General features: G+C 69.8%; 47 protein-coding genes and 3 pseudogenes (2 of these 50 cut by a window edge). 38 read left to right on the top strand and 12 right to left on the bottom strand.

Annotation, left to right across the window (positions count from 1 at the left end):
* From RIU97_RS06475 to RIU97_RS06410, 14 genes are all read left to right on the top strand, one after another.
* Nucleotides 1-395: the 3' portion of an alpha-ketoacid dehydrogenase subunit beta gene (locus RIU97_RS06475; RefSeq protein WP_404954047.1), read on the top strand. It extends 625 nt beyond the left edge of the window; the window shows 395 of its 1,020 coding nt (coding positions 626-1,020); the start codon falls outside the window, past its left edge; the stop codon is at nucleotides 393-395.
* Complete coding sequence (locus RIU97_RS06470) at nucleotides 392-1,801, top strand: dihydrolipoamide acetyltransferase family protein (protein WP_404954045.1); 1,410 nt, start codon at nucleotides 392-394, stop codon at nucleotides 1,799-1,801. Before RIU97_RS06475 ends, RIU97_RS06470 begins: the two co-directional genes overlap by 4 nt.
* 76 nt (nucleotides 1,802-1,877) lie before the next feature.
* On the top strand, nucleotides 1,878-3,584 hold the full coding sequence (gene paaN, locus RIU97_RS06465; RefSeq protein WP_404954043.1) for a phenylacetic acid degradation protein PaaN: 1,707 nt from the start codon (nucleotides 1,878-1,880) through the stop codon (nucleotides 3,582-3,584).
* Nucleotides 3,577-4,758 (top strand): thiolase family protein, encoded by a 1,182-nt coding sequence (locus RIU97_RS06460; protein WP_404954041.1) that lies wholly within the window; start codon nucleotides 3,577-3,579, stop codon nucleotides 4,756-4,758. The genes paaN and RIU97_RS06460 overlap by 8 nt, the downstream gene beginning before the upstream one ends.
* Nucleotides 4,755-5,525, top strand: coding sequence for an enoyl-CoA hydratase/isomerase family protein (locus RIU97_RS06455; protein ID WP_404954039.1), 771 nt, complete (start codon nucleotides 4,755-4,757; stop codon nucleotides 5,523-5,525). The genes RIU97_RS06460 and RIU97_RS06455 overlap by 4 nt, the downstream gene beginning before the upstream one ends.
* Nucleotides 5,522-6,388: a 3-hydroxyacyl-CoA dehydrogenase family protein gene (locus RIU97_RS06450; RefSeq protein ID WP_404954037.1), complete on the top strand. Its 867-nt coding sequence runs from the start codon at nucleotides 5,522-5,524 to the stop codon at nucleotides 6,386-6,388. Before RIU97_RS06455 ends, RIU97_RS06450 begins: the two co-directional genes overlap by 4 nt.
* A complete protein-coding gene (locus tag RIU97_RS06445; RefSeq protein ID WP_404954035.1) occupies nucleotides 6,379-7,224 on the top strand; it encodes an enoyl-CoA hydratase/isomerase family protein in 846 nt (281 codons plus the stop codon). The genes RIU97_RS06450 and RIU97_RS06445 overlap by 10 nt, the downstream gene beginning before the upstream one ends.
* A gap of 35 nt (nucleotides 7,225-7,259) precedes the next feature.
* A complete protein-coding gene (gene paaA, locus RIU97_RS06440; RefSeq protein WP_404954033.1) occupies nucleotides 7,260-8,234 on the top strand; it encodes a 1,2-phenylacetyl-CoA epoxidase subunit PaaA in 975 nt (324 codons plus the stop codon).
* Nucleotides 8,231-8,557, top strand: coding sequence for a 1,2-phenylacetyl-CoA epoxidase subunit PaaB (paaB, locus tag RIU97_RS06435; protein WP_030830736.1), 327 nt, complete (start codon nucleotides 8,231-8,233; stop codon nucleotides 8,555-8,557). The genes paaA and paaB overlap by 4 nt, the downstream gene beginning before the upstream one ends.
* Before the next feature lie 12 nt (nucleotides 8,558-8,569).
* Nucleotides 8,570-9,436, top strand: a complete 867-nt coding sequence (gene paaC / locus RIU97_RS06430) for a 1,2-phenylacetyl-CoA epoxidase subunit PaaC (protein ID WP_030302962.1) — start codon at nucleotides 8,570-8,572, stop codon at nucleotides 9,434-9,436.
* Complete coding sequence (paaD, locus tag RIU97_RS06425; protein WP_404954029.1) at nucleotides 9,430-9,966, top strand: 1,2-phenylacetyl-CoA epoxidase subunit PaaD; 537 nt, start codon at nucleotides 9,430-9,432, stop codon at nucleotides 9,964-9,966. Before paaC ends, paaD begins: the two co-directional genes overlap by 7 nt.
* Entirely contained in the window at nucleotides 9,966-11,102 is a 1,137-nt protein-coding gene (gene paaE, locus RIU97_RS06420; RefSeq protein WP_404954027.1) for a 1,2-phenylacetyl-CoA epoxidase subunit PaaE, read from the top strand. The genes paaD and paaE overlap by 1 nt, the downstream gene beginning before the upstream one ends.
* Nucleotides 11,103-11,400: 298 nt before the next feature.
* Nucleotides 11,401-12,864 (top strand): amino acid permease, encoded by a 1,464-nt coding sequence (locus RIU97_RS06415; RefSeq protein ID WP_404954025.1) that lies wholly within the window; start codon nucleotides 11,401-11,403, stop codon nucleotides 12,862-12,864.
* A gap of 338 nt (nucleotides 12,865-13,202) precedes the next feature.
* Nucleotides 13,203-14,108 (top strand): LysR substrate-binding domain-containing protein, encoded by a 906-nt coding sequence (locus RIU97_RS06410; protein WP_404954023.1) that lies wholly within the window; start codon nucleotides 13,203-13,205, stop codon nucleotides 14,106-14,108.
* A gap of 29 nt (nucleotides 14,109-14,137) precedes the next feature.
* On the opposite strand, the gene RIU97_RS06405 is transcribed toward RIU97_RS06410, so the two are convergent.
* The gene (locus tag RIU97_RS06405) at nucleotides 14,138-14,431 is read right to left on the bottom strand and encodes a LysR substrate-binding domain-containing protein (RefSeq protein ID WP_404954021.1); all 294 of its coding nucleotides are present in this window, start codon (nucleotides 14,429-14,431) and stop codon (nucleotides 14,138-14,140) included.
* 100 nt (nucleotides 14,432-14,531) lie between these two features.
* The gene (locus RIU97_RS06400) at nucleotides 14,532-14,738 is read right to left on the bottom strand and encodes a LysR family transcriptional regulator (protein ID WP_404954019.1); all 207 of its coding nucleotides are present in this window, start codon (nucleotides 14,736-14,738) and stop codon (nucleotides 14,532-14,534) included.
* A 72-nt stretch (nucleotides 14,739-14,810) separates the two neighbouring features.
* On the opposite strand from RIU97_RS06400, the gene RIU97_RS06395 reads away from it, so the two are divergent.
* From RIU97_RS06395 to RIU97_RS06375, 5 genes are all read left to right on the top strand, one after another.
* Nucleotides 14,811-15,674 carry a PhzF family phenazine biosynthesis protein gene (locus tag RIU97_RS06395; protein ID WP_404954017.1) on the top strand — a complete coding sequence of 288 codons (864 nt, stop codon included), beginning with the start codon at nucleotides 14,811-14,813 and terminating at the stop codon, nucleotides 15,672-15,674.
* A gap of 616 nt (nucleotides 15,675-16,290) precedes the next feature.
* A complete protein-coding gene (locus tag RIU97_RS06390) occupies nucleotides 16,291-16,722 on the top strand; it encodes a GNAT family N-acetyltransferase (RefSeq protein ID WP_404954015.1) in 432 nt (143 codons plus the stop codon).
* 228 nt (nucleotides 16,723-16,950) lie between these two features.
* Nucleotides 16,951-17,508, top strand: a complete 558-nt coding sequence (locus RIU97_RS06385) for a 2'-5' RNA ligase family protein (RefSeq protein WP_404954013.1) — start codon at nucleotides 16,951-16,953, stop codon at nucleotides 17,506-17,508.
* 623 nt (nucleotides 17,509-18,131) lie between these two features.
* A complete protein-coding gene (locus tag RIU97_RS06380; protein ID WP_404954011.1) occupies nucleotides 18,132-18,635 on the top strand; it encodes a hypothetical protein in 504 nt (167 codons plus the stop codon).
* A 912-nt stretch (nucleotides 18,636-19,547) separates the two neighbouring features.
* Nucleotides 19,548-20,492 (top strand): endonuclease/exonuclease/phosphatase family protein, encoded by a 945-nt coding sequence (locus RIU97_RS06375; protein ID WP_404954009.1) that lies wholly within the window; start codon nucleotides 19,548-19,550, stop codon nucleotides 20,490-20,492.
* 821 nt (nucleotides 20,493-21,313) lie between these two features.
* Here RIU97_RS06375 and RIU97_RS06370 read toward each other — a convergent pair.
* A complete protein-coding gene (locus RIU97_RS06370; RefSeq protein ID WP_404954007.1) occupies nucleotides 21,314-21,925 on the bottom strand; it encodes a TetR/AcrR family transcriptional regulator in 612 nt (203 codons plus the stop codon).
* An 84-nt stretch (nucleotides 21,926-22,009) separates the two neighbouring features.
* On the opposite strand from RIU97_RS06370, the gene RIU97_RS06365 reads away from it, so the two are divergent.
* The 3 genes from RIU97_RS06365 to RIU97_RS06355 all read left to right on the top strand — a co-directional run bounded on the left by RIU97_RS06365 (nucleotide 22,010) and on the right by RIU97_RS06355 (nucleotide 26,630).
* The gene (locus RIU97_RS06365) at nucleotides 22,010-22,876 is read left to right on the top strand and encodes an alpha/beta fold hydrolase (protein ID WP_404954005.1); all 867 of its coding nucleotides are present in this window, start codon (nucleotides 22,010-22,012) and stop codon (nucleotides 22,874-22,876) included.
* Nucleotides 22,877-23,335: 459 nt separating this feature from the next.
* The gene (locus RIU97_RS06360; protein WP_404954003.1) at nucleotides 23,336-23,893 is read left to right on the top strand and encodes a hypothetical protein; all 558 of its coding nucleotides are present in this window, start codon (nucleotides 23,336-23,338) and stop codon (nucleotides 23,891-23,893) included.
* Nucleotides 23,894-24,101: 208 nt separating this feature from the next.
* Entirely contained in the window at nucleotides 24,102-26,630 is a 2,529-nt protein-coding gene (locus RIU97_RS06355) for a SpoIIE family protein phosphatase (RefSeq protein WP_404954001.1), read from the top strand.
* Nucleotides 26,631-26,826: 196 nt separating this feature from the next.
* Here the strand turns inward: RIU97_RS06355 and RIU97_RS06350 are convergent, their stop codons facing one another.
* Nucleotides 26,827-27,450, bottom strand: coding sequence for a DJ-1/PfpI family protein (locus tag RIU97_RS06350; protein ID WP_404953999.1), 624 nt, complete (start codon nucleotides 27,448-27,450; stop codon nucleotides 26,827-26,829).
* 93 nt (nucleotides 27,451-27,543) lie between these two features.
* On the opposite strand from RIU97_RS06350, the gene RIU97_RS06345 reads away from it, so the two are divergent.
* Nucleotides 27,544-28,881, top strand: a complete 1,338-nt coding sequence (locus tag RIU97_RS06345) for a PLP-dependent aminotransferase family protein (protein ID WP_404953997.1) — start codon at nucleotides 27,544-27,546, stop codon at nucleotides 28,879-28,881.
* A 1,116-nt stretch (nucleotides 28,882-29,997) separates the two neighbouring features.
* Here the strand turns inward: RIU97_RS06345 and RIU97_RS06340 are convergent.
* On the bottom strand, nucleotides 29,998-30,915 hold the full coding sequence (locus RIU97_RS06340) for a LysR family transcriptional regulator (RefSeq protein ID WP_404953995.1): 918 nt from the start codon (nucleotides 30,913-30,915) through the stop codon (nucleotides 29,998-30,000).
* Nucleotides 30,916-30,985: 70 nt separating this feature from the next.
* On the opposite strand from RIU97_RS06340, the gene RIU97_RS06335 reads away from it, so the two are divergent.
* Both RIU97_RS06335 and RIU97_RS06330 read left to right on the top strand, forming a co-directional pair.
* Nucleotides 30,986-31,942 (top strand): DMT family transporter, encoded by a 957-nt coding sequence (locus RIU97_RS06335; RefSeq protein ID WP_404953993.1) that lies wholly within the window; start codon nucleotides 30,986-30,988, stop codon nucleotides 31,940-31,942.
* 233 nt (nucleotides 31,943-32,175) lie between these two features.
* On the top strand, nucleotides 32,176-32,298 hold the full coding sequence (locus RIU97_RS06330) for a hypothetical protein (protein WP_404953991.1): 123 nt from the start codon (nucleotides 32,176-32,178) through the stop codon (nucleotides 32,296-32,298).
* A 132-nt stretch (nucleotides 32,299-32,430) separates the two neighbouring features.
* Here RIU97_RS06330 and RIU97_RS06325 read toward each other — a convergent pair whose 3' ends face one another.
* Nucleotides 32,431-32,565 carry a hypothetical protein gene (locus tag RIU97_RS06325; RefSeq protein WP_404953989.1) on the bottom strand — a complete coding sequence of 45 codons (135 nt, stop codon included), beginning with the start codon at nucleotides 32,563-32,565 and terminating at the stop codon, nucleotides 32,431-32,433.
* Nucleotides 32,566-32,836: 271 nt separating this feature from the next.
* Nucleotides 32,837-34,453: an SDR family NAD(P)-dependent oxidoreductase gene (locus RIU97_RS06320; protein ID WP_404953987.1), complete on the bottom strand. Its 1,617-nt coding sequence runs from the start codon at nucleotides 34,451-34,453 to the stop codon at nucleotides 32,837-32,839.
* A 1,023-nt stretch (nucleotides 34,454-35,476) separates the two neighbouring features.
* Here RIU97_RS06320 and RIU97_RS06315 point away from each other — a divergent pair.
* The 3 genes and pseudogenes from RIU97_RS06315 to RIU97_RS06305 all read left to right on the top strand — a co-directional run.
* Nucleotides 35,477-35,857: a hypothetical protein gene (locus RIU97_RS06315; RefSeq protein ID WP_404953985.1), complete on the top strand. Its 381-nt coding sequence runs from the start codon at nucleotides 35,477-35,479 to the stop codon at nucleotides 35,855-35,857.
* Entirely contained in the window at nucleotides 35,854-36,999 is a 1,146-nt protein-coding gene (locus tag RIU97_RS06310) for a DNA/RNA non-specific endonuclease (protein WP_404953983.1), read from the top strand. The genes RIU97_RS06315 and RIU97_RS06310 overlap by 4 nt, the downstream gene beginning before the upstream one ends.
* A gap of 950 nt (nucleotides 37,000-37,949) precedes the next feature.
* Nucleotides 37,950-38,143 (top strand): annotated as a pseudogene (locus RIU97_RS06305) (ISL3 family transposase); the annotation flags it as partial.
* 626 nt (nucleotides 38,144-38,769) lie between these two features.
* Here RIU97_RS06305 and RIU97_RS06300 read toward each other — a convergent pair.
* Both RIU97_RS06300 and RIU97_RS06295 read right to left on the bottom strand, forming a co-directional pair.
* The gene (locus RIU97_RS06300) at nucleotides 38,770-40,797 is read right to left on the bottom strand and encodes a M36 family metallopeptidase (protein ID WP_404953982.1); all 2,028 of its coding nucleotides are present in this window, start codon (nucleotides 40,795-40,797) and stop codon (nucleotides 38,770-38,772) included.
* 78 nt (nucleotides 40,798-40,875) lie between these two features.
* Nucleotides 40,876-42,873, bottom strand: a complete 1,998-nt coding sequence (locus RIU97_RS06295; RefSeq protein WP_404953980.1) for a M20/M25/M40 family metallo-hydrolase — start codon at nucleotides 42,871-42,873, stop codon at nucleotides 40,876-40,878.
* Nucleotides 42,874-42,997: 124 nt separating this feature from the next.
* Here RIU97_RS06295 and RIU97_RS06290 point away from each other — a divergent pair, with 124 nt between their 5' ends.
* A complete protein-coding gene (locus tag RIU97_RS06290) occupies nucleotides 42,998-43,180 on the top strand; it encodes a hypothetical protein (RefSeq protein ID WP_361756387.1) in 183 nt (60 codons plus the stop codon).
* A gap of 18 nt (nucleotides 43,181-43,198) precedes the next feature.
* Here RIU97_RS06290 and RIU97_RS06285 read toward each other — a convergent pair whose 3' ends face one another.
* Nucleotides 43,199-43,645 carry a pentapeptide repeat-containing protein gene (locus RIU97_RS06285; protein WP_404953977.1) on the bottom strand — a complete coding sequence of 149 codons (447 nt, stop codon included), beginning with the start codon at nucleotides 43,643-43,645 and terminating at the stop codon, nucleotides 43,199-43,201.
* 242 nt (nucleotides 43,646-43,887) lie between these two features.
* Between RIU97_RS06285 and RIU97_RS06280 the strand changes: the two genes are divergently transcribed.
* The 6 genes from RIU97_RS06280 to RIU97_RS06255 are packed head-to-tail and all read left to right on the top strand — an operon-like array spanning nucleotide 43,888 to nucleotide 52,336.
* Nucleotides 43,888-45,150 (top strand): hypothetical protein, encoded by a 1,263-nt coding sequence (locus RIU97_RS06280; protein ID WP_404953975.1) that lies wholly within the window; start codon nucleotides 43,888-43,890, stop codon nucleotides 45,148-45,150.
* Nucleotides 45,147-46,376, top strand: coding sequence for a Dyp-type peroxidase (locus RIU97_RS06275; RefSeq protein WP_404953973.1), 1,230 nt, complete (start codon nucleotides 45,147-45,149; stop codon nucleotides 46,374-46,376). Before RIU97_RS06280 ends, RIU97_RS06275 begins: the two co-directional genes overlap by 4 nt.
* A 37-nt stretch (nucleotides 46,377-46,413) precedes the next feature.
* The gene (locus RIU97_RS06270; RefSeq protein ID WP_404953971.1) at nucleotides 46,414-47,832 is read left to right on the top strand and encodes a hypothetical protein; all 1,419 of its coding nucleotides are present in this window, start codon (nucleotides 46,414-46,416) and stop codon (nucleotides 47,830-47,832) included.
* A complete protein-coding gene (locus RIU97_RS06265; protein ID WP_404953969.1) occupies nucleotides 47,829-49,289 on the top strand; it encodes a radical SAM protein in 1,461 nt (486 codons plus the stop codon). The genes RIU97_RS06270 and RIU97_RS06265 overlap by 4 nt, the downstream gene beginning before the upstream one ends.
* A gap of 37 nt (nucleotides 49,290-49,326) precedes the next feature.
* Nucleotides 49,327-51,234, top strand: coding sequence for a ferritin-like domain-containing protein (locus RIU97_RS06260; RefSeq protein ID WP_404953967.1), 1,908 nt, complete (start codon nucleotides 49,327-49,329; stop codon nucleotides 51,232-51,234).
* A gap of 7 nt (nucleotides 51,235-51,241) precedes the next feature.
* Complete coding sequence (locus tag RIU97_RS06255) at nucleotides 51,242-52,336, top strand: NAD(P)-binding protein (RefSeq protein WP_404953965.1); 1,095 nt, start codon at nucleotides 51,242-51,244, stop codon at nucleotides 52,334-52,336.
* Nucleotides 52,337-52,535: 199 nt separating this feature from the next.
* Here the strand turns inward: RIU97_RS06255 and RIU97_RS06250 are convergent.
* Nucleotides 52,536-52,880: pseudogene (locus RIU97_RS06250) on the bottom strand (integrase core domain-containing protein); the annotation flags it as partial.
* On the opposite strand from RIU97_RS06250, the pseudogene RIU97_RS06245 reads away from it, so the two are divergent.
* The 3 genes and pseudogenes from RIU97_RS06245 to RIU97_RS06235 all read left to right on the top strand — a co-directional run.
* Nucleotides 52,833-53,030 (top strand): annotated as a pseudogene (locus RIU97_RS06245) (ABC transporter ATP-binding protein); the annotation flags it as partial. The pseudogenes RIU97_RS06250 and RIU97_RS06245 sit on opposite strands and share 48 nt — an antisense overlap.
* 153 nt (nucleotides 53,031-53,183) lie before the next feature.
* Nucleotides 53,184-53,912, top strand: a complete 729-nt coding sequence (locus RIU97_RS06240; protein WP_404953963.1) for a carbonic anhydrase — start codon at nucleotides 53,184-53,186, stop codon at nucleotides 53,910-53,912.
* A gap of 137 nt (nucleotides 53,913-54,049) precedes the next feature.
* A complete protein-coding gene (locus RIU97_RS06235) occupies nucleotides 54,050-56,020 on the top strand; it encodes a flavin monoamine oxidase family protein (protein ID WP_404953961.1) in 1,971 nt (656 codons plus the stop codon).
* Nucleotides 56,021-56,050: 30 nt separating this feature from the next.
* Here RIU97_RS06235 and RIU97_RS06230 read toward each other — a convergent pair whose 3' ends face one another.
* Nucleotides 56,051-57,671 carry the 3' portion of a CASTOR/POLLUX-related putative ion channel gene (locus RIU97_RS06230; protein ID WP_404953959.1) on the bottom strand. The gene runs 317 nt beyond the window's last position, so only the last 1,621 of its 1,938 coding nucleotides appear in the window; the start codon falls outside the window, past its right edge; it ends in the stop codon at nucleotides 56,051-56,053.

The following is a 57,671-nucleotide window of genomic DNA, read 5'->3' as shown; positions in this document are numbered from 1 at the left end:
CGTACGGGCCGTCGGTGCCGGTGGCCCTGGCCGCGGCCGAAGCGGCGGCGGCCGATGGCATCGAGCTGGAGGTCGTGGACCTGCGCACGCTGGTGCCCTTCGACGACGAGACGGTCACGGCATCGGTACACCGGACCGGGCGCTGCCTGGTCGTCCAGGAGGCCCAGGGCTTCGCCGGCGTGGGGGCGGAGATCGCCGCACGGGTGCAGGAGCGCTGTTTCCACTCGCTGGCCGCGCCGGTCCTGAGGGTGGCCGGCTTCGACATCCCGTATCCGCCGCCGAAGCTGGAGCACGCGCATCTGCCCAGCGTCGACCGGATCCTCGACGCCGTCGACCGTCTCCAGTTCAGCGACGCGCCGGACACCCGGCATCTGCTGAAGGGAACGGCCGCATGAGCACCGCAGCGCTTCAGGAGCAGCTGTTCCGGCTGCCCGATCTCGGCGAAGGGCTGACCGAGGCCGAGATCATCGAGTGGAAGGTCGCGGTCGGTGACACGGTGACGATCGACCAGATCGTCATCGAGGTCGAGACCGCCAAGGCCGCAGTCGAGGTGCCGGTCCCCTACGCGGGCACCGTGCTGCAACTGCACGCGGAGGCGGGTACGGCGCTGGAGGTGGGGAAGCCGCTGATCACGGTGGGTAGGCCGACTTCCGGCCGGCCCGACGGCGAGGGGGAGGGCCCGGGCGCCCAGCCTCCCGTCGATTCGACGTCGGCCGACCCTGCGGCTGAGCGATACCGGGAAGAGGAGCAGGCCGGGTCCGGCAACGTCCTGATCGGCTACGGCACCGGCCACGGCCCGGCACCGCGTCGCCGCCGCCGACGCGGGGGCGCCGCGACGGGAGGCGGCGCTGCTGCCGAGGCGGCGCCGTCCGGAGAGCTGCACGCTCCCCGGGTCATATCCCCCCTCGTACGCAGGATGGCGCGGGAACACGGGATCGACCTCGCCGCGTTGGCGCCATCGGGTCCCGCAGGGGTCGTGCTCAGACGAGATGTCGAGCAGGCCGTTGGGCGGGCCGGCCAGCTGGCGACGGACCCCGATACCGCACCGGTCACCCCGGATCGGCAGCAGTCGGCGGACCGCGCACCGCACGCTCGGCCGGCGCCGGCCGGACCTGAGCGCATCCCGCTGCGCGGAGTCCGCCGCGCGGTCGCGGACAAGCTCTCCCGCAGCCGCACCGAGATCCCCGACGCCACCACCTGGGTCGACGTGGACGCGACGAGCCTGCTCCAAGCCCGGAAGGCCATGCAGGCTGCAGACCCCGGCCGCCCCATCGGGCTGCTGGCCCTGCTCGCCCGATTCTGCATCGCCGGACTGCACCGCTTCCCGGAGCTGAACTCCACCGTCGACACCGAGCGGCGGGAGATCGTCCGCTTCAGCGAGGTGCACCTCGGCTTCGCCGCCCAGACCGAACGCGGCCTGATGGTCCCCGTCGTCCGCGACGCACAGCGCATGACGACCGCACAACTGGCCGCCGAGCTGGCCCGGTTGACCGGGCTGGCCCGCGACGGGGCCCTGCCGCCCGACCGTCTGACCGGCGGGACCTTCACCCTCAACAACTACGGCGTGTTCGGCGTCGACGGATCCACGCCCATCATCAACCACCCTGAAGCCGCTCTGCTCGGCGCGGGCCGCATCGTGGACAAACCCTGGGTGGTGGACGGCGAGCTGGCCGTCCGCAAGGTCATGCAGCTCTCCCTCAGCTTCGACCACCGGGTCTGCGACGGCGGTGTGGCCGGCGGGTTCCTGCGCTTCGTGGCCGACTGCGTGGAACGCCCGGCGATCCTGCTCGCCGACATCTGATCCACCCCGCTTCCCCCGCGTCCGCCCAGGCGCCTTGCACCCATCAACCTACCGAACGTTCGGCCAGGAGCTCTCAGTGACCACCGACCAGCATCCCGACTTCTTCGTCCGCCATGCGGCGCTGCTCGACCAGGCGGTGGAGTGTGCCGCCGACCGCACCTACTGGACGCCGTACCCGGAAACCCCCAGTACCTCTGCGTACGGGGCCGAGGCATCCGGGCTGGGCGAGGCCGCCTTCCACGGCCTCCTCGGCCAGCCCTTCCGCATCGAAGGGCATCCGGCCACCGGCACCGTGCCCGCCACCGAGGTTTCGCCCTACGGCTTCCCGCTCGGCGTCAGTTACCCGTACCTGGCGCCCGATGTGGCCGTCGCGACGGCCAAGTCAGCCGCGGTGACGTGGCGCGCCGCGAGCCCGGACACCCGGGCCGGCGTCGCCGCCGAGATCCTCGCCCGGCTGAACGAGGCGAGCTTCGAGATCGCGCACGCCGTCCAGCACACCACCGGCCAGCCCTTCATGATGGCGTTCCAGGCCGGCGGTCCGCACGCCCAGGACCGAGGCCTCGAAGCGGTCGCTCACGCATGGAACGAGCAGACCCGCCATCCGGTCGCGGCCCACTGGAGCAAGCCGCAGCGCAAGGGCGGCCCACTCGTTATGGACAAGACCTTCACCACCGTGGGACGCGGTGTGGCAGTACTGATCGCCTGCAACACCTTCCCCACCTGGAACGGCTATCCGGGACTGTTCGCGAGTCTGGTCACCGGCAACCCGGTGGTCGTCAAGCCTCATCGACGTGCCGTGCTGCCGCTGGCGATCACCGTGCGGATCGCCCGTGAGGTGCTGGCGGAGGCCGGCTTCGATCCGGATGTGGTACTGCTCGCCGCGGCGAAGCCCGAGGAGCGCACCGCTCCCGCCCTGGCCACCCACCCCGATGTGCGCATCGTGGACTACACCGGCTCCAGCGAGTTCGGCGACTGGCTGGAGACCAACGCCCGCCAGGCCGCGGTCCACACCGAGAAGTCCGGACTCAACACCGTCGTCGTGGACTCCACGGACGACTACGCCGGTTTGCTGCGCAACCTTGCCTTCTCCCTGTCGCTCTACAGCGGCCAGATGTGCACCACCCCGCAGAACATCCTCGTTCCCCGCAACGGCTTCCCCACCGACCAGGGGCGCCGTACGGCCGACGAGTTCGCCGCCGACCTGGGCGCCGCCCTGGACAGGCTGCTCGGCGACCCGGCCCGTGCGGCCGCCACCCTCGGCGCGATCGTGAACGACGGTGTCCTGAAGCGCGTGGCCCAGGCGGCGGAACTCGACCGTGTCGCCCATCCGTCGAGGCAAATCACCCACCCGGACTTCCCGGACGCGGCCGTCCGTTCCCCGCTGTTGGTCCGGCTCCAGGCCGAGGCCGACGAAGAGACCTACACCAGCGAGTGGTTCGGTCCGGTCTCCTTCGTCATCGGTACCGACTCCACCGCGCACGGCCTGCGTCTCCTGCACGACACCGTACGGCGCCACGGCGCGCTGACCGCATCCGTGTACGCCACCGACGAGGGTGTGCTGCAGGCGGCACGGGCAACCGCGCTGGAGGCGGGCGTACACCTGTCGGAGAACCTGACCGGCGCGGTCTTCGTCAACCAGTCCGCCGCCTTCAGCGACTTCCACGGCACGGCGGCCAACCCCGCGGCCAATGCCGCCCTCACCGACCCCGCGTTCGTCACCGGACGCTTCTCGGTCGTCCAGTCCCGGCGCCACGCACCCGCAGAGGAGCACGTCGATGCGTGACGAGGTCTATCTGATCGACGGGGCCCGTACTCCGCTCGGCCGCCACCGAGGCGCCCTGGCCTCCGTACGCCCCGACGACCTGGCCGCCCTCGTGGTCGGCGAGGCGGTACGTCGCTCGGGCATCCCGGCCGACACCGTGGACGAGGTGATCCTCGGCGCCGCGAACCAGGCCGGCGAGGACAACCGGGACGTGGCCCGGATGGCCGTCCTGCTGGCCGGACTGCCGGACACCGTGCCTGGATACACCGTCAACCGGCTGTGCGCGTCCGGGCTGACGGCCGTCGCCTCGGCCGCCCAGGCGATTCGCGCGGGGGAGGCAGACCTGGTCGTCGCGGGCGGAGTGGAGTCAATGACCCGTGCCCCCTGGGTGATGGCCAAGCCCGGCACGCCCTGGGCCCGGCCCGGTGAGGTCCACGACACCTCCCTCGGCTGGCGCTTCACCAATCCGCGCTTCCCGGCCGCGAGCACCCTGTCCATGGGCGAGACCGCCGAGGAGGTCGCCGCCCTGGACGGCATCACCCGCCTCGAGGCGGACACCTTCGCGCTGCGGAGCCACCGCAGGGCGGAGGCCGCCCAGAGGGCGGGCCGCTTCAAGGAGGAGATCGTCCCGGTGCCGGTGGCGGACGGCGAGGTGACCCAGGACGAGGGGCCTCGGCCGTCCACCTCGCTGGAGAAGCTCGGCGGACTGCACACGTCCTTCCGCAGCGGCGGGATCATCACCGCGGGCAACTCCTCGCCGCTGTCCGACGGGGCCGCTGCCATCGTGGTGGCGAGTTTGGCGGCGGTCGAACGATACCGGCTCACCCCCCGGGCCCGGGTCGTCACCGCCGCCTCGGCCGGGGTCGAGCCCCGCCTGATGGGGCTCGGGCCCGTGCCGGCCACCTTGAGGGCGCTCGGCCGGGCGGGCTGGCGGGCCGACGACCTGGACGCCGTCGAGGTGAACGAGGCCTTCGCCGCCCAAGCGCTGGCAGTCGTCCGCCGCCTGCAGCTCGACGAGGACCGCGTCAATGCCGACGGCGGCGCCATCGCCCTCGGACACCCGCTCGGCTGCTCCGGCGCCCGCATCCTGCTCACCCTGCTCGGACGCATGGAACGCGAGGACGCTCGACGGGGACTGGCGACCATGTGTGTGGGGGTCGGCCAGGGCGTGGCGATGCTCGTGGAGCGCGTATGAGCACGCGGGAGGGCACGGCGTACGAGAACCTGCGGGTCGAGGCCGGCGCGGACCGGGTCGTCGTGACCCTGCACCGGCCCGAGGCGCGCAACGCCATCAGCAGCGGCATGATCGCCGAGCTGCATCGCGTGTGCGAGGACCTGGAGCGCGAGCCGAGGCTGCTGCTGCTCACCGGTCACGGCGGGGTCTTCGCCGGCGGCGCCGACATCGCCGAACTGCGGCGGCGTGGCCGGGAGGAAGCGCTGCAGGGAATCAACAGCCGTCTGTTCGAGCGGGTACGCAGGCTGCCCCTGCCCACCGTGGCCGCGGTGGACGGCTGGGCGCTGGGCGGCGGCGCCGAGCTGGCGTACGCCTGCGACATCCGGATCGCCGGGCCAAACGCCGTCTTCGGCAACCCCGAACCGGGCCTGGGCATCCTCGCCGCCGCCGGGGCCTGCTGGCGGCTGCGGGAGCTGCTCGGCGAGTCGGTGGCCAAACAGGTCCTGCTCGCCGGGCGGAACCTCGACGCACCTGCCGCGCTCGCCTGTGGGCTGGTCATGGACGTCGTACCGGCCGAGCGGCTGATCGCCGAGGCACACACCCTGCTCGACCGTATGGCCCGCTCCTCGGCGCTCGCCCTGCGGCTGACCAAGCTCGTCACCGACGCCCCGGGTGCCCATCCGGTGGCTGACGACCTCGCCCAGGCCGTGCTGTTCGAGGGCCGCGACAAGGAGGAACGCATGACGCGATTCCTGGAGAAGAACGAGAAGAACGGAGGCCGGGCATGACCTCGGCATCAGCACCGCCCGCCGTCGTGGGGGTGATCGGCGGCGGCCGGATGGGGACCGGTATCGCCCAGTCCTTCGCGGCCGCAGGGTCGTCCGTGGTCGTCGTGGAACACGACGAAGCGGCCGCGACCGTCGCGCTGAACCGCATCGCCGCCGGCCTGAGGCAGGCCGCCGAGCGCGAGGGGCCCCGCGGATCCGCCACCGGTGAGGTACCGGACCGGGTCACCGCCGTGACCTCGATCGCCGAACTTCCCGCCGACGCCGATCTCGTCGTCGAGGCGGTACCCGAAGACGCCGCGCTCAAGGCCCGGCTGCTCGCCGCCGCCGAGCAGGCCGTGGGGGAGCGGTGCGTACTCGCCACCAACACCAGTTCCCTCCCGGTCACCGAACTCGCGGCGGCCCTGAAGAGGCCGGGAAGCTTTCTGGGCATGCACTTCTTCAACCCGGTGCCCGTCTCCGCGCTCGTCGAACTGGTCCTCACTCCCGACACCACCGGGGAGACTCTTACAGCAGCGGTCGGCTGGACACGCGCCCTGGGCAAGCAGAAGGTCGTCGTCCAGGACTCGCCGGGATTCGCCAGCAGCCGTCTCGGCCTGGCCCTCGGTCTGGAGGCCGTCCGCATGGTCGAGGAGGGGGTCGCCGAGCCGGAGGCCATCGACACGGCCATGCGCCTGGGATACCGGCACCCGATGGGGCCGCTGCGCCTCACCGACGTAGTAGGTCTCGACGTACGGCTGGCCATTGCCGACCACCTGCACCGGACGCTCGGGGAGCGGTTCGCCCCGCCGGCATTGCTGCGGGAGAAGGTCGCCCGCGGCGAGCTGGGCCGCAAGACGGGGAAGGGGTTCTACTCGTGGCCGTGACCGATGGTGCGCCCACCGAGGCTCAGGAGCCGGGCCGTCCCGACCGTCACGGGGTCGCCTACGACGTCACCGACGCCGTGGCCGTCATCGAGCTGCGCGGTCCCGGGAGCGGCAACGCGCTCGACACCCATATGCGCAGCGCCCTCCTCATGGCGGCACGCCGCCTGACCACGGACACCGCACGCGGTGTACGGGCTGCCCTGATCACTGCCCGCGGAAGGCATTTCTGCGTCGGCCAGGACCTCAGGGAGCACGCCCGGCAGCTGAACACCGCGCCCGAGGCGGCCTTCGCGAACCTTCCCAACGACTACAACCCGCTGCTGAAGGAGCTGCATGGGCTGCCGGTCCCGCTCGTCGTGGCCGTCGAGGGCGCGTGTGTCGGGGCTGGGCTCGGCATCGCGCTCTGCGCGGATCTGCGCGTCGCCGCCGAAGGAGCCCACTTCGCGACTGCCTTCACCGGCATCGGCCTGGCCTCCGACTCGGGGGTCGCCCGCGGCCTCGCCCGCCAGCTCGGTCCTTCGCGGACCGCAGGACTCATGCTCCTCGGAGACCGCTTCTCCGCACAGGACGCCGAACGCTGGGGCCTGGTCCACCGCGTCGTGGCGGACGGCTCGGCCACGGCTGAGGGGCTGGCCGTCGCCCGCTCCCTCGCAGGCGGACCCACCGCCGCCCACCGAGAGATCAAGGCACTGCTGCGGTCCGCGGCCACCGCCACGCTGCCGGCCGCGCTGGAGCGCGAAGCCGTGATCCAACGCCGGCTCGGCGCCACCGAGGACCACCGCGAAGCCGTCACGGCGTTCCTCGAACGCCGCAGCCCGGCGTTCCGCGGCCATTGACCCACTCATCGAGTACGACGGGACACGCATACCCCATGAACACCCCCACCGTCACACCATCCGGGCCCCAGGGCCCCGAGGCCACCTTCGAGGACACCATCGCCCGCGACCAGCGCATCGAGCCCCGGGACTGGATGCCCGACGGCTACCGCACCACGCTGATCAGGCAGATCGCCCAGCACGCCCACTCCGAGATCATCGGTATGCAGCCGGAGGGCGAGTGGATCACCCGGGCACCCTCGCTGCGCCGCAAGGCCATCCTCTTCGCCAAGGTGCAGGACGAGGCCGGGCACGGGCTGTACCTCTACTCCGCGGCTGAGACCCTCGGGGCGGACCGCACGGACATGACGGCGCGTCTGATCGACGGCCGCCAGAAGTACTCGTCCATCTTCAACTACCCGACCCAGACCTTCGCCGACGTCGGCGTGATCGGCTGGTTCGTGGACGGCGCGGCGATTTGCAACCAGGTGCCCCTGTGCCGTACGTCGTACGGCCCCTACGGGCGCGCCATGGTCCGCGTGTGCAAGGAGGAGTCCTTCCACCAGCGGCAGGGGTACGAACTCCTGCTGACGATGATGCGCGGCACCGACGAGCAGCGGGAGATGGTGCAGGACGCGGTGAACCGCTGGTGGTGGCCGTCGCTGATGATGTTCGGCCCGCCGGACGCCGACTCGCCCAACTCCGCGCGATCCATGGCCTGGAAGATCAAACGGCACTCCAACGACGAACTGCGACAGCGGTTCGTCGACATGACCGTGCCGCAGGCCCAGAAGCTCGGCGTCACCCTGCCCGACCCCGTCCTGCGGTGGAACGAGGAGCGCGGTCACCACGACTTCGGCGCCCCCGACTGGGACGAGCTGAAGCGCGTGGTCTCCGGCGACGGGCCGTGCAACGCCGAGCGGATTGCCCGGCGCCGGGCCGCCCACGAGGAGGGCGCCTGGGTGCGGGAGGCGGCCTCGGCCCATGCCTCCAAGCAGGCGACCCGGGTGCGTGAAGGAGCGACGGCATGAGCGGCACCGACCGGACTTCCGCCGGCGGACCCGTCCGCATACGGGACGAGTGGCCGCTGTACGAGGTGTTCGTCCGGGGCAAGCGTGGACTGAACCATGTCCACGTGGGCTCCCTGCGCGCGCCCGACGACGCGATGGCCCTTGTCCACGCCCGCGACCTGTACACCCGGCGCAACGAGGGCGTGAGTGTCTGGGCCGTGCGATCCGACTCCATCGCCGCCTCCACCCTCGCCGAGAAGGATCCCTTCTTCGCGCCCAGCGGCGACAAGGTCTACCGGCACCCGACCTTCTACGACATCCCCGACGACGTACCCCACATCTAGGAGCGGCCGCCAATGAGTCACGAGGATCTGTACGTCGACCACGACAACGCGCAGTGGGCGTTCGGCACCGGTTTCACCGACCCCCTGCACGGCGTCGACCAGAGGGTGCCGGACGGCATCGACGCCGGAGACCTGGCCGCCTGCTGTCTGGCCCTGGGCGACGACGCCCTGGTGTCCGCCCAGCGGCTCGCCGAGTGGTGCACACGCGCCCCGGAACTGGAGGAGGAACTCGCCCTGGCCAACATCGGCCTCGACCTGCTCGGCCAGGCCCGGCTGCTGTATGCCAGGACGGGACGGGCCGACGGTACGGGCCGCGGCGAGGACGCGTACGCCTACTTCCGTGATCCAGACGGCTTCCGCAACCTACGGCTGGCCGAACTGCCTGGCGGCGACTTCGCCTTCACGATCACACGGCTGCTCGTGTTGTCCGTCTGGCGGCTGGCCGTCTTCGAGGAGCTCACCAGCGCTCCTGATCCGGTGCTCGCCGCCATCGCCGCCAAGAGCGTGAAGGAGCTCTCCTACCATTGCCACTACGCCGCGGTGTGGACCGTGCGCTTGGGCGACGGGACTCCCGAGTCCCGTGACCGTCTCAGAACGGCGCTGTTCGACGTCGCGCCCTGGCTGGGAGAACCACTGACCGACCGGACCGCAGCCGGTCTGGGCGCCGAGTCCGCAGTGGTCGCCGACCGGACGCTGCGGCATCTCGCCGACGTCCTGGTGCGAGCGGGATTCGACCCCTCCGAGGTCCTGCCTCTCGGCCCGGCGTCCGCCCCTGCCATACCCGGCTCCGGCCGCGACGGTGACCGTACCGAACACCTGGCGCCGCTCCTCACCGAACTCCAGAGCATCGCCCGCGCACACCCGCAGGCGCAATGGTGACGCTCGCAGATGCCGGCGAGCACCGCCGAAAGACGGCGCACCGCGCCTGGCGTACCGCCTGCGAGATCCCCGATCCTGAACTGCCCATGCTGACCCTCGCCGACCTTGGAGTGCTCCGCGGTGTCGAGGTGGAGCAGGACGGTACGGTCGTCGTGCGGCTCACCCCGACCTACTCAGGCTGTCCCGCCGTGGCCGAGATGCGGGCTGAAGCCGCCACACGGCTGCAGGCGGCCGGCTTTACCGACGTCCGGGTCGTCACCGTGCTCGACCCGCCCTGGACTACCGACTGGATCACATCCCAGGGCCGCCACAAGCTCGCCGAACACGGCATCGCACCACCGGGGCCTCGGCGCCGCAGCGAATCCGGGCCGGTGTGGCTGTCCCTCGGGCCGGCCCCGTCAGATGTGCCCTGCCCGCGCTGCGCCTCGGTCGACACCGAGGAGATCTCACGGTTCGCCGCAACCGCCTGCCTGGCGCTCCACCGCTGCGGCACCTGCCTGGAGCCCTTCGAGCACCTCAAGGACCTTTGATGACGACCCCCTCCCGTCCCCCCGGCACAGCGCGGACCCGTCTGCGTCCCATCTTCCACGCCCTGCGCGTCGCAGCGGTCGAGGGGCTGTGCTCCGACGCCGCCGCGCTCACCCTCGCGATACCGGACCGCCTGGCCGAGGAATTCGCGTTTCTCCCCGGCCAGTGCCTTACCGTGCGCCGGGAGATCGACGGCCGCGACGAGCGCCGCTCCTACTCCATCTGCTCCCCCGTCGGGGAACCTCTGCGCATCGGCATCCGCGTCGTACCCGGCGGCCTGTTCTCTTCCTGGCTCGTCCACGGTGTGCGCCCGGGAGACACCCTTGAGGTGATGGGGCCGGCCGGTGCGTTCACCCCCGACCTCACCGCAGCCGGACAACCCGGTGATTCCGGTCAACCCGGTGGCCTCGGCCACTACGTGCTCATCGCCGCCGGATCCGGCATCACACCGATGCTGTCGATCGCCGCCTCGGTACTCGGCGCCGACGGCTCATCCCGCATCACCCTCCTCTACGGCAACCGGCGCACCGATACGGTGATGTTCGCGGACGAACTGGCAGACCTGAAAGACCAGTACCCGGCCCGCTTCCAGCTCGTTCACGTGTTGTCCCGCGAGCCGCGCGAGGCCGAAATGCTCACCGGTCGCCTCGATGCGGCGCGGCTCACCGCCCTGCTCGATGCCCTGGTCGACACCGACGGCGTCGACCAATGGTGGCTCTGCGGTCCGCACGGCATGGTCCGTGACTCCAGCGCCATCCTGGCCGGGCTCGGCGTCCCGGCCGACCGAATCCACCAGGAACTGTTCCACGCCGATGAAGAGCCGCCCGCCGCCCGCCACGAGGTCTCGGCGATCGGTCTCACCACGAGCGAAGTCACCGTCGTCCTGGATGGCAGGTCCACCACGTTCCCGGCCCCCCGGGACCGGACCGTCCTCGACGCTGCCCAACAGCTCCGCCCCGACCTGCCGTTCGCCTGCAGAGGCGGCGTCTGCGGGACGTGCCGCGCCCTGGTGACCCAGGGCCGGGGGGACATGCGCCGCAACTACGCCCTGGAGCCCGCGGAGGTGGCCGCGGGATACGTCTTGACCTGCCAGACCCGCCCCGCATCGGACGAGCTCACCGTGGACTTCGACATGTGAGCGCGAACGTGTCGACACCGTTCGGTTTTTTCGACGATGAACGATCGGAAACCTGCGCTGGAAAAGGCGCATGCCGTTCGGCACAGTAAGCCCGGGTCGATCAATCGCTCTTTTCGAACATACGTTCGGTAGGGCAGGGTGAAAGCCTACTTGCCGCCTTGGTCCCCGACGCGGGAGACCGCGCGAACTCGGGCCGTCCGCAACGTTCGTTGACCGACGGCGTGCGCCCATCGAAATCTTGAGCGGACCGGCAGTGACGGACCGCACTGAATCATTTTATGGAAAGTGAGAGCAAGGCGTGAGTGAGCAGCCGCTCGTAAAGCCCGCAGCGCCATCCGGACCGGCCCGGCCCAATGTCGACGCTGGAGACGCCGGTTACAGCAAGTCGTTGAAGTCCCGGCACGTCAGCATGATCGCCATCGGCGGTGCCATCGGCACCGGCCTCTTCCTCGGTGCCGGCGGCCGCCTCGCCGAGGCCGGCCCGTCGTTGTTCGTCGCGTACGCGGTCTGCGGCGTCTTCGCCTTCCTCGTCGTCCGCGCGCTCGGCGAACTCGTCCTGTACCGGCCCTCGTCCGGCGCCTTCGTGTCGTACGCCCGGGAGTTCCTCGGCGAGAAGGGTGCCTACACCGCAGGCTGGATGTACTTCCTGAACTGGGCCACGACCGGTATCGCCGACATCACCGCGGTGGCCACCTACACTCACTACTGGGGCATGTTCTCCGACATACCCCAATGGGTGATCGCGCTGATCGCCCTGGCGGTCGTCCTCGCGGTCAACCTGATCTCGGTGCGGATCTTCGGCGAGCTGGAGTTCTGGTTCGCAATCGTCAAGGTCGGCGCCCTCGTCGTCTTCATGTGTATCGGCATCTTCCTGCTGGTGACCCAACACCCCGTCGACGGTCACAACCCCGGTCTGTCCGTGATCAGCGACAACGGAGGCGTCTTCCCCAACGGTCTGCTGCCCATGCTCCTGATCACCCAGGGCGTCATCTTCGCCTACGCCGCAGTCGAGCTGGTCGGCGTTACCGCAGGTGAGACCGAGAACCCCGAGAAGATCATGCCCAAGGCGATCAACTCGATCATGTGGCGAGTGGCGCTGTTCTACGTCGGCTCGGTCATCCTGCTCTCGATGCTGCTTCCGTGGAACAAGTACGTCGCCGGCGAGAGCCCCTTTGTGACGGTGCTGTCCAACATCGGTGTCCCCGCCGCGGGCGGCGTGATGAACCTCGTCGTCCTCACCGCGGCCATGTCCTCGCTCAACTCCGGCCTCTACTCGACCGGCCGCATCCTGCGCTCCATGGCGATGTCCGGCTCGGCGCCGAGGTTCACGAGTGCGATGAGCCGCAGCCAGGTTCCCTACGGTGGCATCCTGCTCACGACCGGTATCTGTGTGCTCGGCGTCGGCCTCAACTTCGTCGTACCGGCGGAGGCGTTCGAGATCGTCCTGAACTTCGCGGCAATCGGCATCCTGGCCACCTGGGGCATGATCATGATCTGCCACCTGCTCTTCTGGCGGAAGACGCAGCAGGGCGAGCTGACGCGTCCTGGCTACCGGCTGCCCGGCTCGCCGTGGACCGAGATCGTGACCCTCGGCTTCCTGGCCTCCGTCCTGGTGCTGATGTATGCCGACGGCGGCGCCGCACGCACCACCGTGCTGTGTCTTCCGCTGATCGTCGGGGCTCTCATCGGCGGGTGGTTCGGCGTGCGCGGCCGGGTGGCCAGCATGCGCAGGGCAGCCGAGGACGCCCCAGCCAGGCCATGACCTCGACGGCGACACATCGGGGCGGCTCGCCCAGGCATCAGTGGCGTGACATTACCTGCCTGATCCAGGCCGTGCCGCCAACCGGCCCAGAACGCGTTCAAGCGTGACCTCGCAGCGCTTTTCAATGGCCCGGTGTCGCCTTACCATCCGACCGCGCACCAGGGATTCCTGGCCACCGCGCACCCCTCGATACGGCACCCAGCCCTAGAACCGGCGGCGCTGACCCTTGTAATCCGCCGCCGTCAGCCCGAGTCAACCGCGAGGCGTAGCGTGACATCACACTCTGCGCGTCCGGAACAAGCTCTCCCACGAGAAAGCCAGCTGTTTCAGGCGCTGTCATGTTCGATCTTCACCGGCTAAGACTTCTCAGGGAGCTCAAGCACCGCGGCACGCTGGCCGCCGTTGCCGCTGCCTTGTCCTACAGTCCATCGACCATTTCTCAGCAGTTGTCGCTGCTGGAATCCGAGGTCGGCGTCCGGCTACTGGAACACGTCGGTCGGCGGGTACGCCTCACCCAACAGGCGGAGATCCTCGTTGCCCACACCGAGGCTGTCCTGGAGCGGCTGGAACGCGCAGAGACCGACATCGCGACATCCTTGACCGATTTGACCGGAACACTCCGCATCGCTTCCTTTCAGAGTGCGGCGCTTGCCCTGGTGCCCACCGCGCTGAACTTGCTGCATGCCGCTCATCCGCTGCTGCGTGTCCATCTCACTCAGATGGAGCGGGAAAGTGCCATTTCTGCTCTCCTGGCGCGTGACTTCGACCTGATCATCGACGTGGAGTACCCCGGTATTCCCGGTCCTCGGCCCGCGGAGGTGGAGCAGGAGGAGTTGTGTGAGGACACCCTGCATCTGGCTCATCCGGCCATTGGAGGCGTGGCCGACCCCATGGAGGCGCTCCTCAGCCTGGCAAAACAGCCGTGGATCATGGAGCCCGAGGGAACCGTCGCTCGCCGCTGGTCGATGGCACTGTGCCGCCAAGCAGGCTTCGAACCCGACATCCGTTACGAGTCCACCGATCACTTCCTGCATCTGCGGCTCGCCGAACAGGGTCATGCGGCCGCGCTGCTTCCGGGTTTGGCATGGCACGGCCGTCCCCCGAAGGTCCCCCTACAGCCATTGCCACGGGCTCATCACAGGCGCAGACTGCTCACTGCCGTGCGTCGCGGAGGCGGCCAGCACCCCACCATCAAAGCTGCCCGGCAGGCACTGCTCGGGGCTGCTGAGCAGTTGGTGCTGTGACCGCATGAGCCGTGGGGGCCCTGCTCTTGTCAGGCCAGACGTCTGAGCACGTCTTCGACCGCGTCGATGAGCGGATCGCCCTCCGTGCCTGTCCGCCTTATGAGACCCAGTTCGACGTCAGGGAGTTCTGGCAGGCCGCCGTACGCGGCCGTGCCGGGTTCCACGCAGGCAGGCAGTAGAGCCGCAGCGCCGAGGCCGGCCCGGACGGCGGCTTGCACGGCGGCCAGGCTGGTGCTTTCGAAAACAACACGCCATGTACGTCCGTTGGCTTCCAACGCATCCAGCACCGGCGTGCGCCAGCGACACGGCAGGGAGAACAGCACGAGAGGGAGGGGGTCAGCGTCTGGATCCAGTCCGGGCCCGACGGCCCATCTCAGCGGCAACCGGATCGTCCAGCGCGGAAGGCCGGGCAGGTAGGACGGATCACTCGCCGGCCTTGGTCGGGCCCACTCCGGTGGCCGTGCGGTGCAGCAGTGGCTGTCCGACGGAGCGTTCGAGCTTCCGCAGCTGCTGGCTGAGGGCCGGCTGGCTGTACCCGAGCGCGGCTGCGGCGCGACTGATACTGCCGAGGCGGGCGCAGCTGACGAACATCCGCAGCAACGACGTCTCTAGATCGCGGTCGAAGGCCATAACCGCACGTTATACGGCCCCCTGTTCATTGGGTAGTTCCATCTGAAGGAGCGAATCATTAGCGTCAGTCCCATGCACTACTTCCACGTCGATGTGTTCAGCCCTCGGCCCTTCAGCGGCAACAGCCTCACTGTCTTCCCCGATGCCGCCCAGCTCAGCAGCGGCCAGATGGCGGCCATCACGCGGGAAATGCGCCACTTCGAATCGATCTTCCTGACTGGTGAGGACGCGGAAAACGGAGCTTGGCGGGCCCGCGTCTTCGACCTCGCCGAGGAACTCGACTTCGCCGGCCACCCTGTCATCGGAGCCGCCTGTGTCCTGCACGCGCTGCACGGCAGTGGCGACAGTGAGACATGGAAGATGAAATTGAAATGCCGCACGGTGGAGATCACCACACATCGGCGTGGTCCCGGGCGGTACGCGAGCGTGCTGGATCAGCGCGCTCCCTCCTTCCTCGGCCAGCCGGACCGCAAGGACCTGGCGTCTTGGTTTTCGCTGGATGAAGAAGACCTGGATGCGGATCTCCCGCCCGAGGTGGTCTCCACCGGTCTGCGCTACCTGGTGCTGCCGGTACGCAGCGGCGCACTCGAACGGGCCCGGATCGCTTTCGATCTCGACACGCCGCTTTCCAGTCTCGGCGCACAGTTCGCCTATCTCCTCGATGCCGACACCTTGGAGTCACGGCACTGGAACAACGACGGCATCGTCGAGGACGTGGCGACCGGAAGCGGAGCAGGATGTGCCGCCGCCTATCTGCGCCGCCACGGCCGCATCCGCGACGGGGAAAAGGTGGTCCTCAGACAGGGCCGGTTCACTGGCCGTCCCAGCCAGATGACGATCAGCGCGCAGGGCCCAAGTGGGGACGTCCGCTCGGTACAGGTCGGCGGCGAAGTCTCGTTCGTCGCGAACGGACGTTTGGAGGAGCTGCCAGCATGAGCGGATTGCTGGATACTTCCGGTCCGACAGCCGCCGTCTGGTCGCTGTCGGGTGAACCCATCCGGGGGAGCGGGCCAGATTCGACGCTATCTTTTTGCGGAGTCGGTCACGACTTCTCTCTGACGGCTCGGCCGGTAGAGCGTCGGCGGCCGCGTCCGGCAGAGCAGTTTCTCGACCTGAGGATCCAAACTGGCGGCACATGCAGACCGCCTGGCGCCGTCTGACAGGTTCGGCCGCTTTGGTATATCGCTGCACTGCATCTCCTGATGTCGCCCAGGTGGGCGAGGCGGACGCGGCTGCAAGAACCCGCGGCTGAGACAGAGTCGGGTTGCCCGCCCCAGCGCTACGGCTTCCCTCGGCGTCTCGGCCGACACCCTCGGGCAGCCAAGCGCTCAAGCCGGCCTGCCACCATAGGAGGCGGTCGCGCCGAGAGTTCCCCCAGCCAGTGGCACTGGCACAGCAAACGTAAGCCGCATCTCGTCAGGGGAAGACCCATGCTCAGATTCCTAGCCGCCGAAGCCGATTCGACGTCCACAAGAGCAGGACAACACGGGCCGGACTCGGATGCCGAATTCCGCGCCGGTTGGTCAGTTGCACAGACTGGATCAATACACTCATGAACGCTGAACTTCCCACCGGATATGAGATATCCGCAGACCCCGCCCGCCTCGATCCTGCGCTGATCCACCAGTGGCTGTCACAGGACTCCTACTGGGCCATTGGCCGATCCAGGGAAAAACAGGACATGGCGATCGCCTGTTCCCTCAACTTCGGCGTCTACGACAGCGCCTCAGGCGCCCAGGTCGGTTATGCCCGTGTTGTCACTGACTCGGCCACCTTCGCCTGGTTGTGTGACGTCTACATCGCACGCGACGCACGTGGAAAGGGCCTGGGAACCGCTCTGGCCACTGCGATCCGGGACCATCTTTCTCCCTGCGGCCTGCGTCGAATCCTGCTGGCCACGGCGGACGCGCACGCGGTCTACGCCAAGGTGGGCTTCGCATCACTGGAGAAACCGGAGAAGTGGATGACACTAGGGGAGCAGTGAGCCCCCAAGCACCTCGGCGAAATGGGCCTCCAGCCGCGATACGGGGAACGCGAGACCGGACCAAGGCAGGCGGTACGAGCTGCCGCAATGCGGTGCGCGGGGAAGCCAAGCGCCTCGCCGTAGTTGCGGTTCGACGGATTCGGAACACCGCTCCGCCGACTCGTCCCAACACGCTGCGACGCTCTTCGGCGTGTGGTCCTATGAGACCGGACGGGATCAGGGAGAGGCATGCCGGAAGACCAGTCGGGCCTGTATCAGGCAGGCGAAACGGTGCTGTTGGTCAAGGTGCCCGAAGCCGAGCCGCTCGTGGGCGGATGGCGCCGGCGGTTCGACTCCTCGGCCGGAGCCAGGCTTCCGGCGCACGTGACGGTGCTCTATCCATTTCTGGACCATGGCCGCATCGATGCCGACGTGCTCGGCGCGCTCGAATTACTCGTTGGTGCCCACGGAGCCTTCGACATCCGGTTCGAAGGCTTCGGGCGGTTCCCCGACGTGCTCTTCCTGGTGCCTACACCGGGGGGTCCGCTGCGGGCTCTTACTCAAGCCGTCTGCGAACGATGGCCGGAGGTCCCGCCCTATGGGGGCCGGTTCGTCGAGGTCGTCCCGCACCTGACGGTGGCCCATGGTCAGGAGCGGAGCGTATTCGACGAGGCCGAGGCCGCCCTCACCGGCCGTCTGCCGGTCACCGCCCGCGTTTCGGCGGTTCAGCTTTTGGTTTGCGACGGCGAGTCCTGGCATGAACAGGCGGCCTTTCCCCTGCGCGGCCGAGGTGAATCATGTCGATGAGGTCGTCGCGGCTGGTGAGGTTGCCGTACCGAAGGTCGCAATCCGCCAGAAGGGGTACTTGGAGTTGGATTGTTCCGGACGGGCTGTGGGAGATCGCGGAGCCGCTGATCCCACCGTCAAAGGTGCGGCCGCAGGGCGGGCGCCGGCGCGAGCGCATCATCGGCCCGGCGCGCGGCGGGCCACCGCCTCGTACAGACGCCACTCGGCCCCCGTGCGGGCCTCCGACACCTGCCTGGCCAGCACCGAGACGCCGGGTAGCAGCACCCTGCGTCTGTCGTCGGATCCATTTCACGACGCGCATACCCCCGAGCCTCCATCCGGGAGGCCATAGCGCTGATGGCGGCAGTCGTCAGCACGGGGCCGACGACCTGACCCGTGCTCATGAGTCCCTGATGCCCCCAGCGTTCCAAGCAAATTAGGTGTATCTGGTTGATACTGATCCGGCTTGCCACAGCGCTGCCTATCAAGTCGATCGCCTTGCTGAGGTCGGTCAGTTCCCCCGTCAGCAGGCGAGGGAGGTCGACCCCCCTCCCTACGCGCGAGTCTTCAAGCAAGTTGATATGTAAAGAGTTTGACTATTTGATGCGGGTCGGCTCTATTCTTCCATCCAGGAGGCGTACCCCTTGCATGCCCGTATAGGCCCCGCTGCGGGCGCGGCGGTTCTGTGCCACGCGTGGTTCTTCTTCGGTTTCCTCTATGAGGAGATCGTCGATGTCCCGAACATGATGATGGGCGCACGTGCTGTGGAAGCCCAGTCTTTGTGGGACCCGTACCATTCGGTCACCAACCCGGTCTTCTACTATGCGATCGTGGCTGTCCCGGTACTGGGCTCGCTGGCCTTTCTCTGGCTGAAGCGGGGCGGGCTGTCGCCCGCGAACCAGACTCGCCTGCGACTCGCCACCTGCGGCCATCTCGCCATGGCCGCGCTCACCTTCGTCGCCGTCACGCAAATCAACGGCACGCTGTATTTCGGGCCTCCGATCAACGACCCGGCGCGCGTCGACACACTTGCCTGGGCCTGGTTCGGGGTCAACGCTCTGCGCATCGGGGCCACAGCCTTCGCCACGGTCAAACTCATCGACTTGTACCTGAACATCCGCGGTACGTCGACACGTTATCCCGCATGACCTGCCTCTCGACCGCCCACCACCGAGGTATCACGGCCGCATCAACGGGATACACCAGCCCGCAGGCCAGGGCCGAAGCTGGCTCTCACCGTGGCAGCGTGCATTGACGATCCGGCGCGGGCTCGGGCATCGGCTGCTTCCCCGCGGGGTGCCCCGTCGTGATTGTCAAGGGGCTGGAGGTGGTCACGGCTGAAGCGCCAGGAACGCCGGGCCGGCCGCGTTCGCGCTGCAGATCAAGCCTCGCCACGATCGGGAGCTTCCTTTTCACAGGTTGGGGGCCACCACGTAAGGGCTGTCCTTCCCACGGCGGGCGGGTGGGCACGGCGGGCTGCCGCATGGTGCTGGAGGCCGGGCGCGGCCGAGCTGGTTGAAGGGCGACAAGGTGGCGGACCCACTCCTCACGATCGGTGGCGTCACCGGGTGACAACCCGCGTCGCGCCCACCTCCGTGGCATCCGTGGAACTCTTCGAAGCCGTGGATCAACGTGAGTAACGTGACGGTCGCGACGGGCCGCTCACGGGAACCGTCAGCGCCTGAACCTGACTTGAGGCTAACGTTCGATTCTCTCGACGATGAATGATCGGAAACTTGCGCTAGAAAAAGTGCTGGCCGATCGGCACAGTAGCTCCGAGTCGATCAACTTGTCGGCTCGCTGGAAGTCGGCGCCAGAGCGTCCCCCGCTGGCGTTGTCGCACGACCAGCAGGTCGTACAGGAACCGCAGGGCCGACCTGGGCAGAACGACATCTGATGGGTAGGCAAGCACACAAAGCCCGGGCGGGGCTCTGGTGCCTGGCCTTGGGCGGCGAGCGGCTTGTGGAACACTGTTGTTGACGGTACCCAAATCGTCCAATTCGGGGATGAGGCTACGGGCGACGCGAAGACGACTCTCTTCTCTCTTCAAAGGTGAACGCATGAGCCAGCATGTGACAGTCCTGTGCTGGAACCTCAAACGCAACGGTGCTGGTGACACCACCAAGCGGCGGCGTGCCCACGAGCTGCTGGCATCCCTCGACCCTCACCTCGTCCTCCGCCAAGAGATGGATGGTGCTGCGGCGGACGGCAACCGGATCATGTACGAGGTTGAGGCTGTCCTTGGCTTGCGCGGCTGGCTCGGCCCCCGAGCCTGCACGGCCGTCTTCGCGAACCCGACGCTGTTCCAGCCGCTGAGGGAGTGTGAGGACGTCGGCCCTGTTTGGGTTCATCCACCCACGGTTGCGGTCTTCCGCTTCACACCAGGCGGCAGCCAGTCCCTGCCCTTTGTTGTGGCTTCTTATCACCTGAACCACGCCTCGGCCACAACCCGCCAGGCCGAGGTGGAGCGGCTGACGAAGTGGGCCGACCGCAAGTGGACGATGCCGGACGGCGAGCGGATGCTGATGCCCGCCCTCATGGGCGGTGACAACAACTCCTACCCGGTGCCCGGTCTGGAAGGGGACCTCCCCCTGCCGGATTTGGAACAGATCGCCGACCGGCCGCACCGGCTCCACCGCTCCCACATCGGCCCCGATGGGCAGCGGCTGTTGGACACCTGCCCTGACGAGGCTCTGCGCACCGCCGGCCTGGAGGACGTGGCCCGCTATTGGGCGAACACCCGCGATGGCGACAAGACAGCCGCGTCCCGCACGATGAACGCCAGTCCGACGCACGGCCCGGACACGCGGATCGACAGGATCTACGCCACGCCCGCCCTACTCGGAGCGGTGAGCGATGTCGACGTGATCGAGGTCGAACCGGGTATGTCAGACCACCACATCGTCCGTCTGACCCTTGACGCCGACCGCCTGACCGACGCCCTCACCTACCGGCCCCGGAGGCAAGCCGCGCCAGCTGTAGCATCCGAAACGATCGACGACTGAAGCGCCCACCTTACGACCAAACCGGGACCGGCGCCTGCCGTGGGCCGGCCGCGCTCGGCACCATGCCCGCAAGATCACGTCCACGGGTATCGCCGGCGTAAGCCCCAAAGCCGGCACATGGAGGCCGCGGTGACCGACGACGCGCTGGATCTGTTCGTGCTGCTGATGCAGGTGAGGCTGATCAGCGCCGCACGCCGGACCGGGACTGGGTGGCGGCCCGGGGCCGAGTGGCGAAGGGGTCACGGATGCTCGATGGGGTGTTCCGGCTGTGGAGCGAGCAGCAGGACCTGGTTGCCGAGAGCGGCGCGGATCTGGATGCGGGCGCGATGTGGCGGGCGCTGGAGACGGAGATCGGCCAAGGGGACGATCAGAACAGCCATAACGCTGAGTACTTGATCTTGCGAGAGCAGGACCCCGGCGGGAAGGCGTTCGCCGGGGTCGCCGGTCGCCAGGTCATCCAAGGGGAGTGGCTCCGGCGTTTGGGTGGGGCTGGGCCTGGAGCCGGTCGCGGAGGTCGATCTCTTCGGGGGTAAGCGGCTCCCCGGGGCGGCGGATGCGGACGGGCTTGGGCCGAAGCGACAGGCCGTGGTCTGCGGGGGCCTGTTCGGCTTCTGCGAGTGCTCGGTAGAGGGAGGTGACGGATGGGGACTTGCCTGCGTTCTTCCCAGTCTTGATGGTGAGCTTCTTCGCGATGTCCGGGACGGGGACGCCCTTGTCCTTCAGTGCGACGGCGAAGGTGTACGGCCCGCCGGAGAAACGCGAGGTCGCCTGGTACCTGGTGGATCGGGCAACCGCGCACAGGATCGGCGGACGGCACCCGCTCAGTTCCCGTTCCGCACCAGCAGCCCGTCCACCAGGTGCTCCAGTGCCTCCGCCATCTCCGTGCGGGTGGCCCCGGGATCGTCCGCGTGCGCGACCATCAGCGCCGCCTCGTTCAGCGCGCCGAGAAGGATGTGGGCCAGCGGCGGTACGGGCCGGGGGGCCAGCGCCCCGGCCGCCATCGCCGCCTCCAGGGCCGCCGTGATCACTCCGAGGCCGTGCTCCTGGCCGATCTCCCGCCACCGCCGCCAGCCCAGCACCCCTGGGGCGTCCAGCAGCAGAACGCGTTCCACGTCCGGCTCGGCGAAGGCGTCGAGAAACGCGCGCGCCCCCGCCTTCAGCGCCTGCACCGGATCCGTGGCGGTTGTCATGACCTGCACGGCGATCCGCTCGGTCAGCTCCGCCTCGACCGTCTGCACCGTGGCGTCGAACAGATCGTTCTTGTCCCGGAACTGGTGGTAGAGCGCCCCCCGGGTCACGCCGGCGGCCCGGACGATCTCCTCGGTCCCCACCCCCGCGTAGCCGCGCTCGGCGAACAGCGACCGGGCGGCGGCGATGAGAGCCGCCCGGGTCGCCCGGGAACGCTGGGTGTGCTTGGTGCCGGTCGATTCCATCCTGCCCCCTTGAGTTCCGTACAGCCTGTATGCCACTCTACATGCATACAGTCTGTATGTAATTTGCCGCGAAGGGTACCCGCCATGCCACAGCTCACGCTCGACCAGGGAACCGTCCACTACCGGGACACCGGAGAAGGCGAGCCTGTGCTGCTTCTGCACGGGTACCTCATGGACAGCAGGCTCTGGGAACCGGTCGTCGCCCGGCTCGCCCCGGACTTCCGGTGCATCACCCCCGACCTGCCCCTCGGTGCCCACCGCACCCCGATGAACCCCGGCACGGACCTCAGCCTCCCGGGGATCGCCCGGCTGGTCGCGGATCTGATCGTCGCCCTTGATCTGCCCCGGGTGACCCTGGTCGCCAACGATCTCGGCACCGCCGTCGCCCAGCTCGTCGCCGTCCGTCATCCCGAGCGGATCGGGCGTCTCGTCCTCACCAACGGCGAGTGCTTCGACAACTGCCCGTCACCCTGGTTCAGATCACTTGACCCCGCCTCCCGGGTGCCCGGTCTGCTCACCCTGGTTTTCCAGGCCCTGCGGCTGCGTGCCGTTCGTCGCATGCCCTTCGGGTTCGGCCTGCTGACCAGGGGCGCACTGCCCCACGATCTGATCGACGACTGGCTGGGGGCCTTCTTCGCCGACCCCGGCGTCCGGCGCGACTGCGTCAAGGTCACCCGTGGGATCGTCCCCACGGCCCTGCTCGAACCGGCAAGGCGGCTCGCCTCCTTCGACCGGCCCACCCTGCTCGCCTTCGCCCGCGAGGACCGGCTCTTTCCCTACGCGCACGGCGAGCGACTGGCCGCGATCGTGCCCGGCGCCCAGCTGAAGGCCATTCCCGACAGCCGCACCTGGGTGATGCGCGACCAACCCGACCTGACAGCCCTGCTCATCAGCGAGTTCATCCGCAACACCCCCACCGGCGCCACGCCGGCGGACGCCACTCCCGCCTGATCCCGGTCCAGGACCCACTGCCCGTGACGCGCCCTAGTGACCGGGTTTTGAGGTGTGGGCTCGCCCCATGAGTTGGGTTCTGTTTCAGATCATGTGGGTCCGGTGTCCTCATGGCATGGGCGATAACAGGCTGCCACCACTGGTGCTGTCGGAAGCTGAGCAGCTGACACAGCAGAGCTGGGCCAGACGGCGCCCCTCTCGGCGAGACGGACTGCGCGACGGCCCGTGAACACCCGCCTACGTCTGGCGATCACAGAACGGCGACATGCCCGTCCCGACGCCCCCGCCACCCCGGCTGGCGGGCGAGACTGCTTCCCGCCCGCCCGTCTAGGCGCCCGGCCGCGCCCACTCCGATCGAGGGAAACAATGTCCAGAACGCCCATCGCACTCGCCTCGCTGACGTCGCTGGCCGCGGCTGCCGCACTGCTGGCGACCAGCTGTGCGGGAAGGGCCGACGGCGTGGAAGCCAGCGGCTGCCGGGACGACGGAGGCTGGTCAGCGCAGCAACAGGCGCAGTGGCTGCGCTCCGCCGTGTCATTCGATGAGGACGCGTCCGGCGAGGAGGCAGTCGTCGAGGTCCGCCCGCGCGGCACGGCCGACGGCCGGCCGCTGTGCGCACCAGTCACCGTACAGGTCCAGTTCTGGCGGCTCACCGCCACGGCGTCGGGCAACGAACTGAGTCCGGCTCTTCGCGTGCAACTGGGCACGGACGGAAGCGAGAAGCGGCTCTTCGGGTTCCCGCCGGGCCTCTCCGCTGCGGAACGCGACGCCTGCACTGGCGTCCTCATGGCCGTCTACGCCGGCACCCCCCTGACCGCCGATGAACTGCTGGAAGGAATCGGCCGGCCAGGCGGCGACGGGGCACCGGAGGTGACGTTCCGGACCGACCGGCTCGCTGCTTACCGGCTGATTCCGCCGCCGGACCGGGAGCGGTGTGAGACGGACACCGGGGCGGCGGAAAGTGCCACGACCGCCCCCTCCGCCACCTCAAACCCATGGGGCCCCGACCATCGATGAGCGGCCCCGGCGAGGCCCGCGGAGTCACAGCAGGGCAGGAGCCGTCTCCCTGCCCTCACGACACACGATCGCGCGCCGGAGCGGGCCCTGTCTGCGGCCGGCAACGCCTGCCGTAGAGCGGAGTACCTGCTGTCGTGGGCCCGCGCGCCCCCGACGTCCGTCCAGGTCACGGGAGTGACAGGGCGTACTCGGGCGGGTCCGGCGCACAATGAGTACTAACACTGGTGCCGTGGAGAAGGATGAACCCGTGGACGAGCGCAGGGCCGCATCGGTGAACCGGGGCGCCGCCGCAGCCGCGGCGGACGCCGGAGGGCTGGTCACCGCGTGGAGCGACGCGGCCCGCCGCCTGCTCGGCTTCGAGCCCGGGGACGTGATCGGCTGCTCCGTGGCGGATCTGCTGGCCGAACCACTGCCGGTCGATGCCCTGCGCAGCCTGGCCGAGCCGGACGAGTGGAGCGGTACGGTCGTGGTGCAGCACCGGGACGGCCACCTCGTCGAGGTGCGGCTGGACGCGCACCCGCTGCTCGATGGGGCCGGTGCCGTCCACTGGTTTCTCACGGCCACCGTGCCAGAGCCGGCGGCGCAGCTGCAGAAGTGGGCGCTGGAGCAGTTCCCCGTCCCGGTGGCCCTCTTCGACCAGGACGGGCTCGCGGTGTCCACCAACTCCGCGATGGAGGGGGTGATGGGTAGGCCCTCCAGGGATCTGCTCGGCCGTCGGGTGGGCGAATCGGTCGACGGCCGGCGGCGCCTCCCCGGCTTCGAGGGCCTCGGTGACGCGGTGCAGCGGGTCCTGCGCACGGGCGAGACCATGCCGTACGAGGCCTGGCTACACGCCCCCGGCGAGCCCCGCGAACACGCCTGGCTGGTGTCCCTCAGCCCGCTGAAGGACAATGCGGGCCGGATACGAGGCTTGTGTCTGGCGGCCATGGACAGTACAGAGCAGTTCCTCGCCCGGCGCAGACTGAGCGTCCTCAACGAGTCCGGCGTCAGGATCGGCTCCACCCTCGACGTGGCCCGCACCGCCGAGGAACTGGCCGAGGTGTACACGGCGCACTTCGCTGACTTCGCTCTCGTGGACCTGCTGGAGTCCGCGCTGGCCGGGGACGAGACGGGCGCCGTGCCCGATGCCGCGCCCGTCTTCCGTCGCACCGCCTGCCGGTCCGTGCTAGAGGGCTGTCCCGAGGTGACGATCCCCGTCGGTGCCACGCACGGCTACCGCAAGGACTCGCCGCAGGGACGCGTGCTGACGGACGGCCGCGGTCTGTTCCACGCCGTCGACGAAGCCGGGCGGCGATGGTGGGCCGCGGACTCCCCTGACAGTGTCCGAAGCATCGACACCCACGGCATCCATACCCTGTTGGTGGTGCCGCTGCGGGCCCGCGGCATCACGCTCGGCCTGGCGATCCTCGGCCGCCACCGGACACCGGAACCCTTCGACGACGACGATCTGCTGCTCGCCAAGGAACTCGCAGCACGCGCGGCGGTGTGTGTCGACAACGCCCGCCGCTACACACGGGAACGCGACACGGCACTCGCCCTCCAGCGCAGTCTGCTCCCGCAGCACGCACCCAGACAGGCGGCCGTAGAGGTCGCCTCCCGTTACCGGCCAGCGAGCTCCCGCGCCGGCATCGGCGGCGACTGGTTCGATGTCATCCCCCTATCCGGAGCCCGGGTGGCCCTCGTCGTGGGCGACGTCGTCGGCCACGGGGTGCAGGCGTCCGCCACCATGGGCCGGCTCCGCACAGCCGTACGCACCCTCGCCGACGTCGACCTCGCCCCCGACGAACTGCTCACCCAGCTCGACGACATCGTCCTGCGCCTGGACTCCGAGCGGACACAGGATGCCGCCGAGGAACCACCGAGCCCGGGCGAGGTCGGAGCCACCTGCCTCTACGCCGTCTACGACCCCGTCTCACGCCGCTGTACCATGGCCCGCGCCGGTCACCCTGTCCCGGCCATGGTCACCCCTGACGGCAAGGTCTCCTTCCTCGACCTGCCGATAGGACCCCCCTTGGGGCTGGGCGGTCTGCCGTTCGAAACCGCGGAGTTCGACATCTCCGAGGGCAGCATCCTCGCCCTCTACACTGATGGCCTCGTCCACGCCCCCGACCGCGACCTCGACGACGGACTCGCGATGCTCCGCCGGGCCCTCGGCGGCCCCGGCCGTGCACTGGAGGAGATCTGTGACGGAGTCCTACGAAGTCTGGTGCCCGACCGGCCCGCCGACGACGTCGCCCTCCTCGTGGTCCGTATCCGTGCGCTCGAAGCCAGCCGGGTCGCCGCCTGGGACGTACCCGCGGACCCTTCCTCCGTCGCCCGCGCCCGTGCACTGGCCTGCGAGCAACTGGCCACCTGGCACCTGGAGGACCTCGGCTTCGTTACCGAACTCGTCGTCAGCGAACTCGTCACCAACGCCATCCGTTACGGCGGATCCCCCATCCAACTGCGCCTGATCCTTGACACAGCGCTCATCTGCGAGGTCTCGGACTCCAGCAGCACGGCCCCCCACATGCGCCGGGCCCGCGTCTTCGACGAGGGAGGCCGCGGTCTACTGCTCGTCGCCCAGCTCACCCAGCGCTGGGGCAGCCGCCACACCCGCACGGGCAAGACGATCTGGGCCGAGCAGGCCCTGCCCACCGCACGCGCGGAGAACGGGGCCTCAGGCACCGTGAGCGACACAGGATCCAGCCGAGGCGCCGTAGGCGGTGGTGGGGAAAAGCCACTCGCGCGGCGATGAGTTCCGCCGTGCGCCGGGTCCATGTGGACGGAGATGCGTTTCCAACCCCTGGAACATCCAGAAGATGTGATGGGCAAAGTGGTCATGCACAACGTCGTCTCCTACCTGAGAGTCCGGTAGGTGCGGGCCGCGAACGAGCGGCGCTAGGCCGCCGGGGGCGTGGCTTCCTGGACGGTCGCTGCCTGCGGCTCGTTGTTCAGACGAGCGCCGGTGTGGGAGCAGGCAGGTAGGGGGTGATGTTGCGCCAGGCGCGCTCGGTGTATTCCTCCTTCTCGCCGACCGGGGCGACATAGTGCAGCGCGCTTTCGGCGGCGTCGTTGCCCTGGAGGCGGGCGATGATCCAGGCGGCGAGGTAGTGCGAGGCCAGGCAGCCGCCGGCGGTGGCGATGTTGTCCTTGGCGTAGAAGGGCTGGTTGAGTACCTCGACGCCGGCGGCGACGACCCAGGGCTTGGTGGTCAGGTCGGTGCAGGCGGGGATGTCGTTTAGCAGGCCGAGCTTGGCCAGCACGAGCGCGCCGGAGCACTGTGCCGCGATGAGTTGGCGCGCGGGGTCCAGGCGGCGCAGGATGTTCATGGTCGCCGGGTCTTCGACGACCTCGCGGGTGGCGATGCCGCTCCCGACGATGACGGCGTCAGCGGCGCACGCCTCCTCAAGGGTGGACATCTGCTCGATGACCACCCCGTTCATCGACGTCACCTTGGCTGCGGGGGTGGCGATGGTGACGCGCCAGTCGTCGGTCTTGATGCGGTTGAGTACTCCGAGCGCGATCAGAGAGTCAAGCTCGTTGTAGCCCTCGAAGGTGAGGATGGCGATGTGCACGGCGGTTGCCCTTCCGTATCGGTGGCGTGGCTCTTGACGGTAAAGACCCGCGAACATGACGGTCAAAGAATTGTCATGGATACAATTCGGTGCATGGCAGCCTCGCGGTACAAAACGCTGGTCGACGCGCTCGCATCCGACATCCGGACGGGGCGGCTCGCCGCAGGCGTGCGGCTGCCGACACACCGCGGGCTCGCCGCCCGTGAGGGCATCGCCGTGGTGACCGCGACTCGGGTGTACGCCCAGCTGGAAGCGATGGGTCTGGTGAGCCGGGAACAGGGCCGCGGCACGTTCGTGCGTGACATCGCGGTTCCCGCCGGTCATGGCATCGATCAGCAGGCCGTCGCCACGGGCGCGGTCGACCTCACATTCAACTATCCCTCGCTGCCCGGCCAAGCCGATCTCCTACGGCAGGCCCTGCGGGAGGTGGCCACCTCCGGTGATCTCGACTCGCTACTGCGCTACCAACCACATCGAGGGCGTCCCCAGGACAGAGCCTCGATCGCACGGCACCTGAGGCGTCGAGGAATCACCACCGACGCCGATCGGATCCTCATCGTCAACGGTGCGCAACAGGGCCTGGCCATCACTGTCATGGCCGCGCTCAACGCCGGTGACGTTGTCGCGGTCGACGCGCTCACCTACCCGGGATTCAAGGTGCTCGCGCACGCCCTTCAACTCGGCCTGGAGCCCATACCCACCACCACCGACGGGCCGAATCTCGATGCTCTTGAGAAGCTGTGCGCTACCCGCCCTGTGCGCGCGATCTACACCATGCCCACCTTGCACAACCCTCTGGGCTGGGTCATGCCCGCAAGGGACCGAACCCGCCTGATCAAGATCGCCCGACAGCACGGTTCGCTCATCATCGAAGACGCCGCATACGCCTTCCTGGCCGAGGACCCTCCACCGCCTCTGGCCGCGACCGCGCCGGACATCACCGTCTACGTCTCGGGACTGTCCAAGAGCGTCGCCACCGGCCTCCGGGTCGGCTTCGTCGTCGCCCCGCCATCTGCGGTGCCGTCGCTCGAACGCGCGATTCGGGTGACTACCTGGAACACCCCCGCCCTCACCACCGCGATCGCCTGCCGCTGGCTCGACGACGGCACGGTGGACCACCTGGAAGCGCAGAAACGAGAGGACGCCAAGGCCCGCCAGTCACTCGCCAGACAAGAGCTGGCAGGTCTACCCCTCATCGGCCACCCCTCGTCCTACTTCACATGGCTGACACTGCCCGACGACGCACGCGCCGATCGCCTGACCGCCACCCTCGCGCGCCGGCACATCTCGGTGACCACAGCGGAGCCGTTCACCACCTCGACGCATACGCCGCAGGCGATCCGCCTCGCTCTGGCCTCGACCGATCTGGACCGTCTCCAGTCGACGCTGCGTACAGTGCGACAAGTCGCCGTCGAGGACGCCTACACCTAAAATCCCCTCGACCAGCGCAGGCGGAGAGCCGGGCCGGGCCCTGGGTGAGGCCCGATCACGTGATCGGCGACAAGGGGTTACAGCTCGAAGGCCATCCAGACCTGGCTGCGACGTCGAGGGATCACCCACACCGTCCCGAAGCGGTCTGATCAGGTTGCGAACCGGGCCCGGCGAGGCAGCCGAGGTGGCCGCCCGCCGACGCATGACTGCAGCTCAGCCCCGCGAACACCAGGTAGCGGTCGCCCCGCGCCGGGATAGGGCCAGCCCGGTGGTGCGGTCACCCACCAGCGGGCGACACCACACGCCAGGCGTCGAAAGCCGCTACCGGCCAATGGCGTTGGACTGTCGGTGGGGCCTGGTATCCATGGAGCTAGGACGAGCCTCGGATCACGTGCGGAATCTTCTGAGGCATTTAACCGTGTAACTGCCGGTGCATCGGCGTACCGGGTCGACTACCTGCTCGTCCACGGTGACGCCGCCCGTTACTCGATCACCAGGAGCGGTCTGCTCTTCACGGAGCCGGTCGCGATGCCGTCAGGCGGCACGGCATTCCTGTCGGACCATATGGCGCAGGTAGCCACGATCGGACGCAGGTCAGGTCCCCGACCTGCTCAATAAACGTACATCGGAGGCGTGTTGGCTGATCGCAGATGAAACGGCCCAGCAACAAGGCGATGACCACCGGACGCCCAGCGACAGCGGTATCGGCGAGGTGCGCTGATAGCGGCCGTGGACACGATGCGCAGCCATGCTGAAGCCGGGGTAGTCCACGGCGCGGTCGTCCGGAGTACGCGAGGTGACGTGGACTGTGCCACCCTCCACGAACACATGCTCGACCAGAACCGTCTTCAAGTGCGGAAACACGATGTCCCATGTCGGACAGCGCGATGCCGGCGGCGTTGTCGTGCACGGGCGCGGCGAGAACCACCACCTTTCGTCCTTCTCACTCAAGGAGCATTTCCGTGATCCGTACCCGGGTGCCATCGTTTGTGCGAATCCGGTTCCGGGCCGCTACTTCGCGGGCGACGCCGGTGGCCGAGGGTTCCGGCGGTGGTCTCCTGCGGCGGGGCCGGGTGCGGTGAACGGCGTCGGGTCCGGTCGGCGGCCCGGCAGCGGTCAGTCCGGGTGCAGGGCTTCGGCTCGCTCCTGGAGGGCTTCGAGCAGTGCGCGCACAGGTGGCGTGGGTGGCGTGCCTGGTGCGGTGTAGACGCCGATGCGGCGCTTGGCGGTGGGCGCGACGGGCAGGGCGCGGGTGTCGTTCCGGTCCTCGACGGCCAGGAAAGGGATGAGGGCGATTCCGACTCCCGCCGCGACGAGCGCCTGCATGAAGCGGAAATCGCTGGAGCGACAGACCACCTTGGGCGTGAGGCCGTGCGCGGAGGTGAGCGCGTCGACCGCGTCTCCTAGCAGGTCCCATCCGTGAATCCATGGTTCGTCGGCGACGTCTTCGAGACGGGCCGCTCGGCGCGAGGCGAGTCGGTGGTCGGCGGATACAACCAAGCGCAGGTCATCGTGCAGGAGCGGGTGGTAGGTGCAGCGGGCTGCGGCGTCCTTCCAGCTCGGTGGGGGATGCCTGGTGTTGAAGTGGTAGACGAGGGCGATATCGGCGCGGCCGTCACCGAGGGCGGCCAGAGCCTGAGTGGGTTCGGATTCGATCACCGTTGTGTCGACGTGGGTGTCGCGTCGCGCCGCGAGTGCTGCCAGTGCGGGCGCGAGTAGGAAGGCGCCGGCGCTGGGGAAGGTGGCGACGGTCACCGTGGGCGGGCCCTGGTCACGCAGCTGGGCCAGTGTCCGGTGGGCCCGGTGCAGTTCGCCGTGGACGGTGTCGGCGGTGCGCGCGAGGATCTGGCCCGCCGGGGTGAGGGTGACGCCTCGGGTGCTGCGTTCGAAGAGCCTCAATCCGGCGGCGCGTTCGAGGGCCGCCATCTGCTGGGAGACCGCCGACGGGGTCATTTGCAGTGCCTGGGCCGCGCGGGCGAAGCTCCCGCGGTGGGCCACCTCGCGGAACAGGACGAGCCGCTGCACCTCAATCATCAGTTCCCCTTACTGCCTAGTGAGCAATATCGTACTTCTGCTTACGACGCATCGATGTCAGCGTGGCCGCATGATGTTCGATGCACGAGAACGCTCCGGGGCCGCCCTGGCTCTCGGGGCGGTATGCCTCGTCGGCGGGTCCGTCTCCGCTGCCACCCACCTTCACGGCTATCCGCTCATCGGCGGGCAGGCCGTCCGCTACGGGCTCGCGACCGTGTTCCTGCTGGTCTGGGCCCGCATACGCAAGCACACCTTCATACGGCCCTCCCCGGCCCAGATGGCATGGGTCTTTCTGCTGGCCGCGACCGGGATGGCCGGGTACGGCGTCGTGCTCGTCTACGCCACCTCGATGACCTCGCCGGGCAATGTCGGTGTCGCGCTGGGCGCCGCACCTTTGATCATCGTCCTGGTCCAGTCCCTGCTCGCTCAGGTGCGCCCCTCCCGGAGTCTGATGGCCGGGGCCCTGTCTGTGGCCTGCGGGTCCGCCGTGGCACAGCTCTCCACCGGCGGCACAGTGCAGTGGAGCGCCCAGGGCTTCGCGTGGTCGTGCCTGGCCCTCACCGGAGTGTGCGCGGTCACACTGCTCGGTGCGCCCGCCACCAAGGCGCTCGGATCGCTGACCGCCATCACCTACGCGTGCGCACTCGCCTCGGGCATGCTCTTCCTGACCGCCGTGATCACGGGCTCGGTCACCGGGACCCCTGTGCTGCGGCGACCGAGCGGCGCCGAGCTCTCGGCACTGGCCTTCCTCGCCCTCGGCGTGACCACGGTCGTCTTCCTGATGTGGTACGGAGCCGTCGAGCGGCTCGGCACCGGCCGGACCGGCCTCTTCAACGGCCTCATCCCCCTGGCCTCACTTCTGGCCCTGTCCGTGACCGGCACGGCAACCGCCTCCCTCAATCAGATCGCGGGAGCCGCGCTCGTCCTCATCGGCGTCGCCTTCGGACTCCGGGTCAGGAAACGGGACGCCCCACCCCCCAGGGCGGCCGCGGCCGAGCACGTGGCGGGCGCCCGCCCCCGTAGCTGATGCACTCCCAGGGCCGCCTTGTGACGGGCGGACCGGGGCAGCGACAGACGCAGCTGGCTTGTCCCGGGCCTCTCCTGGCCCCAGCCCCGACCCCGGCCCCTGTGGAAGATCAGCCATACCCGCCGTCGTCGTCATCGTCCAGTTCGGGTGCGTCCGGGTCGCGCAGGGGCCGCAGGGCGCTGGAGGCGGCTGGAGGCGGGGAAGCTGTAGCGACCGAGCACGTTGAGGTTCTCGTGCCCAAGGACCGGCACATCAACTTCCTGGGCCACTCCCTGTCCAACATCAAGGCCAACGGCCCCAGCCAGGGCCTGCGCCCCTTCCGCGACCCCGACACCGACGATATGGACGAGGTCTGACGGCCGCACGGCCGGGACCGCACGAGGGCTGTCCCGGCCTGTGGGATTGGCGTACTGCCTGTGGGGCAGGTCAGATTCAGGTGGGCATGACCCGCTCGGCGTAGCGGGCGCCGAAGCCGCCGTTGGGGAGGATCAGTCAAGGCCGCCGCCCGCACCCTCGGTGCCCAATCCGCCGACCTCGACACCGAACAGCGCGCCCGCGCCGGGCCTGATCACCACCGGCATAACCGACGGGGACATCCGCACCGACGTGAGCGTCGACGACATCTACCTCCTTGTCTCCTCCGCCCCCACAAACCACCCCCCAACCGCCCGCGACCGCTGGCTCACCCTCGTCCTCACTGGCCCCCACACCCCAGACACAGAAGCCCTCGACCTCGGCCGTGGGAGGGTCAGGGCTGAGGCCGGTCGGTTTGCGCTTGCTGCTGTGCCACCGGCCCGGGGAGGGCCGGTCAGGTCTGAGGCTGGTTGCGGATCCCGATGGCCCGCTTCATCAGAGAGTCGAACATGCGATCCGAGAGCATGCCGCGCAGAACGATCAGTGGGCGGGTCCCGAACCCTGCGACGTAGCGGATCTTGGGCTTGCGTGCGGTGACGGCCTTGCGATCGCTTTCGCCATGACGGACGGCGGGGACTCGCGCCGGGCGTTCGCCTCGGAGTTCAGCTCAGCGAGGACGGCCACGGCCTGGGCGGCGTAGGAGCCCGTCCCGGAGGCTGCGTGCAGTTTAGGCAGCCGTGACGGTGTTGCCCGATGTCCGGATGTAGCCGGGCTGGTGATGACGACGTCGATCCCGAAAGGCTTGGTCTCCAGGCGCAGGTAGTCACTCAGGGCCTCCATGGCGAACTTGCTGGCGTGGTACCAACCGCCCTGCGGTGAGTGGAACCGCCCGCCCACGGGGGTGACGTTGACGATTTTTCCGCCGCGCTGCTCGCACATGCAGGGGATCGTCAGTCGGGCCAGGCCCACGGCCCCGGACACGTTGATTTCGGCCTGATGACGCGCTTCGTTTATGGAGACGTCCTCCACCGCGCCATAGGACCCATAGCCGGTGTTGTTGACCAGGACGTCGATGCGGCCCGTTGCGGCGACGATCCGCCTGATGCCGGTCTGCATCGACTCGTCGTCCGAGACGTCCATCGTCAGGGGAATGACGCCCGCTGCCGACGCGTCGGCCAGCCCGTGTGCGTACCTCGCGGCGCCGTAGACGAGGTAGCCGAGCTCGTGCAGCTTGGTAGCCGTCGCTTCGCCGTTCTGGAGTCTGGGCAAGGTCGCGCGACGGTGAGTGCGTGTGTCATGCGGCCAGGCCGGCGTCAAGGACTCGATGGTGTTCTTGGTCCGCCGGGGAAGCGGGACGTCGCGGTACTCGCCGACCTTGCGGTGCTTGAGGCGGTCGTACTGCTTGGTGACTTGGTTGACTTGTTCGCTGACACGGTAGACATCGTCGGCCACGATGTTGCTGAGGTTGACCGCGGCAGCCTCGCCGTTGCGGAGGCCGCAGCCGCTCATCAGTTCTACCACCAGTTGGAACACGTCGTCTCCGGTGCCGCGTAGGGCCCGGAGCTCCTCAGGCGAGGGGATGACGGCGCGCTTGGGGTCGTACTGAGGTGGACTGACGTCCAGGAGGGGGCTGTCTTCGAAGAGACCTAGGTGGTGCGCGTCGAGGAGGATCGACTTCAGCTTGTCGTAGGCGTTGGACTGTGTTGCTAGACCGACGCTGTTGCGCTCCATCGTCCGGATGAAATTGTCCACGACCTTGGGGTCGAATGTGTTCATCCGCCTGCTCCCGACGGCGGGGTAGATGTGGTGCTGGAGGAGCGAGTCGAGGCTGACGACCGTCGCGGGACCGAGGTGACGCTGACCGGCCTTCCACTCGGTGGCGTACTCCCTGAACCGCAACTGGCCGTACTTTTCGATGCGCTCGCTCTGCGCCTGGCTCGCCTGGTTCGCAGGGGAGGCCTTCTTCGCTTTGTAGACACTGGTCAATCGATCGATGGCCGCGTCTGACGTCAGGAAACCCGACTCCTCGACCTGGCTTCCGGCAGGGCCTCTGTAGCGGACCTTGTAGAAGTGCGGGCACTTCGCCCACCGGGACGTGGGGTGCTCGCAGTCCTTGAAGAAGGAACCCATCCCTCGGGCAAGCCTCTTGGTTGCCATGCACGGCCTCCTCGGATGCTGATGCTGACGGTTTGCTGACCGCCGACGATCCGAAGGGCCTCTGAACTGCGGAAACGTTCCAAAGTGTCAAGTTCGAGTTCAATCAAGTCTGGGATTCCCCGCAAGCTCGCTTTCAGATGGCGGGATGGATTCGCCGAACTGCCCATGTAGAGCTGCGCATTCGTTGATTCTGGTGGTTGGTCTGGCCTTCCACTTCCGGAGGTCCGGAGGGGGTCTCTGGAACGCCGTGGGTCCTGTTGTCGATTCTCAGGTGCATCAAGCTGCGACCTGGTCTGATCAGGTGAATGCTGACCCCATGCTGACATTCATGACGAGTAGTCAGGGGTTGCGAGTCCTTGCATGGTGTGCGCCTCCCAGGGCGAAATGTGCGGTGCCGGGGCCCGGCGGGAGGCGCGGAGACGAGTCCGGTGTTCGACCGGCTCGGAGTGGTGGCCTGGGTCCTAGAGCGCGGCAACCTCACGATCCCCCCCACCCCCCGCCCGCCGCCAGTGTGCGGGCGGCCGGTGGTGGCGGACGCTCCCGGACCGTGCGGGTCGATGCCCCGCTCGCCCCGGGTGCGCTGCGGTGAGGGTGTCGAACGATCACGTTGAGCTCGCCGGCAACGGCCCGGACCAGGACGCCGGCCCGGGGTGTGCCGTATCGAGCTCAGCGGAGTACTCGACGAAAGACCGTGGAGCGGCTCTGGCCCTGCCGATCGTGGCTAAGCCGGGGCGGGGACGCGCCGGAGCCGGTCGGTGCTTGCACTGCTCAGCTGTGGGCTGGGACTGGGCGAGTCGGGCTTGGACGGGCGCGGAGGGCCCTGCTCGGGGCCTGTTGCTGCTTTACACTCCGCCGTGTACGGAAAGTCACCTTCTGATTCTATTGGGTGCTGATGGGGTAGCTGTAGCTTTTGTGCCTGTCTCAGGACCTCGCGAGTGTTCCGTGCGCCCGGCCCGGCCCGGAGAGTCGGCGGCGCCACCCCAGGTCGGCATGTGCCCGTACGCCTTCGTGAAGGGATCATTCATGGTCGCCAAGAAGAAGACTGCGACGTCGAAGACCGCACGCGAGCAGGACAAGCTGGTCGAGTCCCTCCGGCAATTCATCCGGGCCAAGGGACCGAGCTATCTCACCGACCCGAATGTGAACAGCATCGGTATCGGCTACCGGAAGAAGGGAGGCAAGCAGACCAAGGAGCTCACGCTCCAGTTCACGGTGGGTGTGAAAGCGGACGGAGATGAGCTGGAAGCGCTGGATGCGACGCCGCTTCCGGAGACCATTAGGGTCGACGGGTCGACGTGCCGACCGATGTCCTTCAGCGCAGTTACCAGCCTCAGTTCCTCGTGGTGCCCGAGGCGGAGACCCCGGGCCGTAAACGGCGCCTGGACCCCATTGTCCCGGGTGTGAGCGTGGGACACGTGAAGGTGTCGGCGGGCACGCTCGGCGCAATCGTCTTCGACAAGAATGACGGCACCCGTTACGTGCTGAGTAACTGGCACGTGCTGCACGGCCCGGACGGCGAGCTGGGCGACGTGGTCGTGCAGCCCGGCACGCACGACGACAACCGGATCGCCCAGAACCGGCTCGGTATCCTGAAGCGCTCGCACCTTGGCATGGCTGGCGACTGTGCGGTCGCCACCATCGAGGCTCGGGGCGCCGACCAGAGCATCCTCGAGCTCGACGTGATGCCGGAAGAGCTGGGCGAGCCGGAACTCGGCGACAAGGTCGTCAAGAGCGGCCGCACCACCGGCGTCACTCACGGTGTGGTACGGCGCATCGAAACCCTCGCGCAGATCGACTACGGCGAGGGGGTGGGGCTGCAGAACATCGGTTGCTTCGAGATCGAGCCCGACCCGGCCAACCCGCCCTCCAACGGCGAGGTCAGCCAGGGCGGCGACTCCGGCGCCCTGTGGATGTTCAAGACAGGCAACGGTTGGCCGGGCAAGGTGATGGCAGGCCTCCACTTCGGCGGTGAGGGCAGATTCAGTTCCGACGAGCATGTGCTCGCCTGCCTGCCCCGCTCGGTCTTCGAAAGGCTCGACATCAGCCTGCAGCAGCCCTCCATCGACGAAGCCGTTGTCGTCCAGGGGTACGACCCTGCCTTCCTCGGCACCCGCATCGACACCCCGCGCCTCACGGCTGCGGTCAAGGACGATGCCGTCCAGCTCAACGACACCGACGTCATCCCTTACACCCACTTCTCCCTCGCGCTCAACGGCGTAAGGGGATTCGCGTTCTGGGTGGCCTGGAACATCGACGGCGCCTCCCTCAAGAAGCTGACCCGCAAGGGAATCAAGTTCGTCAAGGACCCGCGCCTGCCCGACGACGCCCAGGCCCTCGTCGACCGCTACCGCGATCTCGCGCTGCTTGCCTCGATCCACCCGGCCCTGGCAGATGCCGCTCTGCTTCACTCTGGAGTCCGTAGACATCCGCTCGCCACACGCCCTGCGGACAGCAGCACGCAATGCACCCGGCGCACTCATGAGAGACCTGCGCAAGCAAGCCGTAGACACCAGGGTCGGCCCTCCAGCACTGTCCGTCCCCTCTGAGTGGCTCATCGCCGCTGGGGCAGATCGCGGCAAAGCCGTCGCCTGTGACCAGCCGCAACAGGAGCAATGACGCCAGGCCGCGTGCCGGTTCCCAGTGCGAGTTCCACGCCCCCTCGTGCAGGGCGCGCTGGAGGAACCCGGGCCATGCGGTCATCACGGCGGAAAGCGTCAGGTCCGCACGCTCGGCTGGATCGGTACGGAGGATGTCGGCGTCCCTGTCGAATACCTCGAAGCCGCTGTGGAAGTCGGCCAGATTGGATGACTGCGGTCGCCGAGGTCCGGCAGGCCGCCGCCGCGGGGCCCCGTAGACGTACCGCAGCGACAGATGTTGCGGATCTCGTCGGTCGGCGCCGCTGATCTCGGGATCCGGGAGGCCATCAAGGCAGGCACCGAGAAGAGGCAGGCGGTGTCAGCCTCAATTGCAGGTTGTGTATTCGTCAACTGACGTGGGGACAAGGCATCATCGCTGTCCTGGAAACCGGACGCACCTCATGGACCGCGATCCTCGACGCGGTCCGGCTCACCCTCCCGCAGGCGACGGTTCTCCCGCCGCAACGCGGCCAGCTCCTCGAGTTCGCTGCTGGTCAGCCTGTCGCGCTCACCGCATCGACCTCAGGCTGCTTGACCCGTCCCGCACCGCGGTGTCAGTCCGATCGAAGTCCTTGGCGATCTGACCGACCGAGCTGTCGCCACGCCGGTACAGCTCGACTATCCCGGCGTGAACGAGCGGCGAGGGCGAGGCTTCTTCTTCGCCGTGCTCTCCATGATGGACATCCTCCCGGGGGCGAACCCCTGATCTCGAACGTCCGTCAAAGCGGATCCAGCCCAGTATTTGGGGCACCGGTCAGCCGCAACACCCTGCTGCGGCTGACCACCTCGCTGCCGGGGACTCTGTGGCAGCGGCACCCCGCGTGGCCGGCATGGACGAATACGCCCAGTGCAGATGCCGGATCTATGGAACGGTGCTCGTCGACGTCGAGCCCCGACGCCCGGTGGACTTGCTGCCGGATCGCGAGCCGACACCCGGGCGGCGTGGCTGTCGAAGCGCCCAGGCATCGAGATCGTCTGTCGCGACCGCGCCGTCTTCTACGCGGAAGGCGCTACCGGCGGCGCCCCGCAGGCCCTCCAGGTCGCTGACCGGTGGCAGTGCGCCATGAGGCGCCTTGTCGTATCCCCGATCCAGTCGGGAAGAAACTGGAGGGAGGTTCTTGGGTCCGATGACTTACCTAATCCGGAAACGGGACCGCAGCATGCCAGAAAATCGACGGCCGGGCTCAAGTATCGGAGACGGGGCGTCGGGGGGACCCGCGTGACACGGTGAGATCTGGTGGAACGGGCGCGGCTCTGCGCCTCCGAGGTGGTGACCGACGCGTACCGGCATACGGATATCGCAGGAGATCGCCGTCGAGGTCGCGCTGCTGGCAGAGCGCGTGACGGTCTACGTGTACGACTGGGCGCCGGAGCGGTGGCCGTCGGGTGGCGGACCCGGACTGCTCGATACGAGCGGGCGCGGGCGCGCTCGTCGCGGCGAGCGCCGACAACTGGGCGGCGATAGCGCAGGGGGAGTGCGTCAAGGTCGTCTGGTTCAGCCTATCGCCTGGAGAATGAGGCGAGTGCCCCCGTCCGCGCGGCGGGGGCACGGGCTGCGTCAGAACCCGGCCTGGGCTGCCTCGGGCGTCCACTCCCGTAGCAGCATCCGCTGGAGTGGAGCGAGCCGGAGAGGACGGCGCCTCCGCACGTGGGAGGTGGTACCCGGCCCGCGGGTGCCCGTCAGTCCTCGTGGCCGGCCGGGGGCAGCTGGGTGCCCGCCTGGCAGGTGGCGAGGAGGGAGGCGTTCGGGCAGAACGCGTCGAAGCCCATGCCGAACTTCGCGAAGGATCCCCAGGCAGCCTTCCGGACCGCCGTGTACTCGGCTTCGGTCAGCCGGCTTCCCTCCAGGTCCTTCAAGGCGCGCAGGACCGCGTCGCGGGCGGTGAGGAAGCTCGGGTTCTTCGGCGTGAGCTTCAGCCCGTCGACGACCGCCTGCCACATCACGCGGTAGCCCCGCTCCTTGCTGCCCAGCGCGCCGACGACCTTGCGGGTCGCTTCCATGAGGGCCGCGCACCAGATCTCGCCGACGTTGTGGACCCTTCTGTAGTTCAGGCCGCCCGGGAGCTGTCCGGGGCCCTTGCCGATGTCCCCGAAGCCGCCCGGATACTGCGAGTCGTAGGGCCGCTGGCGGAATCCCCGCGTGTTGTCGAGCGACCAGGTGGCGATGACGACGCGCTCCTGCTCCTGGAAGAAGTTGCGCGTGGTGAGCGCGAAGAAGTCCGACCAGCCCTCGCCCATCGAAACGGACTGGAACTCCTCAAGGCCCTCCGCGTCGAGCAGGCCTCCAACGAGCCGGTTCGTCACCCCGTGGACGTACTCGTGGAAGACGACGTCCGCGTCGTTGGCGGTGTGTCTCCCACTGGCGTCGACCAGGCCCATCCTCATCACCGCTGTCGTGCCGTCGGCCAAGGTGTCCATGGTGGCCGTGCCATCGATCGGTTCCGGGTGGGCGATGGCGAGGACGGGGTCGGCGCCCCTGCCGAGCCCCGTCACGTTCACCGTCTGGAAATTGCCGTGCTTCTCGGTGAAGTCGAGCATCATGAAGAAGTCGTGCATGTAGTTGCAGAGGAAGAACATGTTGGTGACGAGCTGCTGCGGCGAGTCCGGTTCGGTGGTGAACACCCCGTTGCCGTCCAGATCCGTGTCGATTTGGACGGTTTTCCGTGTCACCGCGTCGATGGCCCGCACGTTGTTGCCGACGGTCGCCACCTGTCCGTTCTGGGACGTGGCCCACGCGCCGGGGAACCCCGGGATCGGAACGGCGGGCAGCTCGGTCGGGTACTCGCTGAGAGGGAGCGGGAAAGGAACCTTGTCGAAGCTGCTCTCCGCCGGATTCCGCCGGAAGACGAACCCCTCGACCACATGGCTGGCGAGGTCCTGGAGCAGCAGGATCCGGGGCGCGGTGACATCCTCCGTCCGGTCGTCGGCCTCCACCAGTGCCTCGTACCGAACGGCCAGGTTGGCGCGGGAGAACCTGAACGACCACGTCAGGCGGACGTCACCGCCCATGTAGAGGTACACCAGCCGGGCGGGAACGGCTTCGTCGAACGGACCTTGGGCGAAGGTCATCGGCTGGTCGTTGCGTGCCTGGTACGCCAGACGCTCAAAGCCGCCCGAGACGTCCAGGGCCGGCAGCTCGTCGTCGCCGAAGGGGCTCTGGAGCGTCGTCGGTTCGGCGGCCTTCGCCGCCGCCACCGCCAGCGCCACCTCGGCCGCCACGGCCGGCATGGACGCGACGTTCGACGGAACGCTCACCGTGTCACCGACGACCCGCTCCACCGTGCCGTCCTCGCGCATCCACACCTTCGGCGCCATTCCTCGCACTTCGATGCCGTTGTGGACCTGCTGCAGACTGACGACGCGCGTGCCCTGGCTCGTGGTGCTCACCGTCGGATCCGCCACGAACTCAGGGGGCTCGTCGGCCGCGAACCCCATCGCCTCCGCGACGGACGGGACGTAGGCCCTGGCTCGGGCGATGTAGTCCGCGTCGGTGGTCTCCGTCAGGGACTCTTCGGTGAAGCCGGGGGAGTGGTCCACCCTCAGCTCGGTCAGATGGCCGGTGAAACGATTCACCTTTCCGGCTTCGGCCGTGAGGCCGTGCTGTACCCCGGCCGCCACGCGGTCGGTGTCTTCGAGGAACGCGTCGGCGCCGGGGATCGTGTCGAACCGGTCGTAGGCCAGATCCCGCCGATCGATGAGGTCGGTCATGGTGTGTCCTTGTGGTGGGTCCTCGTAGTGGGTTCGGTCCTTGTGCTGAGAGGGCGGGGCGGAGACCGGTGGTGGCGGCTACAGTCCCGCGAAGGTCAGGGCGGTCGCGGTGACGGAGCGGGCGATCGTGGCCGCGTATTGCGTGTCATGGTCCTCATCGAGGAGGGTGTCGCCTGGCGTGTGGTACTGCCGGGTTCCGGTCCCGTCTTGTCGGCCGTCGGGACCGAAGAGGTCCTCGGATACGGCGATGGCCGCCCATCCCCGCTCGTGGAAACTCGCGTGGTCGCTCCGCCCCATGGCAGGGTCCCCAGGCCCGGTGAGCTGCTGGATCGCGAAGCCGGAGGCGAGGGCCGGGATCGTCCGCGCGACCAGGCCGCCGAGCGCGGTGGAGGCGGCCACGACCGGCCCGGGCACCTTGGACCCGGCATGGATCTCCACCGTGGGCGTGCTGCCGTTCTGCAATCCGGCGATCATGTCCATTTGGAAGACGCCCGCGATGCGGTCGTCCGCCGCCGCGGCGGCGCGCGCGTAGCGCTTGCTGCCGACGAGCCCCTGCTCCTCGGCGTTGAAGAGGACGAAGCGCACATGACGCGTCGGCGCCCTGCCGTCCGCGACGAGTGCGCGCAGACATTCCGCCGCGGCCATGACCGCCGCGGTCCCGCTCCCGTCGTCGTCCGCACCGGGCGCCGGGTCCACCGCGGGGTCGTAGGGGCGGGGCGCGCCGTTCGCGTCGACGAAGTGACCGCTCAGCGCCGTCGAATCCAGATGTGCCGTGATGAGAACGGCGGAATCGGCTCCCTCGACGCGATGCTCCGCTTCGACATTGAACAGTTGGCGTCCCCGCCACCTGAACGCATGCCGGCGGACCACCAGCCCCAGGTCCTGGAAGTGCCGGACCAGCGCGTCCACGACGAGCCCGTTGTCGGCACTCGCCGCGTCACGGCTGCGGATCTTCAGCGGCTGGCCCGGGACCAGCGGTTCGACGCCGGAGATGCGCGCCACGTGGGCGCGCAGCGCCTCGGGCGTCACGGCCGCGCGTACGGCCGCGATCGTCTCGGGGGAAGGGAGGCCGTTGCCCACCCCTTCGAACCCGTCGGGCAGGGCCTCGGCGAAGCCCTCGGTGTAACCCTCGGCCTGCGTCTCACCGGGGCGCGACAGGAGTGCCGGGTCCGGGAGAAGGCGCTCGGTGTGTCCGGGCTTGGCTCCCGGCGTGTGCACGTCCTCGATCGGGACACCGGCGGGCGCCGCGACGTAGACACCGCCGGGCGCCGGCCCGAGCGAGGCGATCGGCCGCAGGTACCCGGTCAGCTCGCCGGAGGCGAAGCCGAACGCGGCCGCGGCGCGCATCGCCCCTTCGGTCACCGTCCTGGACTCGTCCGAGGTGCCCGCGAAGGCCTCGGGCACCGAGACCGGGCGGTCGTCCCTGATCAGGAATGCCGCCGCGTCCTCCACCTGCCCCCGTACGTCGGTCGTGAACCCGCCCTCTTGGAGCGCTTCAACGCCGAGTGCGGTCGCCATGGCGAGCACGAGCCGAGGGGAGGCGACATGCACGGGAACGACCTCGGCGCCGTTCGCCACCGCCTCCAGCCCGGCCAGGCTCCGGCCCTCCGGCAGGTCGATCCTCGTCCAGAAGACGGGGCGGTTCTCGATGGCGGCCCGGGTGAACACGGGGTGGGCCGCGACGCGCATGCCCGCCGTGCGGGCGAACGCGCGCTCCTCGTGGTCCTCACCCACGAAGACGCAGTCGCTGGCCGCGCCGCCCGTGCTCGCGACCGCGTTGTCGAAGATCGCGCGGCTGGTCTTGGTGCCGAAGTGGATGAGGCGGTCGTCCGTGAACCGGTCGGGAAATGCCTCGTTGAGTGCTTCCGTGGCCCGTGCGACCGCATCCTGGCCGGTGCCCGGGTTGGAGATGATGCCCTTGCGTTCCCCTGCGAAAGCATCGAGAACCCGCAGAACACGGGGGCGAGGACGCAACCGGAAGGATCCGTCGGCCTCAAGACGGGCATCCGCCAACGTCGCCCCGATGTCGAAGAAGAGCACGGTCATCTCGGCGCCTCCGATGGTTGAACGGCGCACAGTTGAACGGCACACATGGGACGATGCCGGGTGTGAGGGAAGCCCTGCGACCGTCGTCCCTGCGCGGTGGCCCGCACCCGTGCACGCTGCTCTGAGGACCCCCCTTCATGGTCCGTCCGCTGCCGTGTTCCCGCACTACGAGAATCAGACCGGTTCAACCCGCCTTGAGGTGCTGTGCATCAAGGGTGGTGGCCTCGATCTCCCCGACGAGCCGGCCTTGCACCTGGCCGCACCTGACGACGCCCCGCAGTGGTGGCGCAACCCCCGCCGCTGCGGCCCGCGTTCCCTGCCGCTGTTCCTGCGCTGAGTCACGGCCGCAGTACCTCTATGTCGCCCCCGCGCGCCCGGATCCAGTCCTCCAGCTCGTGCCCGGCGAGGGTCGTCCGGGAGCCGTCCTCCGCGACGTGTTCCGCCTGCCCGAACACGGTCCCGGTCGGCCCCGCCACCAGGTGCTGTCGTCCCTCGCCACCTTGAAGGAGTTCTCCTGGAGCACCGCGCCGCTGAGGTCCGCCCCGCGCAGGTCGGTGTCCAGCAGCTCTGTGCCCAGGATGCTGGCGCCGCGGAAGCTGGCGCCGCGCGCGTCTGCCCCGTAGAGCGCCGCCCGGACGAGGTCGGCCCTGTCGAGGACGGTGCCGCGCAGGACGGCCTCGTCGAGGTCGACCCGGACGAAGCAGGCGCCGGTGGCGTCGGCCCCGGTGAGGTCGGCGCCCTGGAGGTGGGCACGGTAGAAGTCGGCCCCGACGGGTTGCCCATGGCCGTCGCTCCCTGTCACTGGACCGGCTCAATCCCACGCTATGCCGATGGGGCGAGGCCTCAACCCGGGCCGCCGGCCCCCGCCACAGGCGCATCCGCCGGTTCGGGAGGAGGAGCGGGGCAGAGGTGTGCCCGGACCTGCGGCAGGCGATCCCGGGCGCGCCGATGGTTACGCGGTGCATTTTATTGGCTACGTTGTGTGACGATTCATTCGTGCCCTACGTCGCCTGCGGGTCCCGCGACCCGCCGGGAGGTGCCGACATGCCCTCATCGTTCTCCGCCCCCGGATTCGCCGATGAGTTGACTCCCGGTGTCCTCGACCGCTGGAACCAGGTGGTCGAGGATGAGTTCAAACGTCTCGAACCCCTCTACGGAAGCCCGTACTTCACGCTCGAACCCGGCGATCCGGACGCCCAGCGGGTGGCCGTCACCTGGTTCGGGAACCCGGCGGAGCCGGAGTTCTGCTTCGACGAGACGACCGCCCGCAAGCTCTGCGACTGGGGCGTCCGCGGACGGCGCGCGCTCCACAACGAGTACTGCGAGTACGCGGTGGTCACTGCTCCCGACCGGCAGGGCAACCTGCGCCCCAAGAGGGTCCAGGTCACCACCGAACTGCCCGAGTATTACCAGGTGCTCGCCGAGGATGACCCGGACCTGCTGCGCGGCATCCTCACCGACACGCTCGGCGGTGAACCTCCCCGCTGGGAGGAGCTCTACGGTCCCGCGGTCGCCAACCCGAAACTGCTCAGCCCCACACAGCGCCGGGTGGCGTTCGCCCGCCAGATGACGGGCCACGGACTGCACCCCGACCTCCGGGAAGCCGATGTCCCGGCCGATCCCGTGGGCTCCCTCAACGCCGTCAACGCCCTCTTCATGGCCCACCCCATCAACGGGCTCGACGACCTCCTCTACATCGTGATGTTCGGCGCCAAGCCCTACGCGCGCCGCACCGCCACCGGCGCGCTGGAAGCGGCCGGACGCGACCAGATCTTCCGCCAGGACCCCCCTCTCGCCGCACTGGCCTGCCGCAACGCCGACCCGGCCGCCGCGATGACCGCGGCGGGCGCCGCCTTCGACGGGCGGACCGTGTCCTTCGCCGACCCCATCGGCATGTACATCCACGCGTTCACCTCCGAGGTCTTCCAGTTCGAGGGCGGGCCGGTCCCCGATCCGTGGATCCGGCTCAGCCGCGGCCGCCAAGGGCTCCATCAGCGGCTGGAGTTCGGCCCCGGGGACGCGGACCCGCACTTCCTCGACGACATCACCGTGGTCGAGGGCGAGTCGGAAGACCCGCTCACCGGCGGCTATCAGGTCGTACGCCACGTCCAGGTGGGCCCGCTCGTCGCGCTCGGCGCACCCAAGGACGTCCCGCCGGGCGACTTCGTGGTCCTGCCCGATCCGCCCGGCCCGATCCGCTGCCGCGACGCGGGCGTGTGCAGCGGCGTCGTACGGCCGCTGAAGGAGGCGTTCGAGGCCGCGGCCGGGCAGCCCGCCCCACCCGCCGCCCCCCGCGGCAGCCGATGAGTACCCTCCAGGACGGGCTCTACCACGCCCCCGGCCGCCGCCCGCCCGGGCACCTCGCGCTGGTGTTCCTGCGCGCCGACCCCGCGGCGGACTCCGACGCCGTGGACGGCGCGCTGCGCGAGGTGACCGGTCTGCTGCGCGACCTCGCCGAAGGGCGCGTCGGCGAGCTCCCCGGCCACCCGGTCCCGACCGGCGACCTGGAGTTCCTCCTCGGCTTCGGACCCAAGGCCTTCGACATCCCCGGCGCCCGCGTCACCTGCCCCGCCGCGCTCGGCCCGCGCTTTCGCTTCCGCTCCCCGCTGCCCACCGGCGGCGGCCCAGTACTCGTCGGCTCGGGCCTTCCGTACGCCTCGGACATCGTCCGCAACGACGCCACCGAGGAGTTCTGTCTCCAGTTCACCGCCGGGACCCAGCTCGCGGTGTCCCGCGCGATCGTGGAACTGTGGAAGCTCCTCGACGGCAGAAGGGACAGCCTCACCCGGATGGCGCCGCTGGAGATCGCGGGCATCCACACCGGCTTCCAGCGCGACGACCTGCGCAGCTGGATCGGCTTCCACGACGGAGTGTCCAACCTGGAGAGCAGCGACCGGGAAGGGGTCATCTCCATCGGCGACGCCGAGGCCGGCTCCGATACCTGGACCGTCGGCGGCACCTACCTCGTCTTCCTCAAGCTCGCCGTCGATCTCGACCAGTGGCACCATCTACCGCGTGCCCAACAGGAGTTGCTGGTAGGCCGGGACAAGCTCACCGGCGCCCCGCTCACCGGCACGGATCCCGAGGGGCTGCCCGTACCGGCCGCCGGCTGCCCGGTGGCCGGGACCACCGAGGTCACTCAGCCCGGCAACGAGGACTTCATCGAGCCGGGCCCAACCGACGACCCCGTGATGCTCGCCGCCCACGTCCGCCGGGCCAACCTGAGCGGCGACTCCGCCCCCGACCTGGCCGGCTCACTGCGGATGTTCCGCCAGGGCCACGAGTTCTTCGAAGCCGTCGCGGCCGCGCCCGGCTTCCGCGTCGGCCTGAACTTCATCAGCTTCCAGGACGGCCCCGACCGGGTACTGCGCGTCCTCACCCAGCGCGGCTGGCTGGGCGGCGTCAACTTCGGCGGGCAGCCCGACGCGGACGGCCCGGCAGGCCGGCTGCTGACCGTACGGGCCGGCGGCACCTACCTCGTCCCGCCGGTGCGGGACGCCGCTCCCTACCCGGGAGCCGAGGTCTTCGGGTGAACACACCCCCTCTCCCCGATGGAAACGGAGACGCACGGTGATCGAAAAGATGTGGCTCTACCCGCCGCTGGCCTTCGCCCGGCTGGGTCCGTCGCCCGACCCCTGCGAGAACTACCGCTACGGGCCCAACGACCTGAACCCCCGGGGCACCGGCAAGACCGTGGCCCTGCCCGCGCCCTCGCTCGTCGTCGCCGCCGACGGCACGCTGACAGAGCGCCTGCCCCAGGGCAACCGGGCCCGGTTCAAGGACGAGCACGGATTCCGGCCCATCTGCCCCTTCTTCGAAGTGCACGGCTCGTGGGTCATCGACGGGGTGCGCGGCGACGGCCCGATCACCACCGAGGTGCTGGACGCCTTCGGCCTCACCCCCGCCGACGTGCGGTGGAAGGTGGAGGTCGCCAACCTCAAGGCACACCATTGCACCCGCGCCGAGGACGACCGCATCGACGCCGCCGTGGAGGTCGCCGGGAACCAGCACCAGAAGAGGCCCCTGGAAGGACGCTCGCCCCAATCGGCGGCGCGGCCCCTGGTGCCCCCCGGACGGCACGTCCCGCTCGGCTCGGTCCAGATCCCGCAGCCGAGCGCCGCCTTCCCCGAACTGCGGCTGCGCTTCACCCCCGCCGCCGGACTCGTCTACGGCCCCACGAACCTGACGCAGCACACCACCCGGTATCCGCTCCCCGCCGAGCAGCTGTTCCTGTCCCCGGACTCCCGCTGGTGCGAGTTCAGGGAGACCAACGACGACGGCGACCCGCGGACCGCGCCGAGCGGCCTCTACGCCGGGGCGTCCGAAGAGGACGGCGGAACCAGCTTCGGGCTGGTGGACGACGTGTGCGACGGCCTGGTCACCGTCACCGTCGGCGAGCTCACCGCCCGGGCCCGCATCGTCGTCACCCCACCGGACTTCGCCCCCGACCGCAGGCCCTTCACCTCCCTGGCCGACGGGCTGACCGACCGGGTCAAGCGCGCCGAGGTCCGCGACCCCGCGTACGTCTCCGGGAACCAGCAGCTCACCGCGCTGGAGGTGCGCGACCTGTTCGAACGGGCCCTGGAGGCCATGGACTCCGTCAACGTGGACGCCCAGAACCAGCGCGCCACCGGCGAGAACATCCGCAACGCCCAAGGCGAGGGAAGTTCGATCGCCGAGGCGCGCGCCCGCACCTTCCCCGCGCCGGTGCCCCTGGCCGGGATCACCCTTGCGCTCACCGAACGCGGCCGGCGCAAGCACCGCCGCTTCTCGGCCCTGGAGGTCCTGGAGGATCTCATCCGCGAACAGCCCAACTTCATCGCACAGTTCGTCAGGCCACCGGCCTCCGAGGAGCGCTGGTACGACCGCCGCATGCCCGTGTCCGTCCGCGGATCCGACGCGTTCCCCATGCACCTGACGCGCCGCCAGTACGACCTGCTGGTGGCATGGGCCCGTTCCGTGCGTGCCAACGTGCAGGAGGGATCGTGAGCGTCCTCCTGCAGATCGGCCGCCGCCCTCCGGAGCCGGAGCGGGAGCCGGAGCTGGGCCCGGGCAGCGCTCCCTCCGGCCTCCCCGCCGAGACCAGGGTCTTCCGCAGCGCCCACGGAGCCCACCTGTTCGTGGCCGACGGAAGCCGGATCTACGACCTGCCCGAGGCGACCGCCGCCCGACTGGAGGCCTGGACGGCAGCCGCGGGCGCGGCGGGCCACGATCCGGCGGCGGACACCGCCCTCGCCGCCGAACTGGGGCTGCCACTGTGGGGCGGGGCGGGAGTCCCAGCCCCCCGCATCGACGGCACCCCCGCCGCGGTGCCCCCGCTCGCCTCCCTCTCGCTCAACGTGATGCAGGCCTGCAACCTGAGCTGCGGACACTGCTACGCGGACGAGGGCCGGTTTGGCGGCTCCGCCCGCGCCATGCCCCGCGCGACCGCGTTCGCCGCCGTGGACCGGCTCCTCGCCGAAGCCGCACCCGGAGCCGGAGTCGTCGTCGGCTTCATGGGAGGCGAACCGCTCCTCGCCCGCGAACTGGTCCACGAAGTGGTCGGTTACGCGACCCGGGCCGGCGCCGACACCGGGCACGCGGTCCGCTTCGCCCTCACCACCAACCTCACCACCGTCCGGCCCCAGGACGCCGAGCTGTTCGCCGCGCACCCGTTCACCGTGGCCGTCAGCCTCGACGGCGACCGCGCCGGCCACGACGCGCTGCGCAAGGCGCCCGGCGGGGGCAGCGCGTACGACCGGCTGCGCGCCGGGCTGGACGTGCTGAACGGGCACGGGCGGCCGCGCCACCTGTCGGCCCGGGTCAGCGTGACCCCGTACACCGGGCGGCTCAAAGACGTCCTGGAGCACGGGATCGGCCTCGGCTTCGACGAGGTCGGCTTCGCCGCGGTGGTCAGCGCCCCCGACCCGGCCTACGAGATCGGCGCGAGCGCCTTCGCCGGGTTCCTGGAGCAGATGACCGAATGCGGCGAGGCGGCGCTGGCCGCGCTCGCCGCGGGCCGGCCGTACCCCTTCGGCAACTTCCAGACCGCGATGTACGAACTCCACACCGGCGGTCACCGTCCCTACCCCTGCGGCGCCGGCGCCGGCTACCTCAGCGCCTCCGCCGAGGGCGGCCTGTACGCCTGCCACCGGCTCGTGGACGACCCCGCGTTCCGGATGGGCTCCGTCGCCGAGGGATCCGACCCGGCGGCGCGGGCCGAGCACCTCGCGGCCCGCCACGTGGACCGGGCGGAACCCTGCCGGTCCTGCTGGGCCCGCTACCTGTGCGGCGGCGGCTGCTACCACGAGGTCGCCCGGCGAGGCCGCCCCGGCTGCGACTACATCCGCGGCTGGCTGGCCTTCTGCCTGCGCGCGTACGTCGAACTCACCGAGAGCGCACCGGAGTTCTTCCGCCGGACGACTCCGTCCGACCTGCCCGGCGATCCTGCCGGACTGGCCCGCTGACCGTGCCTGTGAACCCACCCGGACGAAGGAGCCGACCGTGAACAACCCGATCCCCGGCAGCGTGGACCTCCCCGTACCCGAGGGGAAGGTCTTTCCCCGCAACCTCACCGCACGGGCCGATTACGCGGTCCCCGGAAACCCGTCCGGATCCCGCCCGGAAAGCGGGGTGGACAACTGCTTCCCCGGTCTGGAATTCGACCAGCGCAACCTGGAGAAGGCCTTCTTCCCCGGGCTGCTGTTCGACTTCCACCACGATCTGGGCTCGCGGCTGATCGGCGTCACCGAGGGCGCCCCGTCCGTGCTGGACCTCACCACCGCCGACCTGGGTGCGGGCGTCGCGGCCGACCCGTGGCGGCTCCACCTGTGGGCGGTGTGCGGGCGGACCAGCGTGGACCAGCCGGAGTCGCAGGCCCCCGTGTTCCACGCCACCGCCCGCGACGGGCTCGCTCTCTGGCGCCGCGTCCACGACCTGCTCCCCGGGCGGATCGCCATCCTGCTCGGACCCACCCCGGGCAGCCAGTCGCCGGGCGCGAACATCGTGCCCGACGGCCTCAACGCCTGGCGCATGCGGAACGACACCACCGTGCAACGCGATGCCGACGGGAGGGTGGAGGCGGCCGTCCTGATCGCCGACAGGGCCGCCTACCTGGACCCCGACGGAGTCATCGACCCCGATGTCTACCTGCCCGGGGACCTCACTCGCAGCCTGTGCGCCCCCTGGCAGTACGACTTCCGCGAATGCGGCTGCTACTACTGGGCCGCTTCCAAACCCGACATCTCGGCCAGCCCCGACGGCCGGTTCCACCCCCTCAACTTCCAGCGCTCGGACCGCACCCTGTTCCCGCCCAAGCTGGACACCCCGAACTACGGCGATCGGGAGGGCGACGAACTCGACCACCCCGCACTGATCACCAACTGGAACGTGCTGCCCGTCGTCCTCAACGGCCGCGAGGACGACGTCCTGGGCCCGGGCACCCCGTTCGACGTCGACGAGATGACCCCCGAGAAGGTGATCGAGGAACTGGAGCGGCTCGCCGACGTCGAGCACGCCCTGTGCCTGGAATACCTGTACGCGCACTACTCGCTGAACGCCCCGACCGTACTCGCCCCCGGGACGAACCCTGAGTCGCCCATCGCGCAGTTCCATGCGGCCGCGACCGAGGTGTTCTCGGTCGCGGTGGACGAGATGCGCCACCTGAGATGGGTCAACGAGGTGCTCGGTGTGCTCGGCAGGCCGCACAAGCTCGAACCGCCGCCCCTCGGTATGCTCATCCAGCCCGAGTCCGGGCAGGTCTTCGAGCTGAAGCGGCTCACGGCTGCGCAACTGGACTGGTTCATCAAGGTGGAGAGCACCAGCGCCGAGCTCAATCCGGGCGGCATCGACGGCATGTACATCCGTCTCCACCACACCATCGAGAAACGCCCCGACCTGTTCCCGCAGGCCGACCGGCTCTCCCACCTGATCAAACTCATCATCGACGAGGGCGTGGACCATTTCGAGCGGTTCAAAGCGGTCAAGGGGCACCTCGCGGAGTTCTCCGAGGACGAGTACCTGCGCATGCTCGACAAGACCCCGGACCCGCTGGACCAGCGGCTCCTGCAGCTCGCGGACCTCAACTACGCCCTGCTGCTCGGCACGATGAAGGAGACCCTGGCACTGGGGGACCGCGCCGGAGGCGTGCTGATCGAACACGCCCGGCGGGCCATGACCAACTTCCACGAGGTCAACCACCTCCTCGCCTCCCGCGGGGTCGCCCCCCGCTTCCAGACCCCCCAGCCCGGCGTCGTCACGGCGCTCGCCGACGGCCAGGCCACCCTCGCCGCCGCCCGGGCCGCCCGGCAGCTGCAAGGGAGCATCACCTCGCTCGACGGCGCCGACCTGCGCGGCATGATGACCCGCCACCGGGCCACCACGGAGGCCCTGATCGCCGACCTCATCCTGTGAGGATCCCGTGAGGCCCACCACCGTAGCGATCGCCGGATCCGGACTCGCCGAACTGACCTGCGCCTGGCTGCTCGCGGCGCGCGGCCACCGGGTCCGGCTCCGGCCCCGGCCGGCCGGCGGGCCGCGTCCGCTGCTGCTGGGTGACGACACCCTCGCGCTGTTCCACGCGCTGTGGGGCACCGAGGCGACGGACGGGCCGGCCGCCGACAGCCACCGCCTCACCCACCGGCATGCCCGCTGGACCCCCGATCGCGACACCGACCCGCCCCTGCCGCAGCCGGCGGCGGTCGTGGACGGCGCGCGGCTCGCCCGGCGGCTGCTGGCCCGCCTCGCGGACCGGTATCCGGACGCCGTGCCGGAAGAGCCGGACCCGGCGGGACCGCCCGACCGGCCAGCCCGCCCCGACGCGCCGGTCCCGCCCGACCCGCAAGTCCCGCCGGTACGGCACGACGCGCCCGTTCCGCCTGACGCGACCGTCCCGCAGTGGACCGTCACCGCCACCCCGCCCGGCCGGGACGACGCGTACCGGACGGCCGGGCGACGGCACCTGCTGGCCGGGGAGGCACCCTGCGCATCCGGGCAGGACGACACCACCGCCCGCCTGGAGCGCACCGACGACGCCTGGCTCCACCTGACCCCGCTCGGCAACGGCAACGCCCTGCTCCAGGCAATGGTCCCCGGCCCGGTCGAGCACCCGGCGCGACACCTCGGCCGCCTCCTCGCGCGCAGCCCCCTGGCAGCGCGACTTGCGCAGCCGCCCGCCACCGCCGTCGCCCTGCCCGCCGCGCCCCGCCTCCACCGCGCCCCGGCGACCCCGCCGGCCGGCCGGATCCCCGGCTTGCTCCTCGTCGGCGCGGGCGCCATCCGCTACGACCCCCTCAGCGGCACCGGTACCGCCCAGGCCCTGCGTACGGCCGTCCTGGCCGCCGCCGTGATCGACTCCGCCGCCGCAGGCACCCCGGCGGACCGGCTGTGCGCCCACTACACGGCCCGCCTGCGCACCGCGTTCCGCGACCACCTCGCCACCTGTGCCCGGCTCTACCCCCAGGCGTTCCCCACCCCCGCGTGGCAGCACGAGCTCGACGCCTGCCAGTCGGGGTGACGGCCGGGCGGGGGCCCGGCGCCCCCGCCCGAAACCGCGACGCGCCCGGGATTGCGGGCCCGTGGCCGAAATGGCCCAGGCGACGCCGACATGCGGCCGCCCGCGCCCCGTCAGCACGCTGGTCGCCGTGGGCGAAACCCTCGCCTGCCCGAATTCCACGGCGAGGGGCCCGGGCCTTGACCCCGGATGTTGTACACGTCTATGCGGCTTGGGCCAGGGTAGTTGCTGCCGGTTGGGCATCGTTCTCGTAGGCGATCGGGGACCGCTGGCCGAGGCGGGAGTGCCGGCGTCGGGTGTTGTATCGGGTCAGCCAGCGGAAGGCGTCGAGCCTGGCCTCGCGCTCGCTCGACCAGGCTTTCCGGCCTTTGAGTGTCTCCCTCTTGAAGGCGGCGTTGAAGCTTTCCGCGGCGGCGTTGTCCGCGCTTGACCCGATCGCGCCCATGCTCTGCCGGACCCCTGCTGACCTGCAGATTTCAGCGAAGGCTCTGCTCGTTCGCGGACGGCACTCGTGGTCGCGCACCGGCTGAGCACCGTCGCCGGCATGGACCGGCTCGTCGCCCTCGACGGCGGACGGATCATCGAGCAGGGCACGCACCAGGAACTGCTCGCCTCGGAGGGTGCCTACGCGAAGCTGTGGCAGCACCAGTCGGGCGGCTTCCTCGACGACACCCCCGCGCGGTCCGACCTGCACTGAGCCGCACTGACGTGCACCGACCCGCACTGACCTGCACTGACCTGCACTGAGCCACACGGATGAAAGCCCGGCCCCCGATTGCGGCACCGTACGGGCGCGCTGAGACTGGACCCGCGTGTGAAGGGTCAGGAACGGCGGACGACGGGATCCGGCATGTCTGATCGGCACGAGGCCCCGGGACGGCGCCGGGTGGTCCGGGCGGCGCTGACCGGTGCGGTGGCCGTGGCCGCCGGGCTGGGGGCCGGTGCCCGCGGGACCCCGGGCGCCGTCCGCGCCGCGGGAGCGGCGGCGTTGCGGCCCACCTCCCCCGAGACCGCGCTCGGCGCCCTGGTGGCGGGGAACGCGCGCTGGCGCACCTACCACGAGCGGCATCCCGACCAGACGCGGACGGTGCGGCGGACGCTGGTGGGCGGGCAGCACCCGTTCGCCGTCGTCCTCGGCTGCGTCGATTCCCGCGTCCCCCCGGAGCTGGTCTTCGACCAGGGCCTCGGCGACCTGCTGACCGTGCGGTCGGCGGGCGAGGTCCTGGACGAGGCGGTGCTGGGGAGCATCGCCTACGGGGTCCTCGAACTCGACATCCCGCTGATCGTGGTCCTCGGGCACCAGTCGTGCGGGGCCGTCGCCGCGGCCGTCCAGGCCCACGCGGGGGGACCCCCGCTCCCGGGCCACATGCAGTACCTCGTCGACCAGATCCACCCCGCGATCGATCGCAAACTCCGGGGAGCGGCCCGGATCGACGCCGCGATCACGGCGAACGTGCGCCTGGTGAGCGCGCGGCTGGGGGCCGAACCCGAGCTGGCGGCCAGGATCGCGGCCGGCAAGCTGGCCGTCGTCGGGGCCCGGTACGAGCTCACGAGCCTGCGGGTGCGCGGGATCCGCTGACCGGCCGCGCGCCGCCGTTCCGCATGCGAAACCCTGTTCGTCAGCGCCCGATTGACCGTGCCGCACGTCCGGGTGATTGTTTCCCGCCCGGGCCGCTTTCGGTGATCAAGCGGTGGGTCGGCAAGGAGAGTTGACCCATGATCACCGAGTCTTCCCCCACGCCCGACCCCGCGGACGACTCCGCCGCGACGGCGCCCGCCGCGCCCGCCCCCGCGTCCGGGCAGCGCCCCTCCCGCCGTACCGTCATCGCGGGCGCCGCCGCCGTCGCGGGCGCCGGCGCGCTCACCGTCGCCGCCGCCTCCGCCGGGACCCCGAAGGCCCCCTCCGGCTCCGCGCGCCCCGACTGGGACACCTGCCTGACCATCGCCCGGGCCATCCTCGTACGGGACGAGGACGACCAGCCGCTGGTGCCCCGTTACGCGGACATCCTCCTGAAGACCGGCCTGCCCCGGTCCCGCAGCCGCAAGAAGGTGCTGATCGTGGGCGCCGGGCCGGCCGGGCTCACCGCCGCCCACCTGCTGCGCGAGGCCGGCCACGAGGTCACCGTCATCGAGGCCAACGGCAACCGGGTGGGCGGCCGGATCAAGACCTTCCGCACCGGCGGCCACGAGAGGTCCGCCGCCGCCTTCGCGGACCCCAAGCAGTACGCCGAGGCCGGCGCCATGCGCATCCCCGACAGCCACCCGCTCGTCACCGGGCTGATCGACAGCCTCGGCCTGAAGCGCCGGCGCTTCCACCTGGTCGACGTCGACGGCTCCGGCCGCCCCGCCTACCGTACGTGGATCTTCGTCAACGGCATCCGCGTCCGCCGCGCCGACTACGCGCGCAGCCCGCAGGCCCTCAACCGCTCCTTCGGCGTCCCCGCGGCCTACGAGTCGCTGCCCGCCGCGCAGATCGTGCGCAACGCCTTCGCCCCCGTACGCAAGGAGATCGAGGGCAGGAAGGACAAGGCGCTCGTCGAGGGCTGGGCCCGCGTCGTCCAGCGCTACGGCCACATGTCCATGTACCGCTACCTGACCGAGGAGGCGAAGCTCGACGAGCGGACGATCGACCTGATCGGAACCGTCGAGAACCTCACCTCCCGGCTGCACCTCGCCTTCATCCACAGCTTCATCGGGGCCTCGCTGATCAGCCCGGACACCGCCTTCTTCGAACTGCCCGACGGCACCGCCACCTTGGCCGACGCGCTCTACGCCCGGGTCGAGGACGTCGTACGGCTCGACCGCCGTGCCACCCGGATCACGCACGGGGAGGGCAAGGTCACCGTCGACACGGTCTCCGAGGGCCGCGGCGGCGCCGTGCGGCGCGAGACCTTCACCGGCGACACCGCCATCATCACCGTCCCCTTCTCCGGACTGCGGCACATCCCGGTCGCCCCCGCCCTCTCCTACGGCAAGCGCCGCGCGATCACCGAACTCCACTACGACGCGGCCACCAAGGTGCTGCTGGAATTCAGCCGCCGCTGGTGGGAGTTCGACGAGGCCGACTGGAAGCGCGAACTGGAGGCCGTGAAGCCGGGCCTGTACCGGAACTACCAGGTCGGGCGGACCCCGGCCGATGGAATCCTGCTGGGCGCCCATCCCTCCGTACCCAAGGGCCACATCTCCGAAGCCCAGCGCGCGCACTACGCCGCCTGCCGCGCCGTCACCCGCGACCAGCCCGAGGCGGCCGGGGTCATCGGCGGCGGCTCGGCCACCGACAACCCCAACCGGTTCATGTTCCAGCCCTCCTACCCCGTCGAGGGCAGCCCGGGCGGGGTGGTGCTCGCCTCCTACAGCTGGTCGGACGACGCCCTGAAGTGGGACTCCCTGGACGACGCGGAGCGCTACCCGCGGGCGCTCGCCGGGGTCCAGGAGGTGTTCGGGCAGCGGATCGAGGTGTTCTACACCGGCGTCGGGCGCACCCAGTCCTGGATGCGCGACCCGTACGCGTACGGCGAGGCCTCCGTGCTGCTGCCCGGGCAGCACACCGAGCTCTTCCCCCACGTCCGCAAGGCCGAAGGGAACCTGCACTTCGCCGGCTGCCACACCTCGATCAAGCCTGCCTGGATCGAGGGAGCCCTGGAATCCGCGGTACGGACCGCCCTGGAGGTCCACACGGCGCCCTGAGCGCCCGTACGGCAGGACCTCCCTCGGGCCTCAGCTTTCGGCGAGCACGATCAGCCAGTCGTGCTCGCCGAAGCGGACCCGCTGCCGCTTGTCGGGATTGAGCCGGACCCCGAAGGCGGGCCCCGTGGCGGCCTGCGCGCGCAGCCGGTAGCCGACCGCGCATTCACCGCGGCGGCGCGCCGCCTCGACGAGGGTGGCGAACGGCACCTCGCGGCCGGTCCGGACGTAGTCCGCGGCCGGCTTCAGGTAGAGCTCGTTCCCCTCCGCCCTGAAGAGCTCCTCGAACACGTCGGCCAGATAGCGGCTCTCCGAGATCTGGGTCATGAGGAGACTGATGAGCCGGCCGCTGACGATGAAGTCGGCGCCGTCCCGGGCGGGGGCCAGCAGCCGGTTGCCGTCGTCCGACATCTCGGTGGTGAGCGCGAGTTCCCGCTGCGCGGCCTCCCCGATCGCCCGCAGGTGCAGCAGCGTCACCAGCGTACGGTCGTCCGTCTCGGTGTCGGTGTCGGTGCCGCCGGGGTCGGTGGCCGCCGCCGTCCCGGTCGCGGCCTCGCCGATGACGATCACGCTGTCGTACGAAGGCACGTCCAGCTTCGCCAGGACCTCGGGATCGGTGATGTCCCCGCCGTGGAAGGACACTTCGAGGCGGCTGCGCGCCCCGGCGACCTCGGAGGTGGTGTGCAGGGTCGTTTCGCCGCCGAGAGCCACCACGTCCAGGGTGGTACCGGGGCTCACGAACTGGTCGAGCTGATCCAGGACGAGCGGGGCGCGGCGGTTCCAGCCCAGGAGGAGCAGGCGTTCGGGCAGCGGGGTCCTCGGGCGGGCCGTCACGATCGCGTCCTCGTCGACCCAGGCGGCCGCGTCCTGCGGCACCGCGGTGTCGTCGTCCTCGGAGATGACGACGATCCGGTCGCTCGCGCCGATCGCCGTACCGGGATCCGGGTTGAGGAGGACCCGGCCGTCGGCGCGCACCAGACCGACCACCGAGGACGTGGTGAACGCCAGAAGGGCCTCGCCGAAGGTGCGTCCGGCGAGACCCCGAGCGGCGGCGGTGTAGAACTCGTCGCCTTCGAAGTCGAGCAACTCCTGGTAGACGAGGGAGAGTCCGGGCTGACGTGCGGTCTGTACGAGGAGCCGCGCGATGATGTCGTCGACGCACAGGACGTGCCCGCCGGGCCCGGCCGCCAGCCGGGCGGTGAGGTGGTTGCGGGTGTCACGGACGGCGGCGACCACCACCGCGTCACCGGGCCCGGGAACCGCCGCGTCGAGGGCGAGCAGGGTCTTCACCACATGGGCGTCGCCCGCTTCCCCGGCGGGAGGCAGGACGAGCACCGCCTTCGCGGTCTGCGGGCTCACCCGGGCCAGCACCGTGGGATCCGTGGTGCGGCCGCTGCGGCAGATGATCCTCGTCGTGCCAGTGCCGCTACCGGTACCCGTGGTGAAGGCGGAGATCTCGTCCTCCATCTCCACCTTGTCCTTCGGGGCGAGCACGGCGACGGCCGACCTGCGCTGGTTGGCGTTGGCGGCCACCAGTTCCCCGATCACGGGGAGGATCTGATCGGACCATCCGAGGACGACGGTGTGCCCCGCCTCCAGGACGGTGGAGTGGCCGCGGCGCAGTGACATGATCCGCCCGTTGATGCCGGTGGTG

It is taken from the genome of Streptomyces sp. 147326, assembly GCF_045000215.1.
Classification (GTDB): domain Bacteria; phylum Actinomycetota; class Actinomycetes; order Streptomycetales; family Streptomycetaceae; genus Streptomyces.
Note: the sequence above shows the minus strand (reverse complement) of the source record. Positions and strands in the feature narration are given on the sequence as shown.

Excerpts from the sequence above, each read along its gene's own strand:
- RIU97_RS06355 (WP_404954001.1), top strand. The coding sequence starts at position 24,102 with ATGAGTACTAACACTGGTGCCGTGGAGAAGGATGAACCCGTGGACGAG.
- paaE (WP_404954027.1), top strand. The coding sequence starts at position 9,966 with ATGACGACCCCCTCCCGTCCCCCCGGCACAGCGCGGACCCGTCTGCGT.
- RIU97_RS06410 (WP_404954023.1), top strand. The coding sequence starts at position 13,203 with ATGTTCGATCTTCACCGGCTAAGACTTCTCAGGGAGCTCAAGCACCGC.
- paaC (WP_030302962.1), top strand. The coding sequence starts at position 8,570 with ATGAGTCACGAGGATCTGTACGTCGACCACGACAACGCGCAGTGGGCG.
- RIU97_RS06365 (WP_404954005.1), top strand. The coding sequence starts at position 22,010 with ATGCCACAGCTCACGCTCGACCAGGGAACCGTCCACTACCGGGACACC.
- RIU97_RS06375 (WP_404954009.1), top strand. The coding sequence starts at position 19,548 with ATGAGCCAGCATGTGACAGTCCTGTGCTGGAACCTCAAACGCAACGGT.
- RIU97_RS06340 (WP_404953995.1), bottom strand. The coding sequence starts at position 30,915 with ATGATTGAGGTGCAGCGGCTCGTCCTGTTCCGCGAGGTGGCCCACCGC.
- RIU97_RS06385 (WP_404954013.1), top strand. The coding sequence starts at position 16,951 with ATGCCGGAAGACCAGTCGGGCCTGTATCAGGCAGGCGAAACGGTGCTG.
- RIU97_RS06345 (WP_404953997.1), top strand. The coding sequence starts at position 27,544 with ATGGCAGCCTCGCGGTACAAAACGCTGGTCGACGCGCTCGCATCCGAC.
- RIU97_RS06400 (WP_404954019.1), bottom strand. The coding sequence starts at position 14,738 with ATGGCCTTCGACCGCGATCTAGAGACGTCGTTGCTGCGGATGTTCGTC.
- RIU97_RS06325 (WP_404953989.1), bottom strand. The coding sequence starts at position 32,565 with ATGTCGTCGACGCTCACGTCGGTGCGGATGTCCCCGTCGGTTATGCCG.
- RIU97_RS06275 (WP_404953973.1), top strand. The coding sequence starts at position 45,147 with ATGAGTACCCTCCAGGACGGGCTCTACCACGCCCCCGGCCGCCGCCCG.
- paaB (WP_030830736.1), top strand. The coding sequence starts at position 8,231 with ATGAGCGGCACCGACCGGACTTCCGCCGGCGGACCCGTCCGCATACGG.
- RIU97_RS06235 (WP_404953961.1), top strand. The coding sequence starts at position 54,050 with ATGATCACCGAGTCTTCCCCCACGCCCGACCCCGCGGACGACTCCGCC.
- RIU97_RS06460 (WP_404954041.1), top strand. The coding sequence starts at position 3,577 with ATGCGTGACGAGGTCTATCTGATCGACGGGGCCCGTACTCCGCTCGGC.
- RIU97_RS06450 (WP_404954037.1), top strand. The coding sequence starts at position 5,522 with ATGACCTCGGCATCAGCACCGCCCGCCGTCGTGGGGGTGATCGGCGGC.
- RIU97_RS06470 (WP_404954045.1), top strand. The coding sequence starts at position 392 with ATGAGCACCGCAGCGCTTCAGGAGCAGCTGTTCCGGCTGCCCGATCTC.
- paaD (WP_404954029.1), top strand. The coding sequence starts at position 9,430 with ATGGTGACGCTCGCAGATGCCGGCGAGCACCGCCGAAAGACGGCGCAC.
- RIU97_RS06320 (WP_404953987.1), bottom strand. The coding sequence starts at position 34,453 with ATGGCAACCAAGAGGCTTGCCCGAGGGATGGGTTCCTTCTTCAAGGAC.
- RIU97_RS06370 (WP_404954007.1), bottom strand. The coding sequence starts at position 21,925 with ATGGAATCGACCGGCACCAAGCACACCCAGCGTTCCCGGGCGACCCGG.
- RIU97_RS06240 (WP_404953963.1), top strand. The coding sequence starts at position 53,184 with ATGTCTGATCGGCACGAGGCCCCGGGACGGCGCCGGGTGGTCCGGGCG.
- RIU97_RS06455 (WP_404954039.1), top strand. The coding sequence starts at position 4,755 with ATGAGCACGCGGGAGGGCACGGCGTACGAGAACCTGCGGGTCGAGGCC.
- RIU97_RS06315 (WP_404953985.1), top strand. The coding sequence starts at position 35,477 with ATGGTCGCCAAGAAGAAGACTGCGACGTCGAAGACCGCACGCGAGCAG.
- RIU97_RS06280 (WP_404953975.1), top strand. The coding sequence starts at position 43,888 with ATGCCCTCATCGTTCTCCGCCCCCGGATTCGCCGATGAGTTGACTCCC.
- RIU97_RS06390 (WP_404954015.1), top strand. The coding sequence starts at position 16,291 with ATGAACGCTGAACTTCCCACCGGATATGAGATATCCGCAGACCCCGCC.
- RIU97_RS06335 (WP_404953993.1), top strand. The coding sequence starts at position 30,986 with ATGATGTTCGATGCACGAGAACGCTCCGGGGCCGCCCTGGCTCTCGGG.
- RIU97_RS06300 (WP_404953982.1), bottom strand. The coding sequence starts at position 40,797 with ATGACCGACCTCATCGATCGGCGGGATCTGGCCTACGACCGGTTCGAC.
- paaA (WP_404954033.1), top strand. The coding sequence starts at position 7,260 with ATGAACACCCCCACCGTCACACCATCCGGGCCCCAGGGCCCCGAGGCC.
- RIU97_RS06395 (WP_404954017.1), top strand. The coding sequence starts at position 14,811 with ATGCACTACTTCCACGTCGATGTGTTCAGCCCTCGGCCCTTCAGCGGC.